General features: G+C 64.3%; 59 protein-coding genes. 34 read left to right on the forward strand and 25 right to left on the reverse strand.

The genetic code is table 11. The annotated features are described in order from the left end of the window. Positions 1-184: 184 nt before the first annotated feature. The 4 genes from DVW87_RS17200 to DVW87_RS17215 form a co-directional block, all read right to left on the reverse strand. Positions 185-966 (reverse strand): IS5 family transposase gene (locus DVW87_RS17200; RefSeq protein WP_239017985.1). Its coding sequence is split into 2 segments (ribosomal slippage): positions 185-627 and positions 627-966, totalling 783 coding nucleotides; the frame shifts between segments, so codons are not numbered across the junction. A 97-nt stretch (positions 967-1,063) separates the two neighbouring features. Then, positions 1,064-1,453, reverse strand: a complete 390-nt coding sequence (locus tag DVW87_RS17205) for a DUF4118 domain-containing protein (protein ID WP_114689007.1) — start codon at positions 1,451-1,453, stop codon at positions 1,064-1,066. A 258-nt stretch (positions 1,454-1,711) separates the two neighbouring features. Then, on the reverse strand, positions 1,712-2,587 hold the full coding sequence (locus DVW87_RS17210; protein WP_114689008.1) for an SDR family NAD(P)-dependent oxidoreductase: 876 nt from the start codon (positions 2,585-2,587) through the stop codon (positions 1,712-1,714). Beyond that, on the reverse strand, positions 2,587-3,339 hold the full coding sequence (locus tag DVW87_RS17215) for a cupin domain-containing protein (protein ID WP_114689009.1): 753 nt from the start codon (positions 3,337-3,339) through the stop codon (positions 2,587-2,589). The genes DVW87_RS17210 and DVW87_RS17215 overlap by 1 nt, the downstream gene beginning before the upstream one ends. Positions 3,340-3,565: 226 nt before the next feature. On the opposite strand from DVW87_RS17215, the gene DVW87_RS17220 reads away from it, so the two are divergent. The 5 genes from DVW87_RS17220 to DVW87_RS17240 are packed head-to-tail and all read left to right on the forward strand — an operon-like array spanning position 3,566 to position 9,568. Beyond that, the gene (locus DVW87_RS17220) at positions 3,566-4,672 is read left to right on the forward strand and encodes an L-dopachrome tautomerase-related protein (RefSeq protein WP_114689010.1); all 1,107 of its coding nucleotides are present in this window, start codon (positions 3,566-3,568) and stop codon (positions 4,670-4,672) included. A gap of 8 nt (positions 4,673-4,680) precedes the next feature. Then, the gene (locus DVW87_RS17225; protein ID WP_114689011.1) at positions 4,681-5,763 is read left to right on the forward strand and encodes a catalase family protein; all 1,083 of its coding nucleotides are present in this window, start codon (positions 4,681-4,683) and stop codon (positions 5,761-5,763) included. A gap of 23 nt (positions 5,764-5,786) precedes the next feature. Next, positions 5,787-6,299, forward strand: a complete 513-nt coding sequence (locus DVW87_RS17230; RefSeq protein ID WP_114689057.1) for a (2Fe-2S)-binding protein — start codon at positions 5,787-5,789, stop codon at positions 6,297-6,299. Continuing rightward, a complete protein-coding gene (locus DVW87_RS17235) occupies positions 6,296-7,309 on the forward strand; it encodes an FAD binding domain-containing protein (protein ID WP_114689012.1) in 1,014 nt (337 codons plus the stop codon). The genes DVW87_RS17230 and DVW87_RS17235 overlap by 4 nt, the downstream gene beginning before the upstream one ends. Before the next feature lie 12 nt (positions 7,310-7,321). After that, positions 7,322-9,568, forward strand: coding sequence for a xanthine dehydrogenase family protein molybdopterin-binding subunit (locus tag DVW87_RS17240; RefSeq protein ID WP_114689013.1), 2,247 nt, complete (start codon positions 7,322-7,324; stop codon positions 9,566-9,568). A 43-nt stretch (positions 9,569-9,611) separates the two neighbouring features. On the opposite strand, the gene DVW87_RS17245 is transcribed toward DVW87_RS17240, so the two are convergent. The 3 genes from DVW87_RS17245 to DVW87_RS17255 all read right to left on the reverse strand — a co-directional run bounded on the left by DVW87_RS17245 (position 9,612) and on the right by DVW87_RS17255 (position 11,750). Then, positions 9,612-10,259, reverse strand: a complete 648-nt coding sequence (locus DVW87_RS17245; RefSeq protein ID WP_114689014.1) for a TMEM175 family protein — start codon at positions 10,257-10,259, stop codon at positions 9,612-9,614. Positions 10,260-10,265: 6 nt separating this feature from the next. Continuing rightward, positions 10,266-11,096: an aldo/keto reductase gene (locus DVW87_RS17250; protein ID WP_181814890.1), complete on the reverse strand. Its 831-nt coding sequence runs from the start codon at positions 11,094-11,096 to the stop codon at positions 10,266-10,268. Between the two features lie 75 nt (positions 11,097-11,171). Then, the gene (locus tag DVW87_RS17255; RefSeq protein WP_239017986.1) at positions 11,172-11,750 is read right to left on the reverse strand and encodes a TetR/AcrR family transcriptional regulator; all 579 of its coding nucleotides are present in this window, start codon (positions 11,748-11,750) and stop codon (positions 11,172-11,174) included. 228 nt (positions 11,751-11,978) lie between these two features. Here DVW87_RS17255 and DVW87_RS17260 point away from each other — a divergent pair, with 228 nt between their 5' ends. The 3 genes from DVW87_RS17260 to DVW87_RS18545 all read left to right on the forward strand — a co-directional run bounded on the left by DVW87_RS17260 (position 11,979) and on the right by DVW87_RS18545 (position 17,142). Further along, positions 11,979-12,878: a zinc-dependent alcohol dehydrogenase family protein gene (locus DVW87_RS17260; RefSeq protein WP_239017987.1), complete on the forward strand. Its 900-nt coding sequence runs from the start codon at positions 11,979-11,981 to the stop codon at positions 12,876-12,878. 99 nt (positions 12,879-12,977) lie between these two features. Further along, positions 12,978-14,087, forward strand: a complete 1,110-nt coding sequence (locus DVW87_RS17265) for an S-(hydroxymethyl)glutathione dehydrogenase/class III alcohol dehydrogenase (protein WP_114689017.1) — start codon at positions 12,978-12,980, stop codon at positions 14,085-14,087. A gap of 463 nt (positions 14,088-14,550) precedes the next feature. Beyond that, the gene (locus DVW87_RS18545; RefSeq protein ID WP_114689018.1) at positions 14,551-17,142 is read left to right on the forward strand and encodes an excinuclease ABC subunit UvrA; all 2,592 of its coding nucleotides are present in this window, start codon (positions 14,551-14,553) and stop codon (positions 17,140-17,142) included. Positions 17,143-17,399: 257 nt separating this feature from the next. On the opposite strand, the gene DVW87_RS17275 is transcribed toward DVW87_RS18545, so the two are convergent. The 8 genes from DVW87_RS17275 to DVW87_RS17305 form a co-directional block, all read right to left on the reverse strand. Then, positions 17,400-17,969, reverse strand: a complete 570-nt coding sequence (locus DVW87_RS17275; protein WP_114689019.1) for a type 1 glutamine amidotransferase domain-containing protein — start codon at positions 17,967-17,969, stop codon at positions 17,400-17,402. A 31-nt stretch (positions 17,970-18,000) separates the two neighbouring features. Continuing rightward, on the reverse strand, positions 18,001-19,140 hold the full coding sequence (locus DVW87_RS17280; RefSeq protein ID WP_114689020.1) for a glutathione-independent formaldehyde dehydrogenase: 1,140 nt from the start codon (positions 19,138-19,140) through the stop codon (positions 18,001-18,003). 334 nt (positions 19,141-19,474) lie between these two features. Next, on the reverse strand, positions 19,475-19,894 hold the full coding sequence (locus DVW87_RS17285) for a GlcG/HbpS family heme-binding protein (protein WP_114689021.1): 420 nt from the start codon (positions 19,892-19,894) through the stop codon (positions 19,475-19,477). Positions 19,895-20,000: 106 nt separating this feature from the next. Continuing rightward, positions 20,001-20,294, reverse strand: a complete 294-nt coding sequence (locus DVW87_RS17290; protein WP_009823882.1) for a putative quinol monooxygenase — start codon at positions 20,292-20,294, stop codon at positions 20,001-20,003. Between the two features lie 111 nt (positions 20,295-20,405). Then, positions 20,406-21,146 (reverse strand): SDR family oxidoreductase, encoded by a 741-nt coding sequence (locus tag DVW87_RS17295; protein WP_114689022.1) that lies wholly within the window; start codon positions 21,144-21,146, stop codon positions 20,406-20,408. Positions 21,147-21,164: 18 nt separating this feature from the next. Then, complete coding sequence (locus DVW87_RS18190; RefSeq protein ID WP_181814891.1) at positions 21,165-21,341, reverse strand: hypothetical protein; 177 nt, start codon at positions 21,339-21,341, stop codon at positions 21,165-21,167. A 10-nt stretch (positions 21,342-21,351) separates the two neighbouring features. Further along, positions 21,352-21,648, reverse strand: a complete 297-nt coding sequence (locus tag DVW87_RS17300) for a putative quinol monooxygenase (protein WP_114689023.1) — start codon at positions 21,646-21,648, stop codon at positions 21,352-21,354. Positions 21,649-21,719: 71 nt separating this feature from the next. Next, a complete protein-coding gene (locus tag DVW87_RS17305) occupies positions 21,720-22,514 on the reverse strand; it encodes a type 1 glutamine amidotransferase domain-containing protein (protein ID WP_114689024.1) in 795 nt (264 codons plus the stop codon). A 113-nt stretch (positions 22,515-22,627) separates the two neighbouring features. Here DVW87_RS17305 and DVW87_RS17310 point away from each other — a divergent pair, with 113 nt between their 5' ends. Both DVW87_RS17310 and DVW87_RS17315 read left to right on the forward strand, forming a co-directional pair. After that, entirely contained in the window at positions 22,628-23,563 is a 936-nt protein-coding gene (locus tag DVW87_RS17310) for a LysR family transcriptional regulator (protein ID WP_114689025.1), read from the forward strand. Between the two features lie 84 nt (positions 23,564-23,647). Then, positions 23,648-24,664, forward strand: a complete 1,017-nt coding sequence (locus DVW87_RS17315) for a zinc-binding alcohol dehydrogenase family protein (protein ID WP_114689026.1) — start codon at positions 23,648-23,650, stop codon at positions 24,662-24,664. Positions 24,665-24,876: 212 nt separating this feature from the next. On the opposite strand, the gene DVW87_RS17320 is transcribed toward DVW87_RS17315, so the two are convergent. Further along, the gene (locus DVW87_RS17320) at positions 24,877-25,785 is read right to left on the reverse strand and encodes a LysR family transcriptional regulator (protein ID WP_114689027.1); all 909 of its coding nucleotides are present in this window, start codon (positions 25,783-25,785) and stop codon (positions 24,877-24,879) included. A gap of 130 nt (positions 25,786-25,915) precedes the next feature. On the opposite strand from DVW87_RS17320, the gene DVW87_RS17325 reads away from it, so the two are divergent. The 10 genes from DVW87_RS17325 to DVW87_RS17365 all read left to right on the forward strand — a co-directional run bounded on the left by DVW87_RS17325 (position 25,916) and on the right by DVW87_RS17365 (position 32,104). Continuing rightward, positions 25,916-26,716, forward strand: coding sequence for a DODA-type extradiol aromatic ring-opening family dioxygenase (locus DVW87_RS17325; RefSeq protein ID WP_114689028.1), 801 nt, complete (start codon positions 25,916-25,918; stop codon positions 26,714-26,716). A 29-nt stretch (positions 26,717-26,745) separates the two neighbouring features. Continuing rightward, positions 26,746-27,600 carry an SDR family oxidoreductase gene (locus tag DVW87_RS17330; protein WP_114689029.1) on the forward strand — a complete coding sequence of 285 codons (855 nt, stop codon included), beginning with the start codon at positions 26,746-26,748 and terminating at the stop codon, positions 27,598-27,600. 46 nt (positions 27,601-27,646) lie between these two features. Continuing rightward, positions 27,647-27,769: a hypothetical protein gene (locus DVW87_RS18550; RefSeq protein WP_275402095.1), complete on the forward strand. Its 123-nt coding sequence runs from the start codon at positions 27,647-27,649 to the stop codon at positions 27,767-27,769. 24 nt (positions 27,770-27,793) lie between these two features. Beyond that, a protein-coding gene (locus DVW87_RS17335) for an IS3 family transposase (RefSeq protein WP_420822354.1) occupies positions 27,794-28,923 on the forward strand; the annotation gives its coding sequence in 2 pieces (ribosomal slippage) (positions 27,794-28,055 and positions 28,055-28,923; 1,131 coding nt in all). Positions 28,924-29,027: 104 nt separating this feature from the next. Next, positions 29,028-29,195 carry a hypothetical protein gene (locus DVW87_RS18195; protein ID WP_181814892.1) on the forward strand — a complete coding sequence of 56 codons (168 nt, stop codon included), beginning with the start codon at positions 29,028-29,030 and terminating at the stop codon, positions 29,193-29,195. Next, positions 29,188-29,967 carry a Crp/Fnr family transcriptional regulator gene (locus DVW87_RS17345; protein WP_114689032.1) on the forward strand — a complete coding sequence of 260 codons (780 nt, stop codon included), beginning with the start codon at positions 29,188-29,190 and terminating at the stop codon, positions 29,965-29,967. The genes DVW87_RS18195 and DVW87_RS17345 overlap by 8 nt, the downstream gene beginning before the upstream one ends. Further along, positions 29,964-30,629 (forward strand): sensor histidine kinase, encoded by a 666-nt coding sequence (locus tag DVW87_RS17350; RefSeq protein ID WP_017980708.1) that lies wholly within the window; start codon positions 29,964-29,966, stop codon positions 30,627-30,629. The genes DVW87_RS17345 and DVW87_RS17350 overlap by 4 nt, the downstream gene beginning before the upstream one ends. 59 nt (positions 30,630-30,688) lie before the next feature. Next, entirely contained in the window at positions 30,689-30,874 is a 186-nt protein-coding gene (locus DVW87_RS17355) for a hypothetical protein (protein WP_239017988.1), read from the forward strand. A 78-nt stretch (positions 30,875-30,952) separates the two neighbouring features. Further along, positions 30,953-31,204: a plasmid stabilization protein gene (locus DVW87_RS18450; protein WP_239017993.1), complete on the forward strand. Its 252-nt coding sequence runs from the start codon at positions 30,953-30,955 to the stop codon at positions 31,202-31,204. A gap of 126 nt (positions 31,205-31,330) precedes the next feature. Beyond that, positions 31,331-32,104 carry a protein-L-isoaspartate O-methyltransferase family protein gene (locus DVW87_RS17365; RefSeq protein ID WP_114689034.1) on the forward strand — a complete coding sequence of 258 codons (774 nt, stop codon included), beginning with the start codon at positions 31,331-31,333 and terminating at the stop codon, positions 32,102-32,104. A 117-nt stretch (positions 32,105-32,221) separates the two neighbouring features. Here the strand turns inward: DVW87_RS17365 and DVW87_RS17370 are convergent, their stop codons facing one another. From DVW87_RS17370 to DVW87_RS17385, 4 genes are all read right to left on the reverse strand, one after another. Then, positions 32,222-32,620, reverse strand: coding sequence for a recombinase family protein (locus DVW87_RS17370; RefSeq protein ID WP_476712798.1), 399 nt, complete (start codon positions 32,618-32,620; stop codon positions 32,222-32,224). Between the two features lie 224 nt (positions 32,621-32,844). Continuing rightward, positions 32,845-33,717, reverse strand: coding sequence for a plasmid partitioning protein RepB C-terminal domain-containing protein (locus tag DVW87_RS17375; protein ID WP_239017989.1), 873 nt, complete (start codon positions 33,715-33,717; stop codon positions 32,845-32,847). A 17-nt stretch (positions 33,718-33,734) separates the two neighbouring features. Next, on the reverse strand, positions 33,735-34,634 hold the full coding sequence (locus DVW87_RS17380) for a plasmid partitioning protein RepB C-terminal domain-containing protein (protein ID WP_114689036.1): 900 nt from the start codon (positions 34,632-34,634) through the stop codon (positions 33,735-33,737). Next, on the reverse strand, positions 34,631-36,202 hold the full coding sequence (locus DVW87_RS17385; protein ID WP_114689037.1) for a recombinase family protein: 1,572 nt from the start codon (positions 36,200-36,202) through the stop codon (positions 34,631-34,633). Before DVW87_RS17385 ends, DVW87_RS17380 begins: the two co-directional genes overlap by 4 nt. Before the next feature lie 681 nt (positions 36,203-36,883). Between DVW87_RS17385 and DVW87_RS17395 the strand changes: the two genes are divergently transcribed. Further along, entirely contained in the window at positions 36,884-37,468 is a 585-nt protein-coding gene (locus DVW87_RS17395) for an ImmA/IrrE family metallo-endopeptidase (protein ID WP_181814894.1), read from the forward strand. A gap of 55 nt (positions 37,469-37,523) precedes the next feature. On the opposite strand, the gene DVW87_RS17400 is transcribed toward DVW87_RS17395, so the two are convergent. The 4 genes from DVW87_RS17400 to DVW87_RS17415 form a co-directional block, all read right to left on the reverse strand. Next, entirely contained in the window at positions 37,524-38,078 is a 555-nt protein-coding gene (locus DVW87_RS17400) for a GNAT family N-acetyltransferase (protein WP_114689040.1), read from the reverse strand. After that, positions 38,075-38,383, reverse strand: a complete 309-nt coding sequence (locus DVW87_RS17405; protein ID WP_066652233.1) for a type II toxin-antitoxin system TacA family antitoxin — start codon at positions 38,381-38,383, stop codon at positions 38,075-38,077. The genes DVW87_RS17400 and DVW87_RS17405 overlap by 4 nt, the downstream gene beginning before the upstream one ends. A gap of 278 nt (positions 38,384-38,661) precedes the next feature. Continuing rightward, complete coding sequence (locus DVW87_RS17410; protein ID WP_114689041.1) at positions 38,662-41,292, reverse strand: DEAD/DEAH box helicase family protein; 2,631 nt, start codon at positions 41,290-41,292, stop codon at positions 38,662-38,664. Further along, on the reverse strand, positions 41,292-42,881 hold the full coding sequence (locus DVW87_RS17415) for a site-specific DNA-methyltransferase (protein WP_239017991.1): 1,590 nt from the start codon (positions 42,879-42,881) through the stop codon (positions 41,292-41,294). The genes DVW87_RS17410 and DVW87_RS17415 overlap by 1 nt, the downstream gene beginning before the upstream one ends. Before the next feature lie 93 nt (positions 42,882-42,974). Here DVW87_RS17415 and DVW87_RS17420 point away from each other — a divergent pair, with 93 nt between their 5' ends. The 4 genes from DVW87_RS17420 to DVW87_RS17435 all read left to right on the forward strand — a co-directional run bounded on the left by DVW87_RS17420 (position 42,975) and on the right by DVW87_RS17435 (position 47,111). Then, positions 42,975-44,123 carry an AAA family ATPase gene (locus tag DVW87_RS17420; RefSeq protein WP_114689058.1) on the forward strand — a complete coding sequence of 383 codons (1,149 nt, stop codon included), beginning with the start codon at positions 42,975-42,977 and terminating at the stop codon, positions 44,121-44,123. Positions 44,124-44,173: 50 nt separating this feature from the next. Beyond that, positions 44,174-45,229: a ParB/RepB/Spo0J family partition protein gene (locus DVW87_RS17425; protein WP_114689043.1), complete on the forward strand. Its 1,056-nt coding sequence runs from the start codon at positions 44,174-44,176 to the stop codon at positions 45,227-45,229. Between the two features lie 79 nt (positions 45,230-45,308). Continuing rightward, the gene (locus DVW87_RS17430; protein ID WP_114689044.1) at positions 45,309-46,499 is read left to right on the forward strand and encodes a replication initiator protein A; all 1,191 of its coding nucleotides are present in this window, start codon (positions 45,309-45,311) and stop codon (positions 46,497-46,499) included. 402 nt (positions 46,500-46,901) lie between these two features. Continuing rightward, complete coding sequence (locus DVW87_RS17435; RefSeq protein WP_114689045.1) at positions 46,902-47,111, forward strand: hypothetical protein; 210 nt, start codon at positions 46,902-46,904, stop codon at positions 47,109-47,111. A gap of 566 nt (positions 47,112-47,677) precedes the next feature. Here DVW87_RS17435 and DVW87_RS17440 read toward each other — a convergent pair. Then, complete coding sequence (locus tag DVW87_RS17440; protein WP_066652225.1) at positions 47,678-47,959, reverse strand: helix-turn-helix domain-containing protein; 282 nt, start codon at positions 47,957-47,959, stop codon at positions 47,678-47,680. Positions 47,960-48,023: 64 nt separating this feature from the next. Between DVW87_RS17440 and DVW87_RS17445 the strand changes: the two genes are divergently transcribed. The 9 genes from DVW87_RS17445 (at position 48,024) to mobF (ending at position 55,870) form a co-directional block, all read left to right on the forward strand. Then, positions 48,024-48,602 (forward strand): hypothetical protein, encoded by a 579-nt coding sequence (locus tag DVW87_RS17445; protein ID WP_114689046.1) that lies wholly within the window; start codon positions 48,024-48,026, stop codon positions 48,600-48,602. Further along, a complete protein-coding gene (locus DVW87_RS17885; RefSeq protein WP_147276300.1) occupies positions 48,599-48,901 on the forward strand; it encodes a protealysin inhibitor emfourin in 303 nt (100 codons plus the stop codon). Before DVW87_RS17445 ends, DVW87_RS17885 begins: the two co-directional genes overlap by 4 nt. Positions 48,902-49,182: 281 nt before the next feature. Next, the gene (locus DVW87_RS17450; RefSeq protein WP_147276301.1) at positions 49,183-50,019 is read left to right on the forward strand and encodes a hypothetical protein; all 837 of its coding nucleotides are present in this window, start codon (positions 49,183-49,185) and stop codon (positions 50,017-50,019) included. A 52-nt stretch (positions 50,020-50,071) separates the two neighbouring features. Continuing rightward, positions 50,072-50,467: a hypothetical protein gene (locus DVW87_RS17455; RefSeq protein WP_114689048.1), complete on the forward strand. Its 396-nt coding sequence runs from the start codon at positions 50,072-50,074 to the stop codon at positions 50,465-50,467. Beyond that, positions 50,464-51,039 carry a hypothetical protein gene (locus tag DVW87_RS17890; protein WP_147276302.1) on the forward strand — a complete coding sequence of 192 codons (576 nt, stop codon included), beginning with the start codon at positions 50,464-50,466 and terminating at the stop codon, positions 51,037-51,039. The genes DVW87_RS17455 and DVW87_RS17890 overlap by 4 nt, the downstream gene beginning before the upstream one ends. Continuing rightward, positions 51,036-51,419 (forward strand): hypothetical protein, encoded by a 384-nt coding sequence (locus DVW87_RS17465; protein WP_114689050.1) that lies wholly within the window; start codon positions 51,036-51,038, stop codon positions 51,417-51,419. The genes DVW87_RS17890 and DVW87_RS17465 overlap by 4 nt, the downstream gene beginning before the upstream one ends. Before the next feature lie 334 nt (positions 51,420-51,753). After that, the gene (locus tag DVW87_RS17470; protein ID WP_114689051.1) at positions 51,754-52,071 is read left to right on the forward strand and encodes a hypothetical protein; all 318 of its coding nucleotides are present in this window, start codon (positions 51,754-51,756) and stop codon (positions 52,069-52,071) included. After that, positions 52,068-52,880 carry a hypothetical protein gene (locus DVW87_RS17475; protein WP_114689052.1) on the forward strand — a complete coding sequence of 271 codons (813 nt, stop codon included), beginning with the start codon at positions 52,068-52,070 and terminating at the stop codon, positions 52,878-52,880. Before DVW87_RS17470 ends, DVW87_RS17475 begins: the two co-directional genes overlap by 4 nt. Next, the gene (gene mobF, locus DVW87_RS17480) at positions 52,877-55,870 is read left to right on the forward strand and encodes a MobF family relaxase (RefSeq protein WP_114689053.1); all 2,994 of its coding nucleotides are present in this window, start codon (positions 52,877-52,879) and stop codon (positions 55,868-55,870) included. The genes DVW87_RS17475 and mobF overlap by 4 nt, the downstream gene beginning before the upstream one ends. The last annotated feature ends 28 nt before the right edge of the window (positions 55,871-55,898 follow it).

Genomic DNA, 55,898 nt, shown 5'->3' on the forward strand with positions numbered 1-55,898 from the left:
CCCGCTGCTACCAGCCGTGTGTCATTTCTATTTGGGGCAGAATGTGTCTTTTCTAATCAGCGGGAACAGAGCGTAACGGCTTTTGAGGTGTCTTACGCCGCCCCGATCGCGGCCGGCGCTTCGATCAACCAGCGGCCGACGATCCGCTCGAAGTCGACATACGGGATCCGATCGGGATCGAACTCTAGGCGGCGTGGATAAATTTGAGCCAGTATTTGGCGGTAGCGAGGTGGACCATCCCGAGGAAGCTGCTGGCCAGTTGGTAGTAGCGGGTGGCGATGGCTCGGTTGATCTTGAGATGGCCGAACATGCGCTCGATGCGGTTGCGCTGCTTGTAGAGCGTCCGGTCATGCTCGATCTTCACCCGGCGGTTTGAGCGGCCGGGAATGACGGGCTCGATGTTCCGTTTGGCAAGATCGGTGCGGATGGCGTCGGCATCGTAGCCCTTGTCGGCCAGCAGCGCGTCTGGTGTGCGCTCGGGAAGAACGATCAGGGCGTCATACGCCTTGCAGTCTGCCGCCTCGCCGCCGGTCAAGTGGAAGGCGAGCGGTCGCTCGAAGGCGTCAGCCAGGCAGTGAAGCTTACTGGTGAACCCGCCCCGCGAGCGGCCAAGAGCGCGTTGATAAGCCCCCCTTTTCCGCCCGCTGCCGAGACGTGGGCGCGAACTGTGGTGCTGTCGATGCTGTAGTGGCCGGTGTCCGCCATGATCTCGGCCAAAGTTACTGCCACGATCTCCCAGACCCCGGCCTCGCTCCACCGACGGAACCGGCGATAGATGGTGTTCCAGCTCCCGTATTTGGGCGGCACATCACGCCACGGCGCACCGCACCGGAGCCGCCAGAGTATGCCGTTAATTATTGAGCGGTTCTGCTCAGGAGGCCTGCCACGGCTCCGGTTCTTACGCTCGATCGGCAGCAAGTCCTTCAGGATGCGCCATTCCGCCTCGGTCAGATCACCCCGGCTCAAGCCTGCCTCCAAAAGGCAGCCTTGAATCAACCATCGGTCACAACGTCAATCGAATCTGGATGCAGCGGATACCAGGTTGCGGCTGTGTGTGAGGCGGCTATCCTTCATGTATGGAGCATTCATCCCTCGTAGATTTCTTGAATGGGGACTTGTCGCCCGAGGCCTTCGGGCGCGAAATCTCGAACGAGGTGAATGCCTGTGAGCACGGCTTCAGCAGCGGCAGATCGGACCGCGCGACCACCAATCCCGCGCCGAGCGCGGAGATTATGGTGGCCAGGACGCCGGGACCGCGGCCGAGGAACAGCGTGAGCAGCAGGACCGCCGGCGTATAGAGGAACCAGGGTGCCGACGATCCGAAGAGGACGACCTGTACGATTGCGACCATTGCGATGACCACAACCGTCAGCCCGTAGCGCAGGGGCTTTGGACGAGGACGTGCGACGGTCAGGTCGCGCAGTCGGTTGAGCAAGGCGGTCGAGATGGACATGGTTCCCCGGCGTGGGGGAGCGCCCCTGCGATCCCGAATATAATGCAGATCGAAAAGAGCGAAAAGCGGCATGCATTAATAAGGGCCGGTGTCACACATCAGCATCGTAATGATCGCTGGGGGCGAGTTACCTGTAAAAGCCAAAAGCCACGACCCGCTCGTCCCGAAAACGAACGGCCAGCGCGAGCGCCGACGACCGTCCCGATTGAGATCGCAATCGGGAAAGGGGAGAGAGCGATTGTGGCGGACCTCCTTGGTTCAGGCAGTCACGTTGGCGCTGTCGCCCCCCGTTACAGCGAGGCTCGTACCCGACACCAGTGAAGCGCCTTCCGATGCCAGAAAGACGATTGCCGGCGCCATCGCGTCGGGTTCCAGCCATGGCACGCCCAGCGGCAGCTTAGCGGCGAGCGCCTCCGCGGCCGTCTTCTCGTCCTTGGCTTCATCGCCGGTGGGTTGCTTACCGCCGCTCTCGATCGCCTGTGCGTAGCGATCCTCGTGACGCGTCAGAGCGGTATCGATGAGACCGGGCACGAGCGCGTTGACGGTGATCTCGTGTCTGCCGAGTTCGAGCGCAGCCGACTTCATCAGCCCAAGGATGCCCCACTTCGACGCCGAGTAGCTCGCGCCGTTGAGCGTCCCATGCTGGCCCTGCGTGGACGAGGTGACGATGATCCGGCCGCCGCCACGGTCGACCAGCGCAGGGGCGAAGGCGCGAACAGCATTTGCCGTGCCGTTCAGGTTGTTGTCGATCTGGTCGTGCCAGTCGGCGTCGTCCATTTCGAGCAGCGGTTTGAACGCCTGGATGCCGGCGTTGGCGAACAGGATGTCGATCCCACCGAACGCCGACACAATCTCGTCACGCGCCGCGCGCAACGCACCAATGTCGCGTTGGTCAGCGACGATCGCGTGCCAACGATGGCCCGCCTTGGCTACCAGCAACCCGGTGTCGTCGAGGTTGCCTCTCGTTGCTGCCGGAAAGGTGTCGATCGGGCTGGCGGCGGCACACAGATCAATGCCGACCACGTCCGCTCCAGCTTGCGCGAGTGCGATGGCGGCGCAGCGGCCGATGCCACGCGCTGCGCCGGTGACGACGGCAACCTTGCCAGCCAGGGCGTCGGAGGCGAACGTCGGCATCACTTTAGCCCCTTCTTGCTGGCGATGACGACGCGGCCGAGCTTGCCGGGAAGGTTCTCGAATTGCTCGATCGAGCCGCCGAACACCGCGGCCAGAACGTCGGCGGGCATCGCTTTGAAGGACTGGACGAGACCGATGTCATCGTCTGGCTCCATCGAGGACGCATTGAAAACGATGAGGACCAACAGATCCTCGGTATCGCTCGCGTTCTCGAAATAATGAAAATGGCCTTGTGGGGCGAAAATCATGTCGCCCTTTCCCGCTTCGAATGGACCGTCCTGCGCCGAATTCGGCCCCACGAAGGTCCAGCGGACGCGACCTTGAAGGACGAAGTTCATCTCCCAGGCGTGGGGGTGCCAATGCGGCTCGCGTACGCCGCCAGGCGCCAGCCGCGCGATGTAGCACGCCCCCTGCTGTCCCTTCAGGATAGGCCAGTTGTGCTCGTGTCCGCCTTGCAGACCGCCGCCGTCGAACACATTGGCAGGTGCTTCAGCCAGATGAAATAGGTGCGGATGGTCAGCATCCACCCCGCCGGCCGGCTTGTCACCTGCAAGCTCCGGCGCTGCTCCGGGATCACCCCAAGCGGCGCTGCCCACTCCTGGACCTTCGGACGGCGACGACACGGAAGGAGCATCCTTGCCGCTGTCGTGCCCATGCGGACGGTGACGGAAGTCAGCGTCGGTATCGGTTGCGTAGCGCCATCGGGTGGGTTCGCGTTCGGCATGAAGTAGGTTCCTTTGCGAAGGGATCATTGCACCGCCCAAGGACTAGCTTGAGTCTTGAGGTACATAATCGCCAGCACGTCATATCGGGCCGAACAATCGTGCAATTGGCTTCAGCGACAGATGCAGGACGCCCGTGCGATGGGCATTCTGCCTAGCCCTCTTAATTTTTTTGGGTTTTCTGGGTCTAAGTATGGGTCACGTTCGTTGACGAGCGGAGCACCGCGCGTTGCGTCCGGTGAACGGGAGCGGACTGATGCGGAAAAGCGGTGTTCTGATCGGGCTCGGTGCCCTCACGATAGCGCTAGCGGGAGCTGCCTACGCGCAGGTGAGCCGCAGCGCTGCGCTGGCGCAGGTGGCGCGCTTCGATCACCAAGTCACCGGCGTCGCCGTCACTGCCGACGGCCGCCGCTTCGTCAACTTTCCACGCTGGACCGACGGCGCACCGATCTCCGTTGCCGAGGTAATGCCCAACGGATCGCTCCGGCCTTATCCCGACGTCAAGTGGAACAGCTGGCGCAACGCTAAGGCGAACGAAATGCCGGTCGGTGAGCACTTCGTGTGCGTCCAGTCGATCGTTCCCGACGGCCACGGCAATCTCTGGGTGCTCGATCCCGGCGCGCCCGGCAACGAGAAGATCCTGGAGGGCGCACCGAAGCTCGTCCGTATCGACCTAAAGACGAACAAGGTGACCAAGGTCATCGCGGTGCCGGGCGACGTTGCGTTGCAGGGCACCTACCTCAACGACATCCGCTTCTCGCCCGATGGCCGGACCGGCTACATCACCGACAGCGGCACACGCGGTGCAATCATCGTCGTCGACTTGGACGGCGGAAAGAGCTTCCGAGCGCTTGATGGCCATCCGTCGACCCAAATCGACAAGAGCGTCACCGTCGCCATCGAGGGCAAGCCGCTTGTCCGCCCCGACGGGCGGCAGCCTGCGTTCGCGTCCGACGGCATCGCGATCTCGAATGACGGGAAGACGCTCTACTGGCAGGCGCTGACCGGAAAGACGCTCTATTCGATCGCAACCGAAAAGCTGCGCCCCGACGTCAGCGAGCGAGAGCGCAGTGGTGCAGTGCAGACCGTTGCCACCACCGCCGTTGCGGATGGGCTGTGGATGAGCAAGGCTGGGACGCTCTACATCACCTCGCCGACCGATTACTCGATCAGGCGGCTCGCCGGGTCGGGGACGGAGATCGTCTTGACGGATAAGCGGCTACGCTGGCCGGACACCTTTGCCGAAGGTCCCGACGGGACGATCTACGTAACCGCCAGCCACATTCAGGACACGCAGTGGTTCACGCCGGGTGCCCCGCCGTCGATCCGCACCGAGCTGTTCTCGTTCGCTCCTACCCGTTGAGGATCGCCATGTCCTACCTGCGCTACCGCGACGACATCGAGACGCTCGAACCAGACGAGCAGGCGACGATCGACGGCATCATCCAGGGGATGACCCAGCAGAGCGAGGTAGTCGAGAAGCGCGAGCAGCATGCCGTGCGCGCCAGCCATGCCAAGAGCTCGGCCTGCGTCGTCGGCACGCTGACGATTGCCGACGACCTTCCGCCGGAGCTGGCGCAGGGGCTGTTCGCCGAGCCAGGCAGCTATGACGTCGCGATCCGCTTTGCACAGGGCCCAGGCGAGACGCTAGGCGATCGCGTGTCGACACACCGCGGTATGGCGATCAAGGTGTTCGGCGTCGAGGGCGAGAAGCTCCCCGGGCATGACGCGCCGACCCAGGATTTTGTCCTTGCCACGGGGCGCACCTTTCCATCCGGTACGGCGGGCGGCTTCCTGAGCGACGCGAAGAAGATCGGGGCGGCGACCCCGATGTCCAAAGGCGTCAAGAGCGCGGTGTCGTCGGTGGCGCGCAACTTCAACAAGGTGCTGGGCCTGTTCGACACCGCCTATGCCAAGGCGGACTTCTTCGGCCATCCGTTCAGCCACCCGATCGGCGACGACTATTTCAGCCAGGCCCCGCTGCGCTACGGCGACTACGTCGCCAAGCTCGGCGCCGTGAAGGCATCGCAGGCCCAGGATGCTCTCGGTGAGTGGCAGCTCGACCCGCACGAGGATGAGGATGGGTTCCGCCATGCCGCGACCGATTACTTCCGTGACCATGACGCGGTGTTCGAGCTGAAGGTCCAGCTCTGGGCGAACGCGGAGACGCAGCCGATCGAGGACGCCTCGGTCGAGTGGCCATCGCAGGACAGTCAGTACCGCACTGTCGCCACGATCCGCATTCCTGCGCAGGAAGCCCATAGCCCGGCGCGCGTGCGCTACTTCGACGAGGTGATGACCTTTCGGCCCGCTCATAGCCTGGCCGCGCATCGGCCGCTCGGATCGGTGATGCGGGCGCGGTTGCAGGTGTATCGTGCGCTGTCCGCCTTTCGCCACCGCGAGAACGGGGTTGCCGAGGAAAACACCGCCGACATCACCGCCATCCCGGCCTAACGCAAAACATGAAGGCGCCGATCATGCCGACAGCCGTCAATACTGCTACATACGCTGCCGTGCCGATCGGCACGGTGGAAACCACGCTGACGATCAACGGTGAGACGCGCACCCGCGCGATCGAGCCCTGGACGACATTGCTCGATCTGCTGCGAGAAGGCGAAGACCTGATCGGCACAAAGAAGGGCTGCGACCACGGTCAGTGCGGAGCATGCACCGTGCTGATCAACGGGCGCCGTATCAATTCGTGCCTCAAGCTGGTGGTGACGCTGGACGGGGCGAACATCACGACGATCGAGGGGTTGGGCCAGCCTGGAGACCTCCATCCGCTGCAATCCGCCTTTTGCAACCACGACGCGTTCCAGTGCGGCTATTGCACGCCCGGCCAGATCTGTTCGGCGCAGGGTCTCATCAACGAAGGCAAGGCCAGGACACGCGACGAGGTCCGCGAGCTGATGAGCGGCAATCTGTGCCGGTGCGGCGCCTATTCGAACATCGTCGATGCGGTGCTCGAGGTGATCGGGGAAAAGGCATGAACCGCTTCGACTATGCCCGCCCGACCAGCGTTGCCGAAGCGGTGCAGGCGGGTGCCGGCGAGCAGGTCCGCTACCTCGCAGGTGGAACGAACCTGATCGATCTCATGAAGGAGAACGTCGATCAACCGATGACGGTGATCGACATCAACCGCCTGCCGCTGGACGCGATCGAGGAGCTGGACGGCGGAGGGTTGCGGCTCGGAGCGCTCGTGCCGAACTCCAACACTGCGTGGGACGCGCGGGTCGAGCAGCGGTATCCCTTGCTGTCTTCGGCGATCCTGGCTGGTGCCAGTCCGCAGTTGCGCAATGCCGCGACCAACGGCGGCAACCTCAACCAGCGCACGCGCTGCTATTATTTCTACGACGTCGCCACACCTTGTAACAAGCGCGAGCCGGGCTCTGGCTGCGGCGCGATCGGCGGGGTCAATCGCATCCACGCCATCCTGGGCGCGAGCGACCAGTGCATCGCCACGCACCCGTCGGACATGTGCGTGGCGCTGGCGGTCCTCGACGCAACCGTCCAGGTGACCGGCCCGGACGGCGACCGCGCTATTCTGATCGCCGATTATCATCGGCTACCCGGCGACGAGCCGTGGCGCGACAATACGCTGAAGCCCGGCGAATTGGTGACGGGCATCGACCTGCCGGCCGAGGATTTCACCCAGAACTACACCTACCTGAAGCTGCGCGATCGATTGTCCTACGCCTTTGCGCTGGTGTCGATAGCCGTCGCGATGCGGGTCGAAGGCGGCACGATCGCTGAAGCGCGGGTGGCGCTCGGCGGTGTCGCACACAAGCCATGGCGCAGCACGGAAGCCGAGAAGCTGCTGAAGGGCCAGCAGCCGTCGCCGCAGGCGTTCGGCGCCTTCGCCGACGCCCTTCTCGCCGGCGCGGCCGGTCAGGGCGAGAACGACTTCAAGATCCTGCTCGCCCGCAAGGGGATCATCCGTGCGCTGAAGCAGGCCGCTGAGGCCACCCCGCAATCGCAGACCGACAAGCGCGTCGCTTAAGGAACAGACATCATGGCTACCGCAGCGAAAATCGGGATTGGAAGCGCAATCAACCGCGTCGACGGGGTTGAAAAGGTCACCGGCACGGCGCGCTACGCCGCCGAGCATCCGGTGGAGAACCTGCTGTACGGCTACATCGTCGAGGCCGCGATCGCAAAGGGGCGGATTGTCAGCATCGATGAGGAAGCCGCGCGCGCTGTGCCCGGCGTCGTCGAGGTCATCACCCACCTCAACCGGCCGCACGTCGCCTGGACAGACCACAGCTATCAGGACGAGATGAAGATTCCGGGCTCGCCGTTTCGTCCGCTTTACGATGATCGCATCCAGTTCAGCCAGCAGCCCATCGCGCTGGTAATGGCCGAGACGTTCGAGGCAGCGCGCTACGCCGCCAGCGTGGTCGAGGTCGCCTACGAGGCGGAGGCGCACAATACCGACTTCGAGGTCGCGGTCGGCGATAAGTACGTGCCGAAGAAAAAGCGCAGCGGCTACATGGCGCCGAAAAACCGCGGGGACGCGGCGCAGGCGTTCGCGGACGCTCCGCTGAAGGTGGCCGGCGACTACCGGCTCGCGCCGGAACACCATAATCCCATGGAGATGTTCGGCTCCACCGTCGAATGGCACGGCGACGGCAGCATCACCGTGTGGGATAAGACCCAAGGTTCGCAGGGGGTGCATGCCTACCTTGCCAGCGTCTTCGGCTTTTCGAAAAAGAAGGTACGCGTGCTCAACCCCTATGTCGGCGGCGCCTTCGGCTCGGGCCTGCGGCCTCAGCATCAGGTGTTCCTGGCGGTGCTCGCCGCCAAGATGCTGGAACGCTCGGTCCGGGTCACGATGACCCGCAATCAGATGTTCAGCCACGCCTATCGCCCCCAGGCGATCCAGAGCATCGCGCTGGGCGCGGAGACGACCGGTAAGCTCACCGCGATCCGCAACGAGGCGACCACCTCCACCTCGCGCTACGAAGACAATATGGAGAACGTCGTCACCTGGGGGCTGATGAACTACGACTGCCCGAACGCCGACGCTGAATACACCGTCGCTCAGATCGACACACCGACATCAGCAGACATGCGCGCGCCGGGGGCGGCAACCGGCATGACGCTGTTCGAGATGGCGATCGACGAGATGGCCTATGCCGCCAAGGTCGATCCGCTCGAGTTCCGGCTCATCAATTACTCACCCATCGATGCGATGAATGGCACGCCGTACACCAGCAAGGCGCTACGCGAGGCGTTTCGCGAAGGGGCCGAGGCGTTCGGATGGAGCCAGCGCTCGGCCGAGCCGCGGTCGATGCGCGATGGCAAGGAGCTGGTCGGCTGGGGTTGCGCGACCGGCATGTGGGACGCGCAATTCTCCAAGACATCTGCAAGTGCGAAGCTCACGGCCAACGGACACCTGGAAGTAGCGTGCGCGACGTCGGACATCGGCACCGGCAGCTACACGGTGATGACCCTGGTCGCCGCAGAGACGCTCGGCCTGCCGCCCGAGCAGATCACCGCCAAGCTGGGCGACTCAGACCTGCCGACCGCCCCGGTCGAAGGTGGATCGTGGGGGGCGGCATCGACCGGTGCGGCGGTACAGCTCGCATGCCAGGCGGTCGGCAAGAAGCTTTTGAAGGCGGCCGGCAAGATCGCCGGTGCACCGCTTGGCGACGCGAAGATAGACGACGTGTTCTTCGAGGACGGCTGCATCGTGCTGAAGGACGCGCCGACCGTTCGGGTGCCGTTCAGCGACGCGATGCGCGCCGCGGACCTGACGGAGATCGAGGAAGAGGAGACCGCGGCGCCCGGGTTTGGCGACATGTGGACGGGTTTGCACAAGTCCAAGAACACCCACAGCGCCATCTTCGCGGAGGTGAAGGTGGACGAGGAATTGGGCGTGGTGCGCGTCACTCGCATCGTCGATGCGGTCGCCGCAGGCCGCATCATCAACCCGAAGACCGCGCGCAGCCAGATCCTCGGCGGCGTGGTGATGGGTATCGGCATGGCGCTTCACGAGGAGACCTTTTCCGATCACCGGCTGGGTCGCTGGATGAACCACAACTTCGGCGAATACCATGTGCCCGTGCACGCCGACATTCACGATATCCAGGTGATCTTCGTCGATGAACCCGATTCCGAAGTGACCCCGCTCGGGGTCAAAGGCCTTGGCGAGATCGGCATCGTCGGCACCGCTGCCGCGATTGCTAACGCGATCTATCACGCGACCGGTAAGCGGGTGCGGTCCCTGCCGATCACGATCGATAAGATCCTGGATTGATTAGCCGATGTGAGCATCCGCCTCGCCGGGTCTATAGCCGGTCTCAGCCATTCTCCGGTTCTTGGCCTGGCTTGTAGCTGGGCTTTGCTGGCGGAACGATATAGCTCAACGTAACGATCCCCGCGACGATCAGTCCAGCACGCCAATTCCAGATTGCCAGGGCAAAGGCTGCCCAATAGGCTCCGGCGGTGACGGCGAATTTGAGGGTTGTTCGCCTGAGGTAGGCGTCTGTCAGGCGCTGGTCTGGAAGCCCCCTCGCGGTTGCATAGACCCAACGCACGAACCACCACGTCGCCGGCGCCGCTGCCACGCCCAGATAGGCCAAAACGGCGGTCTTGCTTTCCGCATCACCGCCGAGATGCTCGATGAGCGGCCGCGCAGGAAATGGCGTGATGCTGACAGCGGCAAGAAAGCCGATGCTGAGCAGATTGTAGCCATGATCGGTTTTTTGCAGAAGCTTGCCGGTGAAGTGGCTGGAAGCCCAGTAAAGACCGATCAGGATTACGCTTAGGGCGTAGGCCGCATAGTCCGGTGCCAGCTTTAGATATGCCGCTGCCAGGTCGCCGTCAGTCGGCTCTGGTGCGTGTAGTTCGGTCACCGGGAGAGTGATGGCAATTGCCAGCACCGCGTCCATGAACGCCTCAAGGCGATCCGATTTGCGTTCGGTTGCTTTGAAAGACGATATCGTCATCTGACGCTACAGCATTTCGAGTGGGCGACGGCCCGCTGGCCGGGGAAATGCCGCATCGAGTGTCGCAAGGTCGGCGTTGGAGAGCACGATATCTGCGGCCGCGCGGTTCTCCCGCACATGCGCGACCGAACTCGCCTTCGGGATGGCGATGAGGCCATCGTGGCGCAACGTCCAGGCAAGTGCGACCTGCGCAGGGGTTCCGCCAACCTGGGCCGCTACTTTGTCGAGGGCAGGATGGCTTGTGAGGCGTCCCTGCTCGACGGGACTATACGCCATCACTGGCACTTTGTGCTGTGCGAGCCACGGCAACAGGTCCAACTCAGGGCCTCGACGGACGAGATTGTATAGGATCTGATCGGTCACGCAGCCATCCCCGCCGGCAGCGACAAGCTCGTCCATATCGTCGGTATCGAGGTTGCTGACACCCCAATGCCGAATCTTTCCTGCCGATTTCAGCGCCTCCATTGCCTCTATCGTTTCAGCGAGCGGCACCGATCCCCGCCAGTGGAGCAGGTAGAGGTCGAGCCGATCGGTGCCGAGCCGCTTCAGGCTCGCCTCGCACGCATCGGCAAGGCGGGAGCGAGATGCGTTCTGTGGATACGCCTTGCTAACGAGGAACAACTGGTCGCGAAGGCTGCCCAGCGCCTCGCAGATCAGCGTTTCCGCCGCACCATCGCCATACATTTCGGCGGTATCGACGAGCGTCATGCCCAGCTCGACACCGGTGCGCAGCGCGGCGATCTCATCGGATCGCCGTTCGGCACGTTCGCCCATCTTCCAGGTGCCTTGACCCATCGAAGGAACCACTTCCCCGCCGGGCAATGTCACGTGTTTCATGTGCTTTTGTCCTATGAGATGAGTTCGACTGTTCGGTCGCGGGAGGCGGATTGGCAGATGACCACCATGTAGCGATCATATCGCGGCCGGCCATCGATCGAGTGCCATTTTGGCGATGGAGAGCAGTTCGTTGATCGTAGCGCCGTCGCGCGCCTGAACGGACATGCCTTCCATGACCGTATTGATGAATTTGCCTAGCACGGCCGGATCGGAGTTGGCCGCAAGCTCGCCCTGCGCGGCGCCGCGTTGCAGACGCTCGATCAGGAGGGCCTCCGCCGCGATGCGCTTGTCGCGCAGCAGGCATTCGATGGCGGCGGACGCCGGCGAAACGGCTGCCGCTGCCGAATACATGAAGCAGCCGGCCGGCGTTTCAGGTTCCAAGAATGATGACGCCGCTCGTTCCAGCAGGCCTTTGACGGCCTCGTAGGTGGACAATGCCGGATCGTTGATGGGTGCATAGAGGTGGACGCTGAACGTCGCGGCGTAGCGCTCGATCACCGCCGCAAACAGCCCCGCCTTGTTGTCAAACGCTGCATAGAGACTGGCAGCGGCGACGCCAGTCTCCGCCACCAGATCGGCCATCGATGTCGCTTCGTAGCCGCGCTGCCAGAACAGCCGCACCGCCTTGTCGAGCGCAGCGTCAGTGTCGAACACACGAGGGCGACCTGCGCGGCGACGGGCTTTCGTCTCTGTCATCTCTGGTGCATGATATGGAACGATCGATAAATAATATCTTGAAACGGGTGGTCTTCTCCCTTACAGAACGATCATTCAATAATCAAGGAATCTCCAATGAGCCGCATCGTCCGTATCCACGAATATGGCGACGCCAGCGTCCTCAGGATTGAAGATGTGGCCGTCCCCGCGCCCGCGGCCGACGAAGTGCAGATCGCGGTGAAGGCGATAGGCATAAACCGCGCCGAGGTGATGTTCCGCAACCATGCCTACCTTCAGGAAGCCGAGTTCCCGAGCCGCCTTGGCTATGAGGCTGCCGGCACTGTCGTTACGGTCGGCGCGGACGTGACCGGGTTTGCGGAAGGCGAAGCCGTCAGCGTCATCCCCCCGCTCGATATCGCGCGCTGGGGCACTTATGGCGAGGTCGCCAACGTGCCCGCCCGCCTCGTCGTCAAGCATCCGGCGGCGCTGTCGTTCGAGGAAGCGGCGGCCGTGTGGATGCAGTATGTCACCGCCTGGGGTGCGCTGGTGGAGCAGGCGAAACTCGGCGAGGGCGATTTCGTCATCGTCACTGCTGCCTCCAGCAGCGTCGGCCTTGCTGCCTTCCAGATTGCGCGGATGGTCGGCGCGACGGTAATCGCGACGACGCGTACCGGCGCCAAGCGCCAGGCCCTGATCGATGCCGGTGCACATCATGTCGTCGCAACCGGGGAAGAGGATCTGGTAGCGAGGGTGATGGAGATAACCGATGGTCAGGGTGCGCGCGTGGTGCTCGATCCGGTCGGAGGCCCGTCGTTCGAGCCGCTGACCGAGAGCATGGCACGCGGCGGCATCCTGCTCGAATATGGCGCGCTCAGCGGCGAACCGACGCCGTTCCCGTTGTTCTCCGTGCTGGGCAAGAGCCTCACGCTCAAGGGGTATCTCTACAGCGAGATCGTCTCGGACGATGCCGCCCTCGATCGCGCCAAGGCGTTCATCGTGGCGGGTCTGGAATCGGGCGCGCTCAAGCCGCGGATCGCGCGCACTTTCCCGCTCGACGCCATCCAGGACGCTCACCGCTTCCTCGAATCGAACGACCAGATCGGCAAGGTCGTCGTTACGGTCTGACCGGCATACCGGGGAGTGAGCGATCGCTCCCTCACGAATGTGCGCTGACGCAACGGCCTCGCACCAGCAATCGGTTTAACTCAACGAGGGTATGCCAACATGAAATCTCGCGCCGCTGTAGCCTTCGAGGCGGGCAAGCCACTCGAAATCGTCGAGATCGATGTCGCCCCACCCCGGAAAGGCGAAGTCCTCATACGGGTGACGCACACCGGGGTGTGCCACACCGACGCGTACACGCTAGCGGGTAGCGATCCGGAAGGTGTTTTCCCGGTGGTTCTGGGCCACGAGGGCGCGGGCATCGTTGTCGAGGTCGGTGAAGGCGTCACCAGCGTCGGACCGGGCGATCACGTGATTCCGCTCTACACCGCCGAATGCGGCAAGTGCGACTTCTGCCTGTCGGGCAAGACCAACCTGTGCGTCGCTGTCCGCGAAACGCAGGGCAAGGGCTTGATGCCCGATGGGACCACGCGCTTTTCGTACAATGGTCAGCCCCTCCATCATTACATGGGCTGTTCAACCTTCAGTGAATATACTGTCGTCGCCGAAGTCTCGCTCGCCAAGATCAATCCCGAGGCAAACCCCGAACATGTCTGCCTGCTCGGCTGCGGCGTCACGACCGGCATCGGCGCAGTCCGCAATACCGCCAAGGTCCAGCCCGGAGACTCGGTCGCCGTGTTCGGCCTCGGCGGCATCGGCCTCGCGGCGATTCAGGGTGCGCGCCAGGCGAAGGCGGGTCGCATCATCGCCATCGACACCAATCCATCCAAGTTCGAGCTGGCACGCCAGTTCGGTGCTACCGAGTGCATCAACCCCAAGGACCATGACAAGCCTATCCAGCAAGTGCTGATCGAGATGACGGGCTGGGGCATCGATCATACCTTCGAGTGCATCGGCAACGTCCACGTCATGCGCGCCGCGCTTGAATCAGCGCACCGTGGCTGGGGTCAGTCGATCGTGATTGGCGTTGCCGGCGCGGGCGAGGAAATCTCCACCCGCCCGTTCCAGCTCGTCACGGGCCGCGTATGGAAGGGGTCCGCTTTCGGTGGCGTCAAGGGACGGACACAGCTCCCCGGCATGGTCGAGGATGCGATGAGAGGCGATATCGATCTGGCCCCATTCGTAACCCACACGATGGGTTTGGAGGAGATCAACGAGGCCTTCGCACTGATGCACGAAGGCAAGTCGATCCGCACGGTCATTCACTACTGACCCGCCGATCCGAAGCGGCGCGAGGCGCTCGGATCGACAACTCGGCCGTCATCATGGCCCGACCCCGGCCATGATGACGCGCGCTCTGGCAAACGGGCAACGCGTCGCGATGCGGTAACAAGTGCCGAATTGCGGTCGATTGCATGCCGATAGCGGCACGGACCAGGGCCGCCTGGCCCAGGCGCTTACCAGCGGAGTGTGTGTGGCCTCGTCGCGCGACCCAACGGGGAAAATGGTTTTGTCGTAACCTTTGTCCAATGCTGGAAAATATTTCAAAGGTGCCGAATATCGGGCCAGCCTGACCTTTGGATGTATTGAGCCGGAAAAGCATTCATCTGTTACCCGACTGTAATGAACCACGGGCTGCACAGGCGGATAGGGCAGGAAGACTGAATTGAAGAGCAAGGATATTCACGCGACGACGCCGGCCACCGATCATGGGCATACGGGGCCGCCCGCTTGCGTGCAGGTTCGCGGCGCGCGCCAGAATAACCTCAAAAATATTGACGTCGATGTACCGCGCGACGCCTTCGTGGTGTTCACCGGCATATCGGGCTCGGGCAAGTCATCGCTCGCGTTCGGCACCCTTTATGCCGAAGCGCAGCGGCGTTATCTGGAATCGGTTGCGCCCTATGCCCGTCGCCTGATCGACCAGGCCGGCGTGCCGGAGGTCGACGCGATCGACGGATTGCCGCCTGCGGTCGCGTTGCAGCAGCAGCGCGGCTCGGCCAACGCGCGATCCTCGGTCGGCAGCGTGACGACGCTCTCCAGCCTGGTGCGGATGCTCTATTCGCGCGTCGGCGAATATCCGCGCCATCAACCCATGCTCTATGCGGAGGATTTCTCCCCCAACACGGTCGCGGGGGCCTGCGCGACCTGCCACGGCATCGGCCGCGTATATGACGCGACCGAAGAGACGATGGTTCCTGACGACAGCCTCACCATTCGCGATCGAGCGATCGCCGCCTGGCCGGCCGCCTGGCATGGCCAGAACCTGCGCGATATCCTCGTTTCGCTCGGCTATGACGTCGATACGCCGTGGCGCGAACTGCGGAAAAAGGATCGCGACTGGATCCTCTTCACTGAAGAGGCGCCGACGGTGCCGGTCTATGCGGGCCTGACGCCCGAGCAGACCCGGACGGCGCTCAAGCGCCGCATGGAGCCGAGCTACCAGGGCACCTTCACCGGCGCGCGCCGCTATGTGCTGGAAACCTTCGCCAACACTAAAAGCGCGCTGATGAAGAAGCGCGTCTCGCAATATATCATTGGCCGCGATTGCCCGACCTGCGACGGCAAGCGCCTGAAGCGCGAAGCCCTGTCGGTCAAATTCGCCGGCCTCGACATTGCCGAGTTAGGCGACCTGACGGTGCTCAAGCTGAAGGACTTGCTGATGCCCGTCGCGCATGGCGCGTATGGGGCGGTCTCCGCTCCCTCAAAGGGCCATGTTCTGGAAAAAGCGGCCCGCGATGCAGCGGTCGAACAACGGGTTGCGGCGGGCGGCTCTGCGCACAAGAGCGCGCCAGACGTACGCCGCACGCCCAATCTCTCCGACGAGAAGCGGATCGCCGCCCAACGCCTTGCCTGCGAATTGATCGAGCGGCTAGAGCCGCTGATTGATCTTGGCCTTGGCTACATTTCGCTCGACCGCAGCACGCCGACGCTCTCCTCCGGAGAGCTGCAGCGCTTGCGGCTTGCCACGCAATTGTCGTCACAGCTTTTCGGCGTGGTCTATGTGCTTGACGAGCCTTCGGCAGGGTTGCACCCGGCAGATGGCGAAGCCTTGCTCACCATCCTCGAGCGTCTCAAGGCGGCGGGCAACTCCCTGTTCGTCGTCGAACATGATCTCGACGTGATCCGCCGCGCGGAATGGCTCGTCGATGTCGGGCCAGGAGCCGGGGAAAAGGGCGGTGAAGTCCTCTACAGCGGGCCGATAGAGGGGCTTGCCGACGTCGAGACTTCGATCACTCGCCGCTACCTGTTCGCAGAGCCGCTCCGCAGTGAGCGCACACCGCGCGATCCCAAGGCATGGCTACGCCTGGAAGGGATCAGGCGGAACAATCTCCATGGTCTCGACGTCGAGTTTCCCATCGGCTGCTTCACCGCTGTCACCGGCGTTTCGGGATCGGGCAAATCCAGTCTTGTCAGTCAGGCGCTGCCCGAGCTCGTCACGGAACACCTCGGCGGCTCCCCCTTGGCCGAGGAGGAGGATATCGATCCGCTGCTCGATGTTGCGCAGAACGGCACTGAAGGACGCATTGTCGCAGGCATGGAGCATGTTCGCAGGCTGGTGCGGGTCGATCAGAAACCGATCGGCCGCACGCCGCGCTCGAACCTATCCACCTACAGCGGCATGTTCGACCATGTGCGACGGATCTTCGCTGATACGCCGCTCGCCCGCCGGCGGCACTACAGCCCGGGAAGGTTCTCGTTCAACGTCGCGCAAGGCCGCTGCCCTGTGTGCGAGGGCGAGGGATACGTCATGGTGGAGCTGCTGTTCCTGCCGAGCGTGTTTGCCCCATGTTCGACCTGTCATGGCTCTCGCTACAACCCGCAAACGCTCGAAGTCGAATGGAACGGGCGCAATATCGCCCAGGTGCTCGAACTGACGGTCGACGATGCGTGCGATTTCTTCGCTGGCGAGGCATCTGTGATGCGCTCCCTCGACGTGTTGCGGGAGATCGGTCTTGGATATCTGCGGCTCGGTCGGCCGGCGACCGAGCTGTCTGGCGGGGAGGCGCAGCGCATCAAGCTGGCGACTGAACTGCAACGCGCTCAACGCGGCAACACGATCTACATCCTCGACGAGCCAACTTCGGGGCTTCACCCCTCCGATGGCGACCGGCTGATGCAACACCTGCAGGGCCTCGTAGACGCCGGCAATACCGTCGTAGTCGTCGAACATGACATGCGCGCCATCACACAGGCGGACTGGATCATCGACCTGGGACCGGGGGCCGGGGAAGATGGGGGCCGTATCGTTGCCAGCGGCGTCCCTGGCGTCGTTGCGGAAGCGGAAGGCAGTCTCACCGCCCGCTATCTCAAGGCGGCGCTGTAGGTCGTAAATCTGGCCGAACGCACGTTCGATCAGGTGCATCTCGACCACACGTTGGAATGGGTCGAAGCTGGAAGCGGGAGCCGGCGATGTGTCACCGCGGTTGACGCGGGTTAGGGTTTGAGTGCCCGTCAGGTGCGCCGTGTTCGTGTGATACGCGGCGTGGCAGACGGCCAATCGCCGGCCATCCGCCACGCTCGCTTTGTGCGGATCTTCCCCAGGGAGAGGGCCCTCACATGGTTTCGTCGAAACGCCCCGCCTTAATTCCCTCCTGCGGGCGCTGCGCCGACACCTTCTGCGATTTCCTCAACGAGTTTGGCACAGAAGGCGGGCAAATCATTGGGATCACGGCTGGTAACAAGGCCGTTGTCGACCACGACTTCCTCATTGGTCCATGCACCGCCGGCGTTCTCGATATCGACCTTCAGCGTCGGGTAGGACGTCAAGGTGCGACCCTCAAGCACGCCCGCCTCGATCAATGTCCAGGGTGCGTGGCATATCGCCGCAACAGGTTTTTTCTGATCGAAGAAAGCCCGAATGAAACTAATTGCCTCGACGCTGCCGCGCAGCTTGTCGGCACCGACAGTCCCTCCGGGAACAACAAGTCCGTCGAAATCGTCGGCTTTCACCTCGGAAAACGTCTTGTCGATAGGATAGCTGGCGCCCTCGTCAAGATCGCTATTGACTGTGCGAGCCTTGCCCGGTTCAAAACTGACCACGGTCACTTTGCCACCAGCGTCCTCGACAGCTTGCTTGGGCTTCGAGAATTCTGGTTCTTCCGTCCCGCGGGGTGCGATCAGAATGGCAACCGATTTGCCTTCCAAAGTCATAATTTATTTCCTATTCCGTCGAATACTAAGGTCAGGTGCCCGGCTTGAGCACGACCTTCGTCCAGCCAGCATCGCGCCCGTCGAAATGCTTGTAGGCGTCTGGTGCCTGATCAAGCGGCAGTCGGTGCGAGATGATTTGGGCAGGATTGGCCCGGCCTCGCTCGATAAGCTTCATCAGTCGCCGGTTGTAGTGCTTTACATTGCACTGGCCGGTGCCGATCTTCTGGCCCTTGAACCAGAAGTTGCCGAAGTCGAACGCCATCTTGCCTTCCTTCTGGAGGTCGTCGGGCGCGTTCGGGTCTTCCGGAATGAACACGCCGACGACGCCGATTCCGCCGGTGGCCTTCGTGCTTTTGACGAGGCAGTTCATCGTGTAATTGCTGCGCTCCTTGCCGTGGCGATCGCAACACTGGTATCCGACCGCCTCGACCCCCCGGTCGGTGCCGAGGCCGCCGGTCGCGTCAAGGATCTGCTGGGCGGGATCGCCCTTGCGCATGTCGATCGGAATAGCGCCCATCGCCTCGGCCAGTTTAAGGCGGTCATCGTGAGAATCGACCACGAAGATCTGAGAGGCACCGCGGATTTCGGCTGAGTGCGCGGCCATTAAACCGACCGGACCGGCGCCGTAGATCGCGATGCTTTCGCCAGGCAGGAAACCCGACAGTTCGACGCCATGCCAACCGGTGGGGAAGATGTCGGAGAGCATGACATAGTCATCCTCCTTCTCCTCAGCGTCCTCAGGCAGCTTCAGACAATTGAAGTCCGCATAAGGAACGCGCATCAACTCGGCCTGGCCACCCTGCCACGGACCCATCTCGGCAAAGCCATACGCTGCGCCGGCGGTTCCAGGGTTGGTCGTGAGGCAGAAACCCGTCAAACCGCGTTCGCAATTTTCGCAGAAACCGCAACCGACATTGAACGGCATGCACACGCGATCGCCCTTCTTGATACGATCTACGGCAGCGCCGACTTCGATGACCTCGCCAAGGTTTTCGTGACCGAAGACCCTGCCCTTCTCGAAGCTGGTACGGCCCTCATACATGTGAAGGTCCGACCCGCAGATATTGGTCGTGGTCAGCCGGATGATAACATCGGTCTGCTTTTCGATCTTGGGATCATCGATGGTATTGACAGAAACATCTTTGGGCCCGTTGTACACGACAGCTTTCACGGATTTTTCCTTTCGCAGATCTTCTCAACGCGTCATCAAATCGAGAGCTTGCTGATGATCCCGGTCCGTCGCAGCGACGGAGGACATCGCGCCCTTCCAAGTGAGCTCAGTTTCCTGAACCTTCTGCTACCTGAGAGGCTCCTTTCCGTAGGACCACCCTGGGATCGATTCACGGCGGTTTTCAGAATGACTGGGCCAGAATGGCCGAAGAACGCGCCAAAAGGAAGCGACCCGCGCCGCGCGGGAGGCGCGCCCGGCGCCCGAGCCCGCCGCCGTCGACTGAACCGCCGTCGACTGAGCCGGCGCCGCCGCGCCCGGCACCGCGCTCCAAGGCTCAGCCGCGCGCGAACGCCTGCGCCGCCGCCTCGGCCACGCCCTGGTCCTGCTTGCCGGTGCCGCCCGACACGCCCACCGCGCCGATCACCGTCTCGCCCTCCTTGATCGGCACGCCCCCTGCGAAGATCATCACCTTGCCGTCGTTGGAGGCATGGATGCCGTAGAAGTCAGCGCCCGGCTGGGCGAGCTTTGCCAGCGCCTTGGTTTCGACGTCGAACGCGCGCGCCGTCCACGCCTTGCCGATCGCGATGTCGACGCTGCCGCGCCACGCATCGTCCATCCGCGCGAACGCCAGGAGGCAGCCGCCCGCGTCTACCACCGCGATGTTCGACGGGTTGCCGATCCGCTCGGCCTCCGCGATCCCCGCATCGATAATCGTCCGCGCGTCGTTCAGGTCGAGCGTCTGGGTGGTGCGCATGGTGTGTCTGCGTGGCCGGTTCGGGAAAAGCCGTTCAACGTACGCCGCCGCCCCACCCCCCACACGCGGGCGATGAGAGCGACGCGCTAGGGTGCCGACCGCTCCGCTATTTGGCGGCCAGCAGGGTGAACTTGTGAATCTGCGGCGGTTCCGAAAACAGTTCTTCTGCCTTGTCCATCAGTGCGGCGGCAACCTTGCCGTCAAGATGGGCCTGCCGATCCTCCTCTGTGTCGAACGTATCGAAGATCGCGTACGCACCGGGACCTTCCTCGATCGCATACCAGGTCAGAGTGCCCGGCTCAGCTTGAACGAGCGGCAATGCCGAGGTCAGGAAATCGGCGACGTCGCGCTCTTTTCCGGGCTTGGCCTTCAGTGGTACATACAGGGCAAGCTTGGGCATAGATGACTCCTCAAGAGAAACGGACAGATATCATTCGGCAAAGTAACGGACGAGCCGGCCGGTACGTTCCCCATGAGGCGGAGCACACGCGGCCCCGCCTCCTCGTCGAGATCAGAACTCCTGTGCGGTCGGCCGGATGACGATCGCGTTGACGTCGACGTCATCAGGTTGTTCGACAGCGAACGCGATAGCACGCGCCACCGATGCCGCCGGGATGGCCTGCTTGTAGAAGTCCAGCACCGTCTCGGCAGCCGTGCCAGAGGTCGTGAACTTCAAATCGCTTTCCACAGCTCCAGGCTCGATTGACGTGACCCGGACCTTTTCCCCTACCTCGTGGCGCAAGCCCTCGCTGATCGCGCTGACGGCGAACTTGGTGCCGGAATAGACCGTGCCGCCCGGGGCGAAGACCTTGATGCCGGCGACCGAACTCAGGTTGATGATGTGGCCGCTGCCCTGCTCCAGGAAGCCGGGAAGAGCCGCGGCGATGCCGTAGAGCGTACCCTTCAGATTGACGTCGATCATCTGGTCCCACTCGTCGGTGTTGACCTCGGCCATCGGACGGATCGGCATCAGACCGGCGTTGTTGATCAGCACGTCGAGGCGGCCGAAGTCGGCGACGATCGCGGCGACGACGGACTGGACCGCCGACTTGTCGGTGACGTCGAGCGCATAGGCGCGTGCCGTTCCGCCGTTCTCGGCGATCTGCGCGACGACCTCGTCTAGCCTGTCCTTGCGCCGTGCGGCGATGGCGACCTTCGCACCGCGTTCGGCGAGAAGCCGCGCGGTTTCGGCGCCGATGCCGGTGCTCCCGCCGGTGATGAGAACAACCTTGCCTTCGATACCTTTGGTCATGACTGTGTTTCCTTCACTTCAGATGTTGATTTTTCGCTGGGTCGCAGCCCCGCGCCAGCGGTAGCCGCGTGGATGAACGAGGCCCACAAGGCCCGCGCGAAGCGCAGGTGCCAACAGGCCGATCATCCGCAGCTCCTCTATGTGGAACGGTTGTGCCAGCAGCGCCGACCCCACCCATTCTTTAAGCTTGCCCATGGCAGCACCCTTAGGTCGCGGAGACGGGGTTGAGGACAAACGCGGCGCGCTCGGCCAGATCGCCGATCTGAGAGAGGTAGTTTTGGAAGTGGGGCGTCGCGCGGTGGGCGGTAACCGCGTCCGCGTCCACGTACAGCTCGTCGAGGACGAAGCGGTTCGGATCGCTCTGATCCTGCCAGAGATCGTAGCGCAAATTGCCCGGTTCGGCACGGCTTGGCTTTAGCATGGCGTCGAGCAGAGCGCGCAGGCGGTCGACGGTATCCGCACGGGCGGTTAGGACGGCGACGATCTTTACGTTGGCGGTCATGGCACCATATCCTGTCCTGGTTATATCCGAAGCGGGGCGCATCCTGAGCGCCCCGCCCGTCATCCTGGTACTCACGCAGCGGCGCGATCGAGGGCTTCGATCAACGCGTCGGCCATGGCCCGGTCCGACGCCGGATTCTGACCCGTGATCAGCTCCCGGTCCACGACGACATTCGAAGCGAAGTTCTTGTCGGTGACAGAGACGTCGCCACCGGCCGACCGCAGCGCCTTTTCCATGTCGAAGAAGAGCTCGCCCTTCAGCACTCGCTCCTCAGCGATCTTCTCCTCGCTCGCCGAGAAGACGGTCATGCGGTAGCCTGAGTAGATCCAGTCTCGCGCCAGGTCGGCCGCCCCGGCGTCATCGCCTTCCTCCAGCGCCTTGCGGAAGGCCGGAGCATCGTCGAGCGTAGAAACAACGACCACCGGTCCGTGGCAGAGGAGCGCGGTCGGCTTGGCCGCCGCGTGGAAGTGACGGAGGATCGTGCCCGCATCGCGGTCCTGCATCAGATCGACGATGGGCGCGTGACCTCCCGGCACGAACACGCCAACGAAGCCGTCCAGACCCTCGTCGACAACCGATTTCAGCGTGCGGACGTCGTTCATGGCCGGGTGGCTGGCGAAGAAGTCCTTGGCGCGCTGGTATGCCGCCTCATCACCGCCAAAGTGGTCCTTCGTGTCGGAGCCGGCGTCGATGTGCGGCTTGGTCCCGTTGGGCGTAGCGAGAACAATATCATAGCCGGCGTCGAGCAGTGCCAGCGCGGGGACTGCCGTCTCGTTGAGATACTGACCGACCGTTGCGGTACTGCCGCTACGCAGACCGAGCTGTGTCGCGTTCGATCCAAGAACGAGAACCTGACCCTTGCTCATCTGAACCTCCAGGTTCGCGGCGCCCGTCGCCGATGGATGGGAAATGGGCCTCGTTGATATATTTCAGAAGTTTATCTTTCTAATGTCAGATATACGTCTGACAGGATGACTGCATGCGCTACGATCTGAACCTGCTGCCGATCTTCGTCGCGTTGATGGAGGAGCGCAGCGTCACGCGGGCTGCCGAGCGCATGGGCATGACGCAGCCCGCCCTGTCTAACGCCCTATCGCGTCTACGACTGATGCTTCAGGACCAGCTGTTCGTCCGCGAGCGCTACGGCATCCAGCCGACCCCGATCGCGCTTGAACTCTCACCGCTGATCGCCGAGGCACTCGCCCAGCTCGACGACGCGGTCCTCGGTCAGCAGGCCTTCGACCCCGCACAGGCCGAACGGCTCTTCACGATCGCGCCAAACGGCTATGTCGAGTTCGTCCTCGTCCCCGCCATCGTGGCGCGCCTGGAGAAGGTCGCCCCCGGCATAAAGCTTCGTCTGACGCCCTTCGGCAACGATCTTGTGGAAACAGGCGTCGTGTCGGGCACGACGGCGCTCGTGCTGGGCCGGATCGTCGATCCGCCCGACAACCTCGTCGTCCAGCACCTGATGGACGAAGGGCTCGCCTGCGCCGTCCGAGCCGACCATCCGGGCGTCGGCGATGTCATGACGCGCGAGCAGTTCGAGACGATGAAGCATGTCAACATCGTGCCGCCCGGACGGATGCGCGCCGGTTTGTTTCAGGCGCTGGCGCAGCAGCAGCTGAAGCGCGACGTCGCAATCTCCGTGACAAACTTCTTCGCGGTAGCCGAGATGGTGGCCGTGACCGACTATTGCGCCACCTTGCCCTCGCTCATCTGCAGGCGGCTGATGCACGACCCCCGGCTGAAGATCCTGCCGGCTCCGGTCGACCTTGGCAGCTTTCCCGTGGAAATGGCTTGGCACGTCCGCTATCGGCATGATCCCGCACACCGCTGGTTACGGGCGCTGATCGGCGCGGTCATCACCGACCTCACGGGGAAGGCGGCAGCGGCAACCACGCCGTCGCCAGCCTGAGGACGATGTCGAACCGCGATGTCGCTTGTGCGTATCCCGTACGCGACAAAGGTCGCTATACAGCCCCTGACGGTAGGATTTATCATGCGCGCAATCGGCTACCAGCAGCCCGGAACGATCGATCGCACGGAAGCTCTCGTCGATATTGAACTTCCCGATCCCAACGCTACCGGCCGTGATCTCCTCGTCGAGGTCAAGGCTGTCTCGGTAAACCCGGTTGATACGAAGGTCCGCAGCGGATCGGGTCCGATCCGCGGCGACTGGCGTGTGCTGGGTTGGGATGCCGCTGGTGTCGTTCGCGCTGTTGGCCCTGAAGTGCGCGGCTTCGAACCGGGCGACGAGGTGTTCTACGCGGGCAGCATTGGCCGCGATGGGACCAACGCCGAGTTGCACCTGGTCGACGAGCGCATTGTCGGGAAGAAGCCGGCCAGCCTCGATTGGGCAGAGGCAGCGGCGTTGCCGCTGACGGCGATCACCGCGTGGGAGGCCCTCTTCGAGCGATTGTCCGTGCGTACTCCTGTAGCCGGTGCAGCACATGCGCTGTTGATTGTCGGGGGTGCCGGCGGGGTAGGCTCGATGGCGATCCAGCTTGCTCGCCAGGTACCCGAGCTGATCGTCATTGCGACGGCCTCGCGCCCTGAAACGCAGGCTTGGGTGGGTGAGCTCGGTGCGCACCATGTCATCGATCATCGCCAGCCGCTGGCTCGGCAAGTGGCGGATTTGGGCATCGGCGCGCCGGCTTTCATCTTCTCGGCCACGCACACCGACGAGCATATCGAGCAGATCGCCGAGCTGATCGCCCCGCAGGGACGTTTTGCGCTCATCGACGACCCCAAGACGCTCGATGTCGTACCGTTCAAACGCAAGTCGGTGTCGACCCACTGGGAGTTCATGTTCACCCGGTCCATGTTCGAGACTGCTGATATGGAAACGCAGGGTCAGATCCTGTCGGCCATCGCCAGCCTCGTGGACGCCGGCGAGGTGCGCACCACCCTCACCGAACGGTTCTCCCCCATCAACGCCGCGAACCTCAAGCGCGCGCACCAGGCGCTTGAGAGCACTACCGCACGCGGCAAGATCGTCATCGAGGGTTGGCAGTGATGCGGTTCACGCTCAACGTCCGCCGCGCCCGCGGCCCCCGCTGCACCAACTGAAAGGGACCAAGCCTCGGCGTAATCGATGCCAGCCATGTGCGGTTGTGGGCGTCGCTTTCGCTGGATCACTGATATCTACAATCGTCAAAGACCGTGATGTTTCGAGATAGCAGACGCGGTCCTCGGGTGAAAACTCGGAACGTCTGCCAGCTCGGCATCTCACCAATCGGTGCCAAGAGCGGGGAGTGCTTCGGCTAAGAAGTCAATCCACGCCCGCGTCTTGGCGGCGGGGCGCCGCGTCGGGTGTGTGATGGCATACGCCGCTCCCAGCATCATAGGCGGCTCGTCCAGCTCAAGCTCGCTCAACTGACCGGCGCGAAGCGCCTCTGCCGCAATAAAGCGTGGCCCATAGACCAGCCCTTGGCCCGCGATGGCAGCGCGAACCAAGGCCTCGCCATTGTCGGAACACATCGATCCTGAGATCGGCACCTTGATCGTCCCGTCTTTGCCGAACGCCCACGATGTCGTTCCTGCAAGCGACGCGTTGGTGTGGCCCAGACAATCGTGATCGCCGAGATCGGCCAGGCGGGTTGGCGTTCCCCGCCTCGCCAAATAAGAGGGGGCGGCACACAACACGACGCGCATCGCCACGAGCTTGCGGGCAACAAGCGCACTGTTGGCGAGGCGCCCGATCCGTACGGCGACATCCCAACGCTCTTCCAGCAGGTCGACGTAACGATCGTTGAAGCCCAGTTCGATCGTCACCTCGGGATGACGTGCGGAGAAAGCAGGGATGAGTGAGGCAAGGTGCAGAACGCCGAAGGTGGCGGGCGCACTGACGCGCAGCAGTCCCTGCGCGGTGATCGACCGCGACGATGCCCCCGCCTCGGCTTCTCCGATCTCCATCAGGATACGTTCGGCCTTTTCAAAATAGTCGGTGCCTGCCTCGGTCAGCGACAGCCGACGCGTCGAGCGCTGGACCAGCGTGGTGCCGAGCCGCGCTTCGAGGGCGTCAAGGTGCTTGGCCGCCATCGCCGGCGACATGTGCAGATCGCGTGCGGCAGCAGAGATGCCACCTAGCCTGATCGCTCGGACGAACACGTCCATACCCGTCAACCGATCCGCCATGATTTCCTACCCGTGGTTGAAGCTGATCCTTCTACGTGGCAGATTATCATTACGCGATAGTGGGCACATATTCCGGTCAACAGATCGAACAATGATCCAGGCGGCTTCCGTGGCGCCTGCACCGGAGTCTATGACCATGAGCGTCCAGCCTACCTACTTCATCCCGCATGGCGGCGGCCCCTGCTTCTTCATGGACGATCCGCGCGGCGTGTGGAGCGGTATGGAAGCGTTCCTGCGCAGCCTGCCGAACTCGCTTGCTGAGAAGCCCAAGGCTATCCTCGTCGTCTCGGGACATTGGGAGACGGACGGCTTTGCCTTGACCGGCGCCGAACGGCCCGAGCTGATCTACGACTATTACAACTTCCCGCCCCATACCTATCATCTGCGCTACGACGTACCAGGCTCGCCCGCGCTCGCCGCCCGTGCCGCGGCCCTGCTCAAGGATGCGGGCATCCCCTCGTCTGTCGACGCGACACGGGGCCTGGATCACGGCGTGTTCGTGCCCCTCAAGGTGGCCTTTCCGGATGCGGACATTCCGCTGATCGAGATGTCCGTCGAGCGGGGGCTGAACCCGGCCCTCCATGTCGCTGCCGGGCGCGCCCTCGCGCCGCTGCGTGAGGAAGGTGTGCTGATCCTGGGTTCGGGCATGAGCTTCCACAACATGCGCGCCTATGGCGATCCGCGCTCGACGCCCGGCTCGCAGGCGTTCGACCAGTGGCTGACCGAAAGCATGGAGCTGGACGGCCCACAGCGGGCCGAGCGTCTGGCGCATTGGGCCGATGCGCCATCGGCGCGGTTCGCCCATCCGCCCGCCAAGGAGGAGCATCTGCTGCCCCTGATGGTCGCGGCCGGCGCGGCCGAAGGCGAAGGCGCCCGGGTCTATGCCGAGGAAGTGCTGTCGACCGCCATCTCGGGTTTCCGTTTCAACTGATCTCACCGCGTCACTGAAGGAGAATTATCATGACCATCGCCGTCACTGGCGCGACCGGCCAGCTTGGCCGCCTCGTCATCGAAAGCCTGAAGCGCAAGTCGACCGGCGAGCCGATCGTGGCGCTGGTGCGCTCGCCCGAAAAGGCCAGCGACCTGGGTGTCGAGGCACGCGCGTTCGATTACGCGCAGCCTGAGACGCTCGCTCCGGCACTGGCCGGGATCGACACGTTGCTCTTGATCTCGTCGAGCGAGGTCGGGCAGCGCGAGGCACAGCACCGCAACGTCATCGAGGCCGCCAAGACGGCGGGCATCAAGCGTATCGTCTACACCAGCCTGCTGCACGCCGACCGATCGCCGATCAGCCTAGGCGAGGAGCACCGTGCGACCGAAGCGCTGCTGGCGTCCTCCGGTATCCCGACGACCCTCCTGCGCAATGGCTGGTACACCGAGAACTACACCGGCTCGATTCCCGCAGCCCTGGAGAATGGCGCGCTCGTCGGCAGCGCTGGCGAGGGACGCCTGTCGCTCGCGACCCGCGCCGATTATGCCCAAGCCGCAGCCATCGTGCTGACCAGCGACGGCCATGAGGGCAAGACCTATGAGCTGGCCGGCGACGACGCGGTGACGCTCGCCGACCTTGCCGCCGAGATATCGCGCCAGACCGGCCGCGACATCCCGTACCGCGATCTGCCGCAGGCCGAATACGCTGCGATCCTGAAGCAGGTGGGCCTGCCCGAGGGCTTCGCCGAGGGAGTTGCGGCATGGGACGTCGATGCCTCGAACGGTGCGCTGTTCGATGACGACCACCAGCTCTCGAAGCTGATCGGACGTCCGACGACACCGCTGGCCGACGCCGTGCGGGCGCAACTCGCCGTGCAGGGCTGACGTTACGCAATCCCCAGACCGTTAAAGACATCCCTGGAGATAGCGCATGAATATCGACCCTTCCGGCAAGACGACGCTCGTGACAGGTTCGACGGCCGGAATTGGCGTTGCGATTGACGTCCCCCCTGTTTTTTCATCCAAGCTGAGTGAGAGTTTTCCGGCCCTTTGAAGCCTGCGGGCAAGGAGCTGGGACATGAAGAAGTCGAGATACACGGAAGAGCAGATCGCGTTCGCGTTGAAGCAGGCGGAGACCGGCACGTCGGTCGCCGAGGTCATCCGCCGGATGGGCGTATCGGAGCAGACGTTTTATCGCTGGAAGAAGGTGTACGGCGGGCTCGGTGTGGGTGAGCTGCGGCGGCTGAAGCTACTCGAGGAAGAGAACCGCAAGTTGAAGCAGCTGGTTGCGGACCTCAGCCTCGACAAGCACATCCTGCAGGACGTTCTGGCAAAAAAGCCCTGACGCCTGGACGACGGCGCGAGCTCGTCGCGCACGTCCAGGCGTCTCATGGTGTCAGCGAGCGACGTAGTTGCCTGGCGCTGGGCGTCGACCGGTCGTCGGTGCGTTACGTGTCGCATCGTCCGGACCAGGCGCCGCTGATGCTGCGCATCCGTGATCTGGCGGCGACGCGGACGCGCTACGGCTACTTCCGGATCTACATCCTGCTGCGCAGGGAAGGATGGTTCGTGAACCACAAGCGCGTCTACCGGCTCTACCGGGATGATGGGCTGAGCCTGCGGCTCAGGCGCCCTCGTCGCAGCGTCAGCGCTGCGAACCGTGAGCGACAGCCGGCAGCTTTGGCTGCCAACGAGATGTGGTCGATGGACTTCGTCTCGGACGCGCTGTTCGACGGGCGACGGTTGCGGGCGCTGACGGTGGTCGATGCGTTCACCCGCGAGGCGCTGGCGATCGACGTCGATCAAGGCATCAAGGGTGAGCAGGTCGTCGCGGCGATGATGCGGATCGCGTCGCTGCGCGGGACGCCCAAGACGATCCGGGTCGATAATGGCCCGGAGTTCATCTCGAAAGCGCTGGACCGGTGGGCGTATGAGAACGGCGTCACGCTCGACTTCTCGCGGCCGGGCAAGCCGACCGACAACGCCTTCGTGGAATCGTTCAACGGCCGCCTGCGCGACGAGTGCCTGAACAGCCACTGGTTCCTGTCGCTGGCAGACGCACGGGCCAAGATCGAGGCCTGGCGGCGGGACTATAACGAGAGCCGTCCTCACACGGCGCTTGGCTGGCTGACGCCAGCCGAATATGCTGCATCCGCCGGGGTTGACCCCGACGGATGCAGGCCGGAAACTCGCACCATGCCCGGATGAGAAACCGGGGGACCGTCAGTCGCCTTCCCGACAGACCAGATAGAACTTAACATGGAGAAGATGCCGGAATATGTATCGCATGTGAACGGTAGGTGGAGGAAGGCATGACCGAAGATGATGTCCTCTATTTCCAACGTCGCGCCGGAGCCGAACTGGAGTTGGCGCAGCGGGCGACCAAGCCTGAAGTCGTAGCGGCGCACCACCGGCTCGCCGAGGCCTATCTCGATCGTATCGCCTCCGTGGAACCGGCGAGGCAGGTGGAACATGCTTGACGAGTTTCGGTCCAGCGGGACCCTCTCACACCAGCGTTCGTCTCACCCTACGCTGCTAGGCACGCGGTTCGCCGCGTCTCCCTTCCTTTCGACGGAGGACCGGCTCGCGCTTGAGAGAGTCGCACTTCCCGCAAGGTCGGTCGCAGCCGGCAAGGACTTGTTGCGGGAGAGCGAGCGCGCCGCCCACATCGAGGTTCTGATCGATGGGTGGGCGTGCCGCTACAAAATGACGCGAGACGGCCACCGTCAGATCGTGGCGCTCCTGACCCCCGGCGAAGCGGCGAACCTGGACGCTCTGCTCTTCACGCGCCTGCATTATGCGGTGCGTACGCTCACCCCGACCAAGGTTCTCACCCTTCCGCGCGACCGCGTCCTGGCGCTGGCCGAGCAGCACAGCGGCATCGCCAAGACTCTCGGCTGGCTCGCGCTGAATGAGAACGCGATCCTCAGCCAGTGGGCGCTTTGCCTTGGCCGGCTGTCAGCCCGGCAGCGCTTGGCGCATCTGTTGTGCGAGATGAGCGCGCGGCTCGGCGATCTGGACGATGGGGAGAGCCGCTTCGAGCTGCCGCTGACCCAGGAGCAGATCGCCGATGTGCTCGGCCTCACTTCTGTCCACGTCAATCGCACGGTCCAGCAGCTGCGCGCCGAGAGCCTGATCGAGACGAAAGGGCGCACTGTCATGATCGCCGACATGGACGCGCTTCGTCAGATCGCGGGTTTCGATCCTGCCTATCTACAGGACGGGCGAGCATCCGCCCACCTCGCGCCATGAACGATTCCGAGATGGCAACGGCCTACGCCAATCCTTCTGCCGATTATCGGGCCCTGTCGCCGGAAGCCGAGCTGCTGCTGCGCGAAACCAATCATCGGTGCAGCAACGACCTCCAGCTCGTCGTGAGCCTGCTCGCGCTTCAGAGCCGGAAGGCGGCAAGTGACGAGACGCGGCAGGCGCTGATCGACACGATGGAGCGGGTCGCTATCCTCGCGCGTGCCCGAGCGTCGCTCAAGGAAGAACGCCGACCGACGCTGGAGGCGGCATTGCGGCAGGTATGCGAGGCGTTGCAGAGCCAGGCCGAGCCGCGCTCCATCTTCCTGTCGCTGGAAACGGCGAGCGCCGTGAGCGGCTTGTCGGCGGTTCAGGTCACGACACTGACGCTGATCGTCAACGAGCTGGCGACTAACGCCATTAAACACGCCTTCGCACAGGACCGAAGTGGTCGCATCCGCATCGTCGTGCGCCCGCACGACAGCCGAAGTCTGACGATCATCGTCGATGATGACGGTCTTCCTTTCCCCGAGATCGCAAGTCGAACGACGGGTGGACTGGGGCTCGGACTTGTACGGCGATTGCTCGAGTCGATCGGCGGGCTCGTCATTCTGCCCGCGAACGGATCAAAGTGTTTCGAGATCAGGGTGCCAATGGCGAGCCACTAGGCGTCATCTTGTCGTAGCCTTCGTGTGGAGAGTAGCTGGATCAGACTGAAGAGGGCGACGTGACCAACGACAATCCCGAATATTATGAACGGCGCGCCCGAGAGGAAGCCGAGGCAGCAGACAGTGCGAAATCGGCCGAGGCGGCATCGGCGCACCGCCTGCTCGCGATCGAATATGAAGCGCACGCGCGCGAATTGCGCAGGCGCACAAAGACCCGTCCGAAGCTGACGATCCGATCAGCCTGACGGGCGAGCAGGAGAGAGCCGATACTTTAGGGAGACAAGGACGACTATACCGATAAGCAGAAGCGTAAGGCTGAGCACATCGAGGAGAGCTACGAGGAACGCGGCAGACCCAAGGATGAGGCCGAACGCCGCGCCCGAGCGACGGTCACCAAGGAGAGCGGAGGCGGCGACGAGCCGGGATCGGGTCGCGGCAAAGCCGACATGCATGACTCCTTGAAGACGGGCGGTAAGGAGGGCGGAGAAGCATCCGCGCACCGATCGGCAGCCGATCGCTCCGCGTCCGCCAAGGCGGCAGCGGCGACCCGCAAGCGCAACGTCGCGGGAAAGTGAGAGATGGGCGGGATGTGGCCGAGAAGATGGCCACCAGCCCCCAGGTCGTCGGCCCAAGGGGCGAGAACCGGAACGCCTCGGATCGCCGTGTTTTCTCACGGAAAGAACATCGCACGGAGAGCGGCAATGACCGACGTTCAACGCGCACGCGATCGCATGATGGACGTGCATATCAAGCGGCGTGGCGTTCGGGATCAGCGCGTGCTGGCAGCGATGCGTGCCGTTCCGCGGGAGCGCTTCGTCGAACCGGGCCTCGAGGAGTTCGCGTATGAAGACGCTCCGCTTCCCATCGCCGAGGAGCAGACCATCTCGCAGCCCTTCATCGTCGCGGCGATGATCGAAGCGGCGGAGGCGCGGCTCGCCAATGTTCGATTTGAGCAAGGAGACGCCGAACACCCCGCCTATGCTGCCAGCAGCTTTGATCGTCTGTTCTGCGCGTCCGCCCTTGTGTTGATGTCGGATATCAACGCGGCCTTGCGCTGTTGGCGTGACCTTCTGAAGCCGGGCGGTACGATCGCGTTCGACACAGCCGCCAAGCCATTCGGCTTTTCGCAACGCGCGTCGGAAGCGGCGCTTCGTCACGGGGTGAGGCTGTCCTACGGCGAAGTGGCGGATACGCCTGAACGGTGCCGGGACTTGCTGGTTCAGGCAGGATTTGAGGTCGTCGATATCCGCAAAGCTTTCGCGAATACCAACCCAGTCGCGATCGACGACGTGATCGCCATGTACGACGAGCGCCTGGATCATCCGGCGTGGCGGGGCATCAAGGAGGCCAGAGCCGAAACGAGGGAGGCGATCAGGGCCGACTTCATCGGCAGCGTGATTGCCGACGCGGTGAGCGGCTATGTTCCCAATGATATGGCTTTGTTCTTCACAACGGGCAGAAAACAGCCGAGCTAAGGTCACTTGGGTTCGCTCGACCCTCGTCGCTCGCTGCGGCAAATAGCGCTATCAGAACGCCGCCACTTATCACGAGCGTTTACAGGAGACCGGTGAGAGAAGGCCCGAAAACGTACGCTAAGCCCGGCGCTTGTCCTGCATCGCCTCCAGCACGATGCGCGCCACGCCCGCGCTGTCGGCTACCAGTTCGGACAGGTCCGCGATGCCCGGCACCGCCAGGCGCGCCCCCCTGCCGCGGATCGTCTCCACCAGCAGCTCGGCCTCCGCCAGCGGCAGGCGGCTGATGCGGTCGATCTTCTCGGCCACCACCACCTCGCCGGGCTGCAGGTCCGCCACCATGCGCAGGAGCTCCGGCCGGTCGGGCCGCGCGCCGGACGCCTTCTCCCGGTACACGGCCGCCACGTAGAAGCCGGCCGCCCGCGCGCCGGCGACGATGCTCTCCTGCCGCGTCAGGTCCTGCTCGTCCGTGCTCACCCGCAGGTACACCCGCGCCGCCCTCACCTCGCTGCCTGCCACGTGCTCATCACTCCCGCCCGGCGTGCTTGGGTATACCCTTGTGAGCCAGCCCTTCAACGAGTGGCTCAAAGAGACATAAGCCGATGCTGTTGCGCTAAGCTAACCGTAAAGACCCGAAGTAGCCAACTGCGAACAATTGTCCCATTCAGCTGATCCGATTTCGGTTTCTCACTGCGCCCAGACCAGAGCACCAGAAGCGAGGGCATTGCGGTTGTCACGGCACGTCAAGCTGCCTTTTGGAGGTCGCTCAGCTTCTGGAACTCGGCCAGAATGTCGGCATGGTGTTGGGCAAGGTAGCGGACCACGCGGGCATTGCCGAGCAAGCGGTTCACGTATCCGGCGGCCAGCATGAGATCGAGCTGGTCGGCGCTGTAGCTCTGCTCGACAGCACGCAGCTGCCGATCCAAGTTCTCGCTCTCCCGCTGCATGGTCGCGACCTGGTCTTCGGTCAGGCCCGGCACCCGGCGCGGCTTGCCGGCGACGAGCTGATCGTCGGGCGTGGAAGCCACCAGCGATCGCGCATAGCTGACCGTGAACCGGTTCATCGTGATCATTGCCATGGCCGCCTCGACCTGACGGACGGGCTTCATGAAACGAAGCTCGGTGAACACGTGGATGGGTATGTGCCGGTCCTTCAGCAGGTCGGCCGCTTCCGGGCAGATGCCGACCAGCAGATTCCGCTTCTTCCGGATGCTCGCGATGTCGACGTTGAGGGCGCGGGCGAGCCGTTCCTCGGAGACGCCCTTTTTGACCGCGTTGAGGATCATCCGGTGTTCCTGGATGGTCGCGATCCGGCTGACCCGCTTGTTGTAGGTGAAGGCCTCGTCGTCGGTCGCGACCAGGCACACGATCTCGGTTTCGCCCCGCTCCCGCACGATCTCGACGCGCAGGTGTCCGTCGAGCAGATGATAGCGGCCGTGATCGGTCGCGTCCCGCGCGACGACAGGCGGTTCGATGATCCCGACCTCGGCGATCGAGGCTGCGATCTGGCCGTATTTCACCGACTTCTTCACGGCCGCGGAGACGGCCCGCAGCGGCATGATGCTGTCGATCGGGATACGCAGGCTGGCTTCCTCGAAGGCCAGTTTGACGGCCATGCTTTGCGGCCCCGGGCTCATGAGACCGCGCCCATCCGGTCGAGGCGGACCGCCAGGTTTTCAGGCAGGGTAGCGAGGTCCTCGTCCTCCACCAGGGCCGCGAACTGCTCGTTCGAGCGCAGTCGCCGAAGAGCTTCGATGATGAGGAGGAGCCGATCGCGCGCTGTGTCCGCACGGCGGATCAGGGCGCGCTTGCGATCGACGTCGTCCTGATAGGCACGGACGAGCGCGGCGGGCGAGAGCTTCTGTCCATGAGAGGGCTTGCCGGTATGCTGTTTGAGATGCTTGCCGCGCCGGCGCCGGTCCTCGACGATGCGCTTCGCGGCGAGCAGCTTGCGACCGCGCAATGTGCCTTTCTCATAAGCGAGCTGCAGGGCGCGCTGGACATCATGATCGTCCGCGTCGGCGATTTCCACCGCGACGCTGAGCGGGATCGCACGCGCCTCCACCGACCGCAGCAGCCGCTGCTCGCCCTGCTCGAGAAGGCGGGCAACCCCACTGACATATTCGAGCGTGAGGCCCGTCTTGCGGGCGATCTGGGGGAGGCTGTGGCCCCGCTCCCGCATGCCGCCGATATCCTGCAGCAGGTCGATCGCGCTATGCTGGCGTCGGGCGCAGTTCTCGACCAGGCTGGCGATCAGGCAATCTTCCGGGTCGGCCGAGACGACGAGTGCCGGAACTTCGCCCTGACCGAGTGCCCGGTAAGCCTCGAGGCGTCCCTGACCGCAGACCAGGTCGTAGAAGGGACCGTCCGCTTCCATGCGACGTGTGACCGTGATCGGGCGCTTGAGACCGACCTGAGCGATGTTGTCGACGATCTCTTTGAACACGCGCTTGTTGCGGGTGCGCGGGTTGACGACGGTGATGCGGTCGAGCGGGATCCACTCCACGCGCTGGGCGGGTCTGGCGGTGCTCATGCGGCCATTCTCCAGGATCGCCGTACCGCCATGCGATGAAAGGCGGACAGGTCATCGAAGCGGTAGGCGTCGAGCGAGAGGCCGTTATGCTCGCACAGGCGCAGCACGGCATCGCCCATGTCGAGGCGGGGAAGGAGGTAATAGTCGCGAGGCAGTTCGTTGCCCGGCGCCATCCGTACCGCGACTGTCAGGTCGGGCCTGAGCGCCGCATCGAGCCGGAGCTTCCAGCGCAGCGAACCGGCCGCGGTCTGAACGCAGCGCACCACCACCAGCGAAGCCGTGAACTCGCCGTTGACGGTGAGCAGGTCGGTCGCGGTGTCGCGGACGACCGTGCCGCCGGCCTGTTCCAGCGCCGCGATCGTGTCATCGACGATCCTGGGGTGCAGCTCCCGCAGCTTCCGGTTGATCTCCAGGTAGCGATAGTCGCGATCGGGAGCGAAGCCGACCAGCTCGTAGGCACGCAGCAGGCTGCCGAACCGGCGGCGGTACGCGCTGCTCGACGGCGCATCCTCGGCTTCATCGATGATCAGGCCCGTCAGCATGCCCTTGCTGGCGAAGATCGAAGCCAGCAGCTCGAGCATCGCCTGATCGCTGAGCCGCTCGGAGCGCGCGTCGATGGTGGCGCGCGCCCGGGCGAACATCGCCCGATCGACAATGGCCGCGAACGCGCCTTCGGCCCTGATCCACTCGTCCTCGGCGTTCTGGACGTGCTGGCGCTTCAGCTTGAAGGAGGTTCGCGCCCAGACATTGTCGCCCACGTACTTCTCGTTGATGAGCAGCTGATGGACCGTGCCCCGGGACCAGGGACGGCCAAGATCGGTGAGAAGGCCGCGCGCATTGAGCAGGTCGGCAATCTCGCGCTCGGGTTTTCCCACCTCGGTAAACAGCCGGTAGACCTCCTGGACCACCGCCACTTCTTCCGCAGGGCCGGGCACCAGGATCACGCGGTCGGTGGCGATGCTCTTGTGCTCGCCGCGGCCGAGCTCGCCCTTGGGATCGCCGTTCACGTCGACGAGGAGGCGGCGCAGGCCGTAGCCGGCAGCACCCCCCTGTCGGTAGCCGCGCCGGATCAGGTTCGCCTGACCCGCGAACACCTTGACGGACAGCTCGCGGCTGTACTCGGCCGCCATGGTGCGTTTGACGGTCTTGATGATCGACGAGCTGATGCTGCCGTCGTTGCGGAACTGCTCGGCGCAATACTCGACTTGGATGCCGGCGGCGCGGATACGAAGCTCGTGCGTGGCGGCCTCGTCCGGATCCTGAAAGCGACCTAGCCGGCTTACATCGTACACGAGCAGCGCCTGAAAGTCGGTGCGACCCGCCTCGATGTCGGCGAGCAGGAGCTTCAGACCCGAGCGGCCCGACAGGTTGAGGCCGCTCTTGCCGTCATCCTTGTAGGTGTGGACGATCTCATAGCCGTGGGTGTCGGCATAACGCCGGATCGCGGCGGCCTGATTGTCGGTAGAGTATTGCTGGTGCTCGGTCGACATGCGGACATACTCGGCCGCTCGCACCCGTGGCGGATCCGGTGGCTTGTCGTCCTCAGGCGTGTTCCAATTGATTACCATCGGCGGCCTCTGACCAGGAGGCGCACGCGCCCACAGCCGCCACTATCCTGAAAGGGGCGGCAACATGTTTCCAAATTCCGGCAGCCGATTTCCAGATGGGGGGAGGCTGACAGAGGCCGACTATATCGGTGCGGTAAGCGACGCTTTGCGAACCGAGCTCGGGACGGGCACCGGCGCTGCCAAGCAGATCCAGCGATGGACTGAAGCATCCGATCGGACGGCGCGAAACTGGCTGAACGGGGTTGTCGGGCCAAGCGGGCACCATCTGGTGAGACTGGCGCGGGAGTCCGATGCGGTGCTTTCAGCGGTGCTCACCATGGCCGCGCGACCTGAGCTGGCGCTCGCAACCGACCTGCATGCAGTCGAGGTCGCACTCGCCAAAGCGAGCGGAGCCTTCGAGGTCCTACGGCGACAGCGGACTGCAGGACGGTAGCAAGGGGCACAACCCGCGCGGTTGTGAAACTTCATCAGTCGCTAGCGCGCCAGCGCGGCCTTTAGCACGGGCAGGTAGCGACGCACCTGCTCCCGGTCGCTCTCCCGTTCACCGGGATTGATGCATCGGCCCGCTGCTCCGCGCTGCGCTCAGGCTCAAAGGATGGGTCAAGTTGGAACACGAAGTCGGCCGTAGGGAAGTGGGTCGCCAGCGCCTGCAGGTGGGCGAGCTCGATTGGCGGCTGCGCCTTGCGCAGCGATCCGCGTCGCCGTCGCTTCTCGATCGCGCACGAGTTGGGCCACTGGCAGCATCATCGCGGCCGGTCGTCGGTCTGCAGGGCGAGTGAGATCGGAAGTGTCAGCCAGGGCGGTGCCGGCATTGAGCGGCAAGCTGATAATTATGCCGCCGACCTGTTGATGCCGGCCTATCTGTTTCGACCGTTTGCTGCCGCTCACCGGCGGCCGTCATTCGAAGCGATCGACGCTCTGGCGGCTGCCTTTTCCACCAGCCGGTTGGCGACGGCGCTAAGGTTTATCGACCATAGCCCTTGGCCCTGTATGATCTTTTGCCACGGTCAGAACGAACGCCGATGGTTTCGACGCAATGGCGGCATTCCGGATCAATGGTTTCCCCGTGATGATCTCGATCCTGAGTCAGACGCGATGGACGTGCTGTATGGAAAGATTGATGGGTCGCGGCCGACGATCATCGGGGCGGACGCATGGTTCGATCGCCGGGGCGCCGATAGGTTTGAGCTGACCGAGGAGTGCGTCAAAGGCTTTGGGAATGATGTGCTCGCCCTTCTGACGCTGAAAGATCAAATGCTTGATTAGGACCGCGCAGCGTGGGGCTTTGAACTGGGCAAGTTACGCGTCAGCAATTCTCAGCCTACGCATCCGCTTGCATAAGAGTCCGAACCGTCGCGATCGGCAGGAACAACCGCAAGCCGTTGGAGGGCAGCGGCTCAAAGCCATAGCCGGTATAGAGCGCGATGCGTTTCGCCACCTTCTCGGCATCGCCGCAGTCGAACACGTCCAGCATGACGACGGCGATCCCCAACGCTTCGGCCGCCAAGGCCAGGCGCTTGAGGCAATCGACCAACAGATCGCCGCCATAGCCTTGCCCTTGAAAGCGGCTGTCGACGCCGATCATCGAAATGTAGGCGGCCGGGATACTGCCATGCGCAGGGTGGTTGCGGGCGAACCGATCGGGTAACTCGGTATAGTCGATCGCATGGGCGTTGGTGGCATAGAAGCCGATCAGCTCGCCCTCGGCACCGACCATCACGAAGGTGCGGACGTTATCCGCCTTGGCGAGCTTATTCGCGGTCCGGCGGAAGAAGTTGTCGACCTGCGTGATGCCACAGGAAAAGGCCGCTCGATCGTGCCTGGCAGGATCGATCGGTTCGATGGTGAAGAGATTTGCGTCCTCTGTCGCCGTCACCTGCTGACGATCGTCTCACGATGCCGCGCGAATGCTGCCCGAAGTCGCTCGGTGGGTGCCGGCGGCGTGTCGAGCGCCGCAAAGAAGCGCGCATGATCGACCGGCTGCAGGGTGGTGCGTTCGTGCGCCGCGATCGTCTCCATCGCAGAGCGATAGGCCGCGTTCATCGTGAAGACGGAATCGTCCACACCGGAAAGAGCGGCAGCCTGCTGAATCGCCTGCTTGATGCGCGGCTTGGTACGGAAGTTCATCCGCTCGCTGCTGCGCTCCTCAACGGCGCCGACCTGATCCTGAAAGCCAAGCATGGCACACCTCATCCAACCTTAACGCACATGTACGTCTTTGCGGCGTACATTTCAACAAAAGATTGAGAGTCGCTTAATTTGTCTGTCCTGCTACAGGCGTCAGAAACCCGCGTCAGAATGTCTGGCCGGGATGACTCAACATGCACTTCGATAAGGGGTGTGGGAGCTGGTAGCTGCCGTGAGTGCCGGCGTGAATGGTGAATGAAGGCGTTCCCGTCTGTCCAAGCCGCCCCGTCCGTTTTCCTACCCAACCCTGCCCTTTGCCAAACGACCGCCAATCACCCACGGCCGATCGCACGACGGATCTGATCGCATACGTTCATCCCGTCCCGCTCCCGCTCGGCGAAGACGTACAGGCCGCCGCCGCTTCGCTCCCACAGCTCACCGGCGAGGCGCTTTTCGGCTGCGTCGCGGACGAGATGGCCGCCCTTATACTCGACGACCAGGAGGCGGCCGTCCGTCAGCCGCGCCACGAAGTCGGGGTAGGTGCGGCCCGTCGCCAGCGGCAGCCAGAAGGCGGCGGGATGGCTCGCGACGTTGCGGACCCAGACGTCCACCTCCGGCACCGCGTCGAGCTGCTTGGCGGCGCTGAGCTCCTCGCCGTCCTCGCCGCTGTCGAAAACAGGTACCGCGGGCAGGAAGTGCTTGGTGAAGCGATAGCTGCCCCGATAGGCGGGCACGCCATCAAACATGCCGTCAGCGAAGCGGAAGCCGTGCTCGACCGAGACGGTCGGCGCAGCGTCGGGGCCGAAGAGGCAGCTCTGATACGCCCGCTCACGAGCGGCCTGGCGAACGGCGGCGATGCGATCGCGCAGGCGCCGCGCGAGCAGGAAGCGGCAGCGCATCAGCGCGGCGAGCGGCAGATGGCGATCGCGGACCAGAAAACCGACCACATCGGCCAGCCACGCCAGCAGCTCGGCGGGGCGCACGTCATCCTGTCGCACCGCCTTCGCCAACAGCGCGACGAGCCCGCTCTCCGTCCAGCCCTCGACCGGCACGTCGAGCAGCAACTGGTCGCTGACGTCGCTGTGCGCCACGGTGAGCCGATCACCGTCGAGGTCGATCTGAAAGGCGTCGGCGGTTTCGGCCACGTCGAACTGGTCGCGGGTAAGCTGGTGACCGGCCTCGGCGAGCGACCAGTCGAAATACTCGGACAGGCGGTCCGTATCGGCGAACACCAGCTCGCCCTGCATCTGCGCCATCAGGCGGGGCACGACAAACGTCTGCCCAAGCTCGGCGGGCGCCGCTTCATGCGCGTGCTCGGCCTCATAGGCGGCGACCTGTTCGCGCACATGGGCGGCGGCGGGCGCGGGGAGCGCGGCATAGACCGCCGCCTTCTCCGCCTCGCGCAGGAAGCCGGTGATCCGGATCGCGCCATCCTCGACGCTGAGCCGATCGGGCGCGGCGGCCCTCACCGCCGCCAAAGTGCCTGCATCCGCCGCGACCTCGATCCGCGCGGACGGCAGCGGACGGGCGCGCGCGCCGAACAGCCCCTCTCCCAGCGTCGGCGCCGCTTCGATCGACGCTTCCGCCTCCTGCTCCTCGAATCCCATGTCGACCAGCCGGTCCTTCAGGGCCGTCGCGGCCTCCGCGAACGACTTGGACACGAGGTGCGCGTAGGCCTTGTTCAGCGCGGGCGCCTTGCGCCGCACGGCATAGGGCATGCGCAGCACGCGGCCGAGAAGCTGTTCGGCATCGGTCGCGCTGCGAATGTTGGCGACCGAACAGAAGACGTAGGCGAAGGAACAGTCCCAGCCCTCCTTCAGCGCCTCGACGGTGATGATGTAGTCGATCGGGCAGTCGGGCGAGAACAGGTCGATGCCGTCGAGACCGCGCTGGTCGCCGGTCGCGACCGCGATCTTGTCGGCGGGGATGTGGTGGACGGACCGGAGGTGCTCCAGCAGCACGTCGACGGTCACCTCGCGGCCCTTGTCCTCGGCCTGGAACAGCACCAGCGGGCGGATGTATCCGTCGCGATCGCGGCCCGCCTTCTCCGCCAGCTCGGCGCGGCGCGCGATCGCGCCGGTCACCGCACCCTCCCAGGTCTGGTGCTCATCCAGGCGGACGGGCAGCTTGATCATCTGCTCCGCCTTCAGCTCGGCGGCGCTGACCGCGTGGAGGATGTTGCTCTTGGGATGCGGGGTCGCGGTGAACTCGATGATGGCGGACGGGTTCACGCGCGCCTGCATCTCGCGCGACAGGCCGGTCACCGCCTTGTGCGCCTCATCCACGATCATCAGCGGGCGATGGAGGTGGAGCAGGTTGGCGAAGGAATAGCGTATGTCGTCCGGGTGGCCCCCTACCCGCTTTGCCACCTCGGCACCGAGCGGCTCCAGCCCCGAGATCCGCTTCGGCACGTTCGCGAACAACGGCTCCAGCGCCTCGTGGTGCGCATAGACCTTGCGCCCCTCTGTGTTCTCCACGCGCAGCGTCTGGATGGTGGCGACGAACACGCAAAGGTGCCGCGACAGGTCGGCCGCGGTCAGCCGGGTGAAATCGGCGATGTCGAACACGCGCACCGGCTCACCGAAGGCGGCAGCCAGCGCCTGACGATAGGGATGGCGCGGGTTGTTCAGCGCGTCCACGGTCTGCCGGCGGATCGTCGTGGTCGGCACCAGCCACAGCACCGGCGGATAGTCGCGCCCGATCCACGCATCGCGCGCGACCGCGACGCTGTGCGCGGCGAGCAGCGTCTTGCCGCCGCCGGTGGGCAGGCGCAGGCAGACATAGGGCATCCCCTCCTGTCCGAGCAGCGGCGTGTAGCGCCCGCCATAGCCGCGCAGCCGCCTGGCCTGGTCCGGCTCGGTCGTGATCGCCTCGTACGCGGCCTTGGGCTCGTGCGCCTGTGCCGCTTCGAAAAAGCGACGCAGCGTGTCGAGGGTCGCCTGCTGATAGGTCTTGAGCTGCATCAGCGGGCCTTCACGTCGTAGGGCGTCTGCTTGAAGATGACGCGCTCGGCGGTGAGCGTCGCGGGCGACAGCCGGCTCACCTCGCCATAGATGGTGACCGGGCCGGTGAAGCCCCCTGCCCCCTCCCGGATCAGCGCCAGCGTCGCGCGTGTCAGCACGTTGCCGCCCGCCGGACGCTTGTCACCGAGAATGCCATTGTAGAGCAGCGCGACCCCCTGCCCGTCATGGTGGCCCAGGAACGGCGTGGCGGCCGCTCCGGCGAATGGCGTCCCGGTCTCCGCGAACCAGACGTGCGCGGCGAGCGGGGCGAAGGCGATGCCGGCGGCGATCGTGCCATCGGCGTCGAACACCGCAGGGCCGAGCCGGTAGAAGTCGAACCCGCCCCCGCCCTGCCAGTCGACCGCCCGGCTGATGCCGCCGCCCTCACCCGCGATAACCTTGTTCAGCCGCGGCGCGCAATGAGTGACGGCATGGTCGCCCATCTCGATCCCGATCCAGCGCCGCCCCATCTTGTGCGCGACCGCCGCCGTGGTGCCGGAGCCGAGGAAGGAGTCGAGGACGAGGTCGCCGGGGTTGGTGGCAATGTGGAGGATGCGTTGCAGCAGGCGTTCGGGCTTGGGCGTGCCGAAACTTACGTCGGCGCCAAACAACGCGTTCGCCTCTTTCTTGCTCTCGTCAGTATGGCCGACCTCGCCATGTGGCCACCATGTCCAAGGCACCAATCCTTCGACCTCAGAAAGAAAACGGATGACGCTCGGCTGTGCGTTCCCGTCCTTGCCCCAGTAAATCCGCTTCGCCTCAACTAGCTTTTCGAACTCGGGTCGAATCATCGACCAGCAGCGACCTTCGGGAGGTGTATGCCGTCGACCATTCGGGGCGACAATCTCGTACATCTGGTTTGGGCGGTAGCCCTGCGCAGTCATCGGAAGCCCACGCCAACGCTTACTCGGGTCTGCTTCTTTGGCGTTGTCAGGATTGCGATAGATCTTGGCCTGATCCTCATCAAGCGGCAGCTTGTTGCGTTGCGCTTTGAAGCGCTCAGGTGATGGTGAATAGGCGAGCAGATACTCGTGAACGTCGCCGATCGCCTCTCGGTTTTCACGCGAGTAACGCTTTTGCCAAACAGGGCTTGCAATGAAAGATCCGCGTCCAAACACCTCGTCCATCACGATCTTGAGGTAATGCCCCTCATGATCGTCAATTGACACCCAGATGCTTCCATCCTCAGCGAGCAGTTCTTGGAGTAGTTCAAGCCGCGGATAGATCATCGCCAGCCACTGACTGTGCTCTAACGTGTCGTCATAATGGACAGAAACAGCCGACCGCGTATTGTAAGGCGGGTCGATGTAGATGCACTTCACCTGTCCGCGATAATAGGGCAGCAGGCTCTTGAGCGCCTCCAGATTGTCGCCTTGGATCAGCATGTTGCCGCTGCCGGGCGCGCCGGCGGAAAGCGCCGCGTCGCGCTCCAGCAGGCGGTACGGTACGGCATCCGCCGCCTTCACGTCGCGGTCGCGTGTCAGCCAGTGCAGGATCGGCATTGTGTCCCCTTCGCCCGCCTTCTTGCCGCCCTGAATGAAATCTGGCAAGTTCGTTGCTGAAAAGGTTCAAGGGGCTTTGTCTTGGCACATGATGGTGCAGTGCTGACGCAGATCGGCGACCTCGCCGAGGCTGGCGAGCGGATGATCGAACGCCTCCGGCGCAAAGCGTTTCTGCCCGAGAGCCGCAAGGGGCTCAACGTTCGCTTCGGCATCGCCGAGGCGGCACAGCTGCTCGGCTGCTCTACCAACCGCATCCGCATGGCGGAAGATGACGGGAGATTGCCCCCTGCCCCCGCCTCCGAGAGCGGGCGCCGGCTGGGCTACACGGTCGAGGAAATGCTGCGGATGCGCGAGGTGCTGGGCGCGTCCCCTGCCCGCGCCCCGCTCGACGTGCCGGCGATCATCGCGGTGCAGAACTTCAAGGGCGGCGTTGGCAAGTCGACCGTCACCACGCACCTAGCCCATTATTTCGCGGTGCAGGGCTATCGCGTGCTGGTGGTCGATTGCGACAGCCAGGCGACGACGACGACCCTGTTCGGCTTCAACCCACACTTCAACATTACGCGGGAAGAGACGCTCTACCCGTATCTCTCGATTGACCCAACCCAGGCGGACCTGCTCTACGCGGTAAAGCGGACGCCGTGGCCGAACGTGGACCTGATCCCGTCCAATCTCGAACTGTTCGACGTCGAATATGAGCTGGCGGCAGCGGGCAGCGATGGCGGATCAGTGCTGGCGGCGCGGTTTCGCAAGCTGAAGCGCGGTTTGTCCGACCTCGCGCGCGACTATGACATCGTTCTGCTCGATCCGCCCCCTGCCCTCGGCACGATTAGCCTGGCAGTGATGCAGGCGGCGAACGCGCTGCTGGTGCCGCTGGCGGCTACCACGCCGGATTTCTGCTCCACCGTGCAATTCCTGTCGATGATGGATCAGGTGCTGCACCAGCTGACGGGCGCCGGCATCGAGGTCGACTACCAGTTCGTCCGGCTGATCTGCTCCAAGTTCGATTGCAACGATCCCAGCCACGCAATGGTGCGCGCGATCATGGAGCAGAGCTTCGGCCCTGCCCTGCTCCCGGTGCCGATCCTCGAATCGGCCGAGATCAGCCATGCGGCGATGCGGATGATGACCGTCTACGAGCTGGAAAAGCCGATCGGCACGCCCAAGACGCACAAGCGCAGCCGCGCCAATCTGGACGAGGCGCTGCGGCAGGTGGAGCAGCTCGTGCGCCAAAGCTGGGGGCGTGTCGAACCGGCCAGCGAGGAGGCGGTGATCCATGCCGCGGCCTGACCTTTCCTATAACGCCATGTTCTACTTACGTTCTGCACGGGAGGTGCGGCATGGCGCGTAAGCAATCGGACTATCTGGCGGCGCTGCTCGCAGATGACGCGTCCGAACAAGGCAATGCCCCCTTCCCTGCCCCGGCGCGCGAGGCTCCCCCGGAACGCGCGCGCACGACCACGCTGCTCGGTCGCGAGTCCGCGCTGGCGCGTGTGGCGAGCGGCGAGGTGCGGCAGGTCACCCAACTGCTGCTCGATCCCGCGCGCGTGCGCATCTGGCCGGGCAACGCTCGCACGTACGCGCACCTCTCGGAGGAGAATTGCCGCGAGCTGATCGACTCGATCGTCGCCGAGGGCGGACAGAAGGTGCCGGCGGTGGTGCGGCGCGTCGACGGCGATCCGGATCACGATTTCGAGGTGATCGCCGGCACGCGGCGGCATTGGTCGATCAGCTGGCTGCGTTCGCACAGCTATCCCGACATGCAGTTCGTGGCGCAGGTCGCGCAGCTGGATGATGAGGCGGCTTTCCGGCTGGCGGATCTGGAAAACCGCGCGCGGGCCGACGTGTCCGACCTGGAGCGGGCCCGCAACTATCTCGACGCGCTGAAGGCGCATTACGGCAACCACCAGACGCGGATGGCCGAGCGGCTGAAGCTGTCCAAGGGCTGGCTGTCCAAGATGCTGAAGGTCGCCACGATCCCTGACGCGGTGATTGCCGCCTTCGCTTCGCCGGGCGACGTGCAGCTGAAGCCGGCCTATACACTCGCCCAGGCGCTAGACGACAAGGACATGGCCAAGGCGATCACCGCCATGGCGCGGCAGGTCGCCAAGGAACAGGCGGCACGTCGCGAGGCGGGCACCCCCCCCTCCCCCGCCACGGACGTGCTGCGGCGGCTGCTCGACGCGCCAAAGGCGTTGTCCGGTGACGAAAGGCCGGAGCCGTACCGCTACGCCACCAAGTACGGGCGCACCGCACTGACGGTACAGTCGGCTAACCGGCAAGGCGTGACGATCCGCCTCCACGCGGGCTCTGGCGCAGACACGGACGAGTTGATGACCGCCTTGCGCGATGCACTGGCCCACCTCGAGGCGACCGGGAAAGGACTCCAGCGCTGATGTTTCCCCGGGGAAACATGCAGGGGCGGAGCATCGGTTTTGTAAACCGCTGGTCGATGTTTCCCCGGGGAAACATCGCATGACCCGCGCGCGCCGGGAGGCCGTGTCCGAGCAGTTCGAGCTGTTCCTCCCCTATCTTGCCGACTTGCCGCTGCGCGACCAGCGCGAAATGATGGAGCGGCCTTTCTTCAGCCTCGCAAAGTCGAAGCGTGTGAAGCCGATCGACTACCGATCACCGGACGGCAAGCTGTGGGTCCACGTCTCGGCCAATCCCGACTACGGCATGGCGACGATCTGGGACGCGGACATCCTGATCTACTGTGCCTCGATGCTCGCCGACATGGCGCGCCGCGGCGTTAACGACGTGCCGCGCAAGCTCCACCTGATGCCCTACGACCTGCTGCGCGCGATTGGGCGGCAGCCGACGGGTCGCGCCTATGAGCTGCTCGGCCAGGCGCTCGACCGGCTGGTGTCGACCACGGTCAAGACAAATATCCGTGCCGAGAACCGCCGCGAGGCGACGTTCAGCTGGCTCGACGGCTGGACGCAGCTGGTCGACGAGAAGACCGAGCGCTCGCGTGGCATGACAATCGAATTGTCGAACTGGTTCTGGGAAGGCGTGATGATGACCGGCGGCGTGCTGTCGATCGACCGCGCCTATTTCGACATCACCGGCGGGCGCGAGCGCTGGCTGTACAAGGTCGCGCGCAAGCATGCGGGCGGCGCCGGCGAGGCGGGCTTCGCCATCTCGATGCCGACGCTGTTCGAGAAGTCGGGCGCCGAGGGCCAGTATCGCCGCTTCAAGTTCGAGATCGCCAAGATCGCCGAGCGCGACGAACTGCCCGGCTATGCGCTGACGATAGAGCAGCCCGATGGCAAGCGCGAGCCCGCGTTGCGGATGCGCCGGCGAAGCGAAGGCGAGACGAAGGCGGCGCCGTCAGCCAAGGCAGCGAAGACTGGCAAGGCACCCTCCCCCGCCCCGAAGCCCGATCCCGCTCTTGGGCCGACGGCCGAGCCCGGCGTCGATGCCGCCGCCCTGATCCGCCGCAGCGTGAAGAGCCTGTCGGGCCGCGCCACCTTCGGCGAGATCACCGACGCGACTCTGGCAACGCTGCGCGCCGAATGCCCCGGCTGGGACTATCAGACACTCCACGCTGACTTCCGCACCTGGATAGAGGCGGACGCAGGCCGGACCCCGGTGAGCTATCAGAACGCCTTCATCGGCTACGTGCGGCGCTTTGATGCTAAGAATCGGCATACGCTGCGGTAGAGAGATCACCTGCGATTCGTGGCCACCGAATAGGACGGCGTCGCCAGCGCGGGGTTCTGTGTCCGAACATCGAGCAGCAACGCGATCCTTTGGCAGACGCGGCACGGAGCTACAACTGGACGACGATTGTTGTAAAGGTCCGGGCAATGCCCGCGCTCGCCAACACTACGCGGCCGGGTAGCACATCCGGCTTCGCGCCGCTGCATCAGGTGGCGCATGGCGGTGGACCGTCATCCGTGGCGATGGCTCTGATCACGCGGGGCGCTTGGCGGAGCCTGCGCGAACTTTCACGCCGTCATCCGTGGCCGCGTCGGCGATCTGGAGGCGAAAAGCGGACTCCGCCTGCTACGACTGGCACCCATGCTAGAGACCTTCGGGGATCGATAGTTCCCGGAGTCCGAAATGTACGGTGGTTTCCGCTACAGCCTGGATTTGCAGGGCGCCGAACCGACCCTGGTGAGCGAGAGCTGTTGCCGCGTCGTGGAGGGATCCGAAGAGCGGCAAGAGGTCGACGTCCATTGCAGCAGACTGGTCCCGCAAAAGCCGCGTTCCACGGGCATCGAGATTATCCGCAAGGACGATAGCGTTCCGGATGTATCGCGTGGCGAGTGACTGATTCTTCCTACGGCATCGTGGCGCACCGCAGATTCGGACAATTTGAACGTCGCCGGCGCAACGCCATCGCAAACTGATTCAATGAGAGTGCTCATTTCCCACCCGTCCGTCGATCATCGATACTCCGGGAACGCTAATCGACACTCCCGGAACGGCGAAGCGATACATCGGGAACGCGAGCATCGATCCTTCAGGAACGCCGCAACGATACTCCGGGAACGCACCTTCGAAAGCGAATCGTGGAAAGTCGCTGACTTGAGCAGTTACAGCGGCACCCCTAACCTCTTAACCTCTCATTGAACCCTCTAACCCCGCGAGATACTTTTCTTTGAATTTTGGAGATTCAGAAAGGCAGGCTCTAGCGTCGCATTTCGTCCACAGTGCCGTGCGCTAGCGTAAATCGTCAGGACCGGGCAGCGACTTGCTCGATCGATCCAGGCCCCAGTCAGTGCAGTGACGCGGTGACGAAGGACGGGTGGGGTAATGTCGGCGTCTGCGACGAACCATGTCCATGCCTCGCTCCTCGTCGATCGCACCGGCACGACCTACCAAGCGGATGCCGGCTATTCAGTTGGTCGCTCGTCAACCCTCTTACCAACTGAAATCTCGAGAGCTTGCTTCAACAACATGACCGGATCGACCCCGATAGCCAATGCCACGGCAACATACTCGTCAACGCCAAGCAGGCGCTCGCCGGTTTCGTACCGCGACACGTAGGCCTGTTGCCAACTTAGCCGCCCAGCGAGATCGACCTGCCGCAGCTTGGCATCACGGCGTGCCTTTGTGAGCAGGTGCACGATGCGACAATGCAGGTCAGACGAAGCAGGAGAACGCATACCAGGCATCTACCATTTGCCTAGTATACGTAAAGCGTATATCATGCGTCTAGCTTTTTGCGAGCGTGATCCGATGGAAGACGACCGAATTGCTGAAAAGTGTGCATCGGCGGACAGGGAAGCTTCCATACCGGTGCTGGATCGCTTCGTCGCTCGCCTGGAGGTCAGCCGGACCTACCCGTGTCCGGTGGTCAGCATCCTAACCTTCTGGGCCGGGCTGATCGCGCTCACCGTCGTCGACAAGGTGACCGGAACGACGCCTGTGGTAGCGAGCCGCCTCTATGCGGTTGCATGGGCGCTGGTAGTAGGCCTGGAACTCGGCCGCGATGTTTGGGTCCAACGTCACCGCTACGCGTCACCTCGCTGGCTACAAGCTTTAGATTCGGCCGTGGGCCACGAGGTGACCGTCCATGCGCTGGCCGCGCTGATCAGGCAGCATGAGCACGAGTTGGATTACGTGGTCACCCGCTCCGATCTGAGATTCGAGGTTCAGGCAGAGCGAGCTCGACGAAGGGAAGCTGCACGGCGAGCGGAAGGGTTTCGCCTTGTCGAAGCACCGGTGATCGACGCCGCTCAGGTCGCGCGCGACGAGGAACGACGCCGTCGTGCTCGTGAGCGGCGTGCCGCTAGGCAGGGCAGGGCGCCTGCGTGACCGGCTCTAAGCCGGAAACGGTTGGAGATCTGGTCGGCCTTACGATCTCCGGCGGGATCGCGCACTTTCCCGGCCGGGCTGGCGAGCGAGTTCGCCACTTCGCCGATCTCGACCCGACACTGGTCGCCGAGCTGCTCACCGCGGCCGAGGCGAGTGACTTCTTCACCCGCCCGGTTCCGAATGGGACTGCGCCTGTCCGCCCTGACGCGCGCACGTACAGCATACGTCTCGTGCATGCCGACCACTCACGGGTGCTGACCGTCCCGAGCCGTTCGAAGCACCGGAGCTGGCGCAGCTGATCCGAACCGTGCGCCGCTGCCTGTCGGGCAGGCCGAGACACCACGCTTCGCATTTGCTCGGCGCTCCCGACGTGATAGCGTCCGTTCGCCGCCCGGTCAGTCCCGGCGGTGAGGCGTAGCAACCTCAAGACATAGCAGCCGGTCAGCAATTAGGTGTTGGCCGGGTGGCCGTCACGCATGTCCAGGGCTCCGCCTAAAGGTGGCGGCGCCTTGTGCTATGCAGGGTTGCTAACACCCGGCTCACGGGCCGGAGAACGCCTCCAGACGACGAGGAGGCGGTCATGGCAGGGCAGGGTGCGTTTCAGGCCTTCGCGGCGCTCACAGTGGCTCTGGCGGGCATGCCGGCCATGGCACAGCAGCCACCCGGCGTCGCCGACTTCCTCAGCACCATCGGCGGTGACACCGACATGAAGACCAGCGGGTCGCTGCGCACCCGCCCGTCGCCGCAGGTCTTCCCGCTGCTCGACGACGCCGAGGAGATCATCGGCTACCGCTTCTTCGCCGAGAAGATCACCGCCGACGGCTCGGCGACGGCCGTACGCGCCCGTGACGCCTTCGCGCATGAATGCGTCGCCAAGGGCGGTCGGATCGAGCCCGAAGACGGGGACGCAGCGCGCAGCTTCCGCGACCGCGCGCTCGGCCGCAGGCTGCCGCCCCGGGGCGAGTTCAAGCACTTCTGGTCCGGCATCTCGGCGGTTTGCTCGCGCGGGCCGGACCAGGTGCTCGGCGGCTTCGTCGCAATCACCTACGACACGACCGAAGTCGCGACCAAGGGCGACCTCGGCAGCCGGCTGATAAGCCACGTGTCGATGATCCCGACCCGTACTGCGGTCTACGCCTACCGCCCCGATCAGATACGGTCGGCGGCTTGGTTCCAACGCGCTCAGGACAGCTATGTCGCCGACCGCGAGGCCGAGCAGAAGCGCCGCGAGGCGTTCCGGCGTGACCTCGCGATCGGGACCGTCACCAACTGCGGCACCGTGATCCAGATCCGCGGGCCAATGGTTGAGATCGCGGTACCTCCGACCACGCTGACGCCCAACGGCCAGTCCACCTTCTGGTCGCGGCGCGACACGCTGGCGCCGACCTTCTCTACGCCTTGCACCTACGGACTCTGAGGAGCCGATCCGCTCGAATTGCATACGGTTTAACCCGCAACGGAGACCCGCCATGACCCTTGACCTGAGCGACTTCAATCCGAAGCCTTTGCCCTCCCGGGAGTACCCGCCCTATGCGTCGGCCGACCCTGCTACCGACCTGCGGCTGCTCTTTGCCGGCACCAAGTGGAGCGATCCCGGACACGGTGGTGACCCGACCAAAACCGAGGCGGGGGATTGGATGATCCGGGTCATGTTGGACCTGCCTTACCCCATGCTCGCAAGCCTCGAAGCGAAGGCCGGATCGCATAATGTAGGCGAGCTTATCCGGGCCGCTCTCGTGACCGCTGGACATGGCACCGGGTCGGACATTGTGGGTGTCAGGTCCGACCGCTACGCGACCCGCAACGAGCAGCGTGAGCGGCGCGGGATTTCCGCAGAAATAAGCGGCACGCGAGAGGGCGAATGACCCATCGACCCGGGAACGAACGGCTACGCTACCAAGCGGTTCTGAAGCCGCTGGAATGGGAGCAGCGGATGCGTGTCGACTACCGCGATGACGTGCTTCGGATCGTGGCTGTCCTGGCTGATGATGGCATCGCGATCAGTGAGGATGTCGCGTTCATGGCGTGGCATCGGTTCTCGGAAGAGGACCGGTGTGCTGGCTGGTATGGGCCCGGCGCCGACCAGGAGATTCGGCGCAACCTTATGCCGCATCCCGAGCTCAGACCGATCGCGGAACAGGATGGCGCTGCGAATGTCCATCGACCTCCCGCCATCCCGGATCACGGCCCGTCCAAAGGCGATGTCGAGCACCACTATACCAGGACGGCATTGGCGCTGATGCGCATGGCGCTGGCGTTGCTCGACCGGGCAGGACTCTTCCTTGCTGCGGCCCGTCTTCAGCATGCGATCGACACGCTCGCAAGCGACCCGGGAGGCGCTGCGAAGCAGCGTCATCCTGACCCCTCGACCGGTGCTGAACACGACCGGCACACGCATCAAAGCCGGATCGAGAACGGGGAGGGACCGGGCTCATGACGGACGCCATTACGCTCGGCATTTCGGGGTGGTTCACCCCGCATGGAACCCTTTACCATGAGGAGGGCCGCACGCTCGACGAGATCGCGCCGGAGGACTGGTCCAACCTCCTCGCCCATGCAGAGTCGATCAACTTCTTCACGCGAGCTGAGCCGGCACTGCCGGCGCCTGATGCCCGCATCTTCCACCTCACCATAACCGCCGGCGAGCGGTCACGCGAGCTGGCGATCAACGATCCGTTCGAGGCGTCGGAGCTTGCCTTGCTCATCCGGCTGACGCGCCGGGCCATGCGGGACCGACTGGTGCTGACGCCTGAAACGCTGAGCGAGGAGGCGTTCGAAGCCATACAGGCAAGCCTGCGCCAGGCGGGGCAAGACTGAGTCGGCTGGCCGGCTCATACGCCGGCCCAGGTGCCCCGCCGGAAACCGGTATGCGCCCGGATGAACCACATGATTCCGGCGATCAGCTTCCTAAACAGTACGGGTAGGGGCACACCCGATGCACCCTGACGGGGTGCGGAAAAGGGTAGATTCGCGTCGTTTGCACGGGTTGGTCCCATGCGGATACTGCGCTCGGACCGGCCGGTCCATTGTGGTCCACAGAGCAGTTAAGGCGCGGAAACGTGCAGTTTTCCCTTGCTCTGCTCTGCACTTCCTCCTTGCGCGCCCATCATGGGCAATGCACACTCGCTACCGGGGTAGAAAGGGGGTCCGCATGGCGCGCGTACCGATCACGGTGTACCTGCAACCCGACCAGCTCGCCGGCATCGAGCGCCGCGCGGGCCAGGTCGGCAAGACGCGCAGCGCCTGGGTGGCGGACACGCTGGTGCGCTCACTCGAGGACGAGCTGCTGCCGCTCGACGAGATCCTGCTCGACCAACTGACCAAGGTCCGTGCCGGCCTGGAGGTCGTCGCGGAGGCGCAGGTCGGGCGCGGCCCGGAGAGCAAGAAGGGACTGGCTGAGATGCGGCAGCGCCGGACCGACCTGGCAGCCCGGATGCTGGCCGAAGCGCGCGGGATGCTGCGGCGATGACCGATGCTGGCCGCAGGCGGATCGACGTTTCCAGTGACGTCCACAGCCGCTTGGACACCGAGTCCAAACGGCGCAACATTCCCATCCGTGATCTCGTCGAACAGGCGGTCACCACCATGTTCGACAGAGAGGCCCAAGCGGCCCTGTCGCTGCGGCAGCAACGCGAGCGCCGCCATGCCGATCGCATGGAGGAACAGACCGCCCAGATCGGTGAAGTCACCCGCCGCGTATCGGCCCTGATCGCCCAGCAAACGAGGGATCTGCCCGGCGCTTTGAACGCGGGTTTCGACGCGATCAAGGACACCATCCAGAAGACCGGTGGGACCGGACATCTCCGCGACATGATCGCCAAGTTCCAGACCGACTTCACGGTCATCTTCAAGGAAGCGCAGGGCACTCTCGCCGCCTCGGTCCGCGCTGTGACGGAGAGCGTAGAGAAGCAGGCGAAAGCCGTGGGAGAGCAGCTCGATCGGATCGAAAAGCGGCAGTCGGGCACGCGTGGAAAACTAGCTGTGGGTGCAGGATCTGGCATCGCGCTGCTTCTTCTCGTCGGGCTTCTGACACCGGACACGCCACCAACTCGTTGGCTCGCGACGCGGCTCGTCGGCGAAACCGATCCGGCCCGGGCAGCATGGACGCTGGCGGGCGATGGACGGGCCAGGGGATTGCTGATGGCGGAGACCAGGGGCCTCCTCTACGATGAGCCATTCCGCCAGCGGTACGCATCCTGCGTCGACAGGTCCAAGCGGGCCAAAGCCTCGTTCCCCTGCCGCATTATGTTCCCGCCCTTGCTCGACACGACGCCGTGACCGTTCGCCCAAACTCGATTGCGGGAGGCGGGGATGCGGCGAGCTATTACGCGGCCGATAACTACTACACCGGCGAGCAGGAGGGGCCGTCCGAATGGGGCGGGGGAGGGGCCGAGGAACTCGGTCTGTCCGGTTCCGTGGATGCCGGAACATTCGCCGAGGTGCTGGACGGCAAACTACCCAATGGGACGGTCATCGCGAGAGGGGGCAATGGCGAGCGAGCGCCGGGGTTCGAGCTGACGTTCAGCGCGCCGAAGTCGGTATCGCTGGTTGCCATGATCGGCCGCGATGAGCGTGTCATGCCGGCGTTTGCGGAAGCGATCCGGAACACCATGACGTGGGCGGAGGAGCGGTTCGGGGAGGTGCGGTCGGGCAAGGGCGGCGCGGTGATCGAACCCGGTCGCCTGGTCTACGCGATCTTCCACCATGACCTGAGCCGGAAGCTCGATCCGCAGGCACATGCCCATGTCGTCGTGGCGAACGCCGCGCAACGCGGTGACGGCCGCTGGGTCGCCCTCCACAATCCGGCGCTATGGAAGCACTCGAGCACCATCGGCGCCGTCTTCCATGCCGACTTCCGTGCCCGGTTGGAGCAGCTTGGCTATCGGACCGAGATCACCGGCAAGCACGGCCAATTCGAGATCAGCGGCATCCCGCGTGCCGCCATCGATGCGTTCAGCGCCCGGCGCGAGCAGATCCTCAGCCGGGCGGCGGAGCTCGGCGCCTCCGGCCCGAAGGCGATGGAAACCATCGCGGTCAGTACCCGCGACGCCAAACAGGCGGGCGATGCCACGGTTGCCCGCGCCATGTGGGCCGAGAAGGCCGAGGTCCATGGTGCCGCCATCTCAGCCGTCGTGGACGCCGCGCGCGGGATCGAGCGGCCGCGGTCCATACTCGATGCCGTGCGTGCCTGGGGTACAGCATTGCTCGAGCGCATCACCCATGCCTTCGGACCACGACCAGAACCGCTGCTCCACGGCACGGATGCGGTGCGCCGGAGCGCCGAACTGGCGAGCGGCTATGCGGTGGCGGCTGGTGTCCGGCACCTCGGCGAACGCGAAGCAAGCTTCACCTATTCGGACCTGCTGAAGAGCAGCCTAGATATGGCAGAGAAGGGTGCCACGGTGCGCGGTATCGAGGCGCGCATCGAGCGGCTGCGCGAGGCGGGTGTCATCATCTCCGGGCCGCGCGGCAGCCTGCACGCAGACCGGCTCACGACCCGCGATATGCTGGCGACGGAAAAGGCGCTGGTTGCGGCCGCGCATGGCGGGGTGGGGCAGGGGACACCCATCCTCGATGCCGCTTCGGTCGACAGCGCACTCGATCGCGCGGCCAACCGGCGCGAGGTCAAGCTATCCGCTGAACAGCGCGTTGCGGCGCACGCCATGCTGTCCGGTGCCAACCGCATCCAGGTCGTCCAAGGCGATGCCGGTACCGGCAAATCGTTCCTCTTCGAACTGGTACGGGAGGTTGGCGCGGAAGTAGGTGCGGGGATGCTGGTGCTGGTCCCGCAGAACAAGTTGATGGATGACCTGACCGGACGGGGGCTGGAGGTGCGCTCGCTCGCATCCGTGCTGAAGGAGCACGGCAGCCGGACCGGCCCGGCCAAGCCGAACGAGCAGCTGTCGGCGCTGATGAAGGGCAAGGTCGTGGTGATGGAGGAAGCGTCCATGGTGTCCTCGCGTCAGCTTGCCGGGTTGTTCGAGGTCGCCCGGAACGGCGAGGCCGCCAAGCTGGTGCTGGTCGGCGACGTGAAGCAGATACCCGCGGTAGAGGCCGGGCGGCCGTTCGCGCTGCTGCAGGAGGCGGGCGCTCCTACGGTGCGGCTTACCGAGAACCGGCGCCAACAGACCGATGTGCTCCGTGACGCCGCCTCCCTGGCACGCGAGGGCAGGGTCGCTGCCGCCTTCGAACGGCTCGGGGACAAGGTCCAGCAGAGCCCCCATCCGGCGGGAGCGGCCGTCGTCGAGTATCTGAAGCTTTCGCCCGAGGAACGCGACCGCACCGCCTTGCTTACTTCGGGGCACGTGCTGCGCGAGGCTGTACTGGAAACGGTCAGGGCCGAGCTGCTGGCGCAAGGCAAGCTGGGCGCTGACGCTTTGAGTCTGCGCAGCTGGGACACGCTGAACCTGACCCGTGAGGAGCTGCGCCAGGTCCGACATTGGGCGGAAGGCATGCGGCTCGACATCTACCGCCATCAGGCCGGGCTTGTGCCAGGCTCCTATGAGGTTGGCTTGATCGATCGGGCGAGCGGCATGCTCGAGCTCGCTCGTGAAGGCCGCGCGCAGCTGTTCGACCCCAGGAGCCTCCGATCGGGAGGGGAGGGGGCCGCGCTCTCCGTTCCCGGCGAGATCGACGTCCGCGAGGGTGACCGCCTGGTCTTCACGGCCAGCGACCTGAAGCGCGGGATGTCTAATGGTGCCGCAGTGACCCTTACTGCGATCGATGGCGACACGCTCCACCTCTCCGGCCGTGACCGGAATCATGTGATCGGGCCTGACGACCCGATGCGCGAGCGGCTGGGCCATGGCGCCGTGCTCAACATACATCGCGCGCAGGGAGTTACGGTCGACCGGGCGATCACGGTCATGGACAGCCGCGACAGGTTGCTCAACAGCGAAAGCCTCTACTACGTGCTCCAGACCCGCGCGCGCGAAGACGTGTCGCTGCACACCGACGACAAGAAAGCGCTCGCCATCGCGATCGAAACGCATCGGGGCGACGTTCCGCACGCGAGCGATGTGGCACCCGAGCTCTCGTTGTCCGGTAGGGAGCGATTCGATCCGGCCACGGGCGAGCTGCCCCGACTAGACGATCCTGGCGCGAGCGATCGCCGCCAACTGGAGGCGATGAGTGCCGCCCTCCGATCCATCGGCAGCGAGCCTGCCAAGCCGGTGGCGGAGGCTGTTCGGCAGGCACCGACTTCGGTCAGAGAGCTGGTGAAGGAGCCGGAAATCGAGATCGACCACGATTACGACTTCGACATGTGAAGGTCTGCGTTGCGATTACAGGGCGGCG

This window comes from Sphingomonas aracearum, from assembly GCF_003345355.1.
Lineage (GTDB): Bacteria > Pseudomonadota > Alphaproteobacteria > Sphingomonadales > Sphingomonadaceae > Sphingomonas > Sphingomonas aracearum.

Coding starts and splice junctions, on each gene's coding strand:
- DVW87_RS17205 (WP_114689007.1), bottom strand. CDS start 1,453: ATGTCCATCTCGACCGCCTTGCTCAACCGACTGCGCGACCTGACCGTC.
- DVW87_RS17210 (WP_114689008.1), bottom strand. CDS start 2,587: ATGCCGACGTTCGCCTCCGACGCCCTGGCTGGCAAGGTTGCCGTCGTC.
- DVW87_RS17215 (WP_114689009.1), bottom strand. CDS start 3,339: ATGATCCCTTCGCAAAGGAACCTACTTCATGCCGAACGCGAACCCACC.
- DVW87_RS17220 (WP_114689010.1), top strand. CDS start 3,566: ATGCGGAAAAGCGGTGTTCTGATCGGGCTCGGTGCCCTCACGATAGCG.
- DVW87_RS17225 (WP_114689011.1), top strand. CDS start 4,681: ATGTCCTACCTGCGCTACCGCGACGACATCGAGACGCTCGAACCAGAC.
- DVW87_RS17230 (WP_114689057.1), top strand. CDS start 5,787: ATGCCGACAGCCGTCAATACTGCTACATACGCTGCCGTGCCGATCGGC.
- DVW87_RS17235 (WP_114689012.1), top strand. CDS start 6,296: ATGAACCGCTTCGACTATGCCCGCCCGACCAGCGTTGCCGAAGCGGTG.
- DVW87_RS17240 (WP_114689013.1), top strand. CDS start 7,322: ATGGCTACCGCAGCGAAAATCGGGATTGGAAGCGCAATCAACCGCGTC.
- DVW87_RS17245 (WP_114689014.1), bottom strand. CDS start 10,259: ATGACGATATCGTCTTTCAAAGCAACCGAACGCAAATCGGATCGCCTT.
- DVW87_RS17250 (WP_181814890.1), bottom strand. CDS start 11,096: ATGAAACACGTGACATTGCCCGGCGGGGAAGTGGTTCCTTCGATGGGT.
- DVW87_RS17265 (WP_114689017.1), top strand. CDS start 12,978: ATGAAATCTCGCGCCGCTGTAGCCTTCGAGGCGGGCAAGCCACTCGAA.
- DVW87_RS17275 (WP_114689019.1), bottom strand. CDS start 17,969: ATGACTTTGGAAGGCAAATCGGTTGCCATTCTGATCGCACCCCGCGGG.
- DVW87_RS17285 (WP_114689021.1), bottom strand. CDS start 19,894: ATGCGCACCACCCAGACGCTCGACCTGAACGACGCGCGGACGATTATC.
- DVW87_RS17290 (WP_009823882.1), bottom strand. CDS start 20,294: ATGCCCAAGCTTGCCCTGTATGTACCACTGAAGGCCAAGCCCGGAAAA.
- DVW87_RS17295 (WP_114689022.1), bottom strand. CDS start 21,146: ATGACCAAAGGTATCGAAGGCAAGGTTGTTCTCATCACCGGCGGGAGC.
- DVW87_RS18190 (WP_181814891.1), bottom strand. CDS start 21,341: ATGGGCAAGCTTAAAGAATGGGTGGGGTCGGCGCTGCTGGCACAACCG.
- DVW87_RS17300 (WP_114689023.1), bottom strand. CDS start 21,648: ATGACCGCCAACGTAAAGATCGTCGCCGTCCTAACCGCCCGTGCGGAT.
- DVW87_RS17305 (WP_114689024.1), bottom strand. CDS start 22,514: ATGAGCAAGGGTCAGGTTCTCGTTCTTGGATCGAACGCGACACAGCTC.
- DVW87_RS17310 (WP_114689025.1), top strand. CDS start 22,628: ATGCGCTACGATCTGAACCTGCTGCCGATCTTCGTCGCGTTGATGGAG.
- DVW87_RS17315 (WP_114689026.1), top strand. CDS start 23,648: ATGCGCGCAATCGGCTACCAGCAGCCCGGAACGATCGATCGCACGGAA.
- DVW87_RS17320 (WP_114689027.1), bottom strand. CDS start 25,785: ATGGCGGATCGGTTGACGGGTATGGACGTGTTCGTCCGAGCGATCAGG.
- DVW87_RS17325 (WP_114689028.1), top strand. CDS start 25,916: ATGACCATGAGCGTCCAGCCTACCTACTTCATCCCGCATGGCGGCGGC.
- DVW87_RS17330 (WP_114689029.1), top strand. CDS start 26,746: ATGACCATCGCCGTCACTGGCGCGACCGGCCAGCTTGGCCGCCTCGTC.
- DVW87_RS18550 (WP_275402095.1), top strand. CDS start 27,647: ATGAATATCGACCCTTCCGGCAAGACGACGCTCGTGACAGGTTCGACG.
- DVW87_RS18195 (WP_181814892.1), top strand. CDS start 29,028: ATGACCGAAGATGATGTCCTCTATTTCCAACGTCGCGCCGGAGCCGAA.
- DVW87_RS17345 (WP_114689032.1), top strand. CDS start 29,188: ATGCTTGACGAGTTTCGGTCCAGCGGGACCCTCTCACACCAGCGTTCG.
- DVW87_RS17350 (WP_017980708.1), top strand. CDS start 29,964: ATGAACGATTCCGAGATGGCAACGGCCTACGCCAATCCTTCTGCCGAT.
- DVW87_RS17365 (WP_114689034.1), top strand. CDS start 31,331: ATGACCGACGTTCAACGCGCACGCGATCGCATGATGGACGTGCATATC.
- DVW87_RS17375 (WP_239017989.1), bottom strand. CDS start 33,717: ATGGCCGTCAAACTGGCCTTCGAGGAAGCCAGCCTGCGTATCCCGATC.
- DVW87_RS17380 (WP_114689036.1), bottom strand. CDS start 34,634: ATGAGCACCGCCAGACCCGCCCAGCGCGTGGAGTGGATCCCGCTCGAC.
- DVW87_RS17385 (WP_114689037.1), bottom strand. CDS start 36,202: ATGGTAATCAATTGGAACACGCCTGAGGACGACAAGCCACCGGATCCG.
- DVW87_RS17405 (WP_066652233.1), bottom strand. CDS start 38,383: ATGCTTGGCTTTCAGGATCAGGTCGGCGCCGTTGAGGAGCGCAGCAGC.
- DVW87_RS17410 (WP_114689041.1), bottom strand. CDS start 41,292: ATGCAGCTCAAGACCTATCAGCAGGCGACCCTCGACACGCTGCGTCGC.
- DVW87_RS17420 (WP_114689058.1), top strand. CDS start 42,975: ATGATCGAACGCCTCCGGCGCAAAGCGTTTCTGCCCGAGAGCCGCAAG.
- DVW87_RS17425 (WP_114689043.1), top strand. CDS start 44,174: ATGGCGCGTAAGCAATCGGACTATCTGGCGGCGCTGCTCGCAGATGAC.
- DVW87_RS17430 (WP_114689044.1), top strand. CDS start 45,309: ATGACCCGCGCGCGCCGGGAGGCCGTGTCCGAGCAGTTCGAGCTGTTC.
- DVW87_RS17435 (WP_114689045.1), top strand. CDS start 46,902: ATGTACGGTGGTTTCCGCTACAGCCTGGATTTGCAGGGCGCCGAACCG.
- DVW87_RS17440 (WP_066652225.1), bottom strand. CDS start 47,959: ATGCCTGGTATGCGTTCTCCTGCTTCGTCTGACCTGCATTGTCGCATC.
- DVW87_RS17445 (WP_114689046.1), top strand. CDS start 48,024: ATGGAAGACGACCGAATTGCTGAAAAGTGTGCATCGGCGGACAGGGAA.
- DVW87_RS17450 (WP_147276301.1), top strand. CDS start 49,183: ATGGCAGGGCAGGGTGCGTTTCAGGCCTTCGCGGCGCTCACAGTGGCT.
- DVW87_RS17455 (WP_114689048.1), top strand. CDS start 50,072: ATGACCCTTGACCTGAGCGACTTCAATCCGAAGCCTTTGCCCTCCCGG.
- DVW87_RS17890 (WP_147276302.1), top strand. CDS start 50,464: ATGACCCATCGACCCGGGAACGAACGGCTACGCTACCAAGCGGTTCTG.
- DVW87_RS17465 (WP_114689050.1), top strand. CDS start 51,036: ATGACGGACGCCATTACGCTCGGCATTTCGGGGTGGTTCACCCCGCAT.
- DVW87_RS17470 (WP_114689051.1), top strand. CDS start 51,754: ATGGCGCGCGTACCGATCACGGTGTACCTGCAACCCGACCAGCTCGCC.
- DVW87_RS17475 (WP_114689052.1), top strand. CDS start 52,068: ATGACCGATGCTGGCCGCAGGCGGATCGACGTTTCCAGTGACGTCCAC.